This window comes from Sandaracinaceae bacterium (assembly GCA_020633055.1).
Classification (GTDB): Bacteria; Myxococcota_A; Polyangia; order Polyangiales; family Houyiibacteriaceae; genus JADJJE01.
Map to the genome: position 1 here is coordinate 230687 of JACKEJ010000005.1, position 57671 is coordinate 288357.

Genomic DNA, 57671 nt, shown 5'->3' on the forward strand with positions numbered 1-57671 from the left:
GTCACCCACGTCCACGTAGAGGTGCATCACCAGCACCCCGTCCGTCGGGCAGAGGACGCGCACGTCGAGGTCGCGGCAGCCGCCCCCACGGCGCACCATGCCGGGGATGCTGGCGTTGCCCGCCGCGAGGATGCGCTCGCGCGAGGCCTCGATGCGCGCCGCGGCGTCGGCCGCGTTGGGCACGCCGTCGAACTGCACCTGCGTGGTCATGATGGATGCGCTGGCCTCGCCGAAGAAGCCGCCCGTCATGCGCACCAGGCGCGCCGCGTTCGAGGCCGCGGCCACCACGGAGGGCTCCTCCACGCTCATCGGGACCAGCACGTCGCGGTGGTTCACGCGGAAGTTCAGCGCGATGCCCATGGGCAGGCCGTAGCAGCCCACGACGTTCTCGCTCATGCGGTCGGCCACGTCCGGCGGGAGACCGCCGCCGGCCTCCAAGAACGCGACGGACTCGGGCGAGAGGCGCCCGGTCTCGACGAGGCGTGCGAGGCGTTCGCGCAGGGACTTCTTGTAGAAGCCCGGGATTCGACTGGTGACGGAGTCGGTCATGGTGTTCTCTCGAGCTCAGGCTTCGCGATGGACGGTGGCCTGCGCGACGGTCAGGAGCGCCTCGATGGCGCGGGAATCGGGCAGCGGGGAGAGCACGGCCGCGGCGCGGTCGGCGTGCTCGAGGGCGAGGGCGCGGCAAGCGTCGAGAGCCCCCGTGCGCACCAGCGCCGCGCGCAGCGTCTCGTGGAGGGTCGCCGTGCGGGCCGGGTCGGCCTCGTCGTCCGCGCCCAGGATCTCGCCCAGCAGGGCACCCAGGCTCGGGTCCTGCTCGTAGGCATGCAGCAGCGGGTAGGTCATCTTGCCCTCGCGCAGATCCGTGAAGAGGGCCTTGCCGGTGGCCTGCTCGTCGCCCGCGTAGTCGAGCCAGTCGTCGATCAGCTGGAAGGCCATGCCGAGGTGGGTTCCGTAGTCTTCGAGGGTCTTGCAGGCCGCCTCTTCCAAGCCGCCCGCGCGCCCGCCGGCGTACATCGCCCAGCGGAACAGCGCGGCCGTCTTGCCTTCGACGACCTTGAAGTAACTCTCGCGGCGGGTGTCGATCTTCCCGCGGTTCTCCAGCTGCAGCGCCTCGGCGAAGATCATCTCCTCGATGATCGCCAACAGGCGGTCGAGCGTGCCCTCGACGCGCGCCACGCGCACCCGGCGCAGCGCCTCCACCAGCAGCCAGTCACCCGCGAAGATGCTGGCCGCGTTGCCATACAGCATGCGCGCGGCGGGGGCCCCGCGGCGCTGCTCGCTCTGGTCGATGACGTCGTCGTGCAGCAGCGTCGCGCAGTGCACCAATTCCACGGCGACGCCCATCTCGCGCGCTTGATCGCTGAAGCCCGAGCCCACGCGCGACGCGAGCGCCACGCACATCGGGCGCAGACGCTTGCCGCCGCGCGCGATCAGGTGCAGCGCGCTCTTGCTCACCACGTTCGGATCGGCCGCGCGCTCCGGCAGCGCGTTGAGCGCGTTCTCGAAGTCCTTCATGTCCCAGCGGACGAGATCGCCGAGGTCCGCCAGGCGCGTGGCGAGCTCCGCGAGCCCCTGCTCGTCGCAGATGGACCGCAGGCTGCGGAGGACATCGCGCGAAGGGTCGGCGCGAACGGCGGAGAGCAACGACATCAGACTTGTTCCTCGGCGGAAGAGAGCTCGCTCGGGTCGACGGTCTTGCCCGCCACGAAGGCGCGCACCATCCGGTCGCCGACGCTAGCGAGCGCACGCAGATACGCAAGGCGCCGCCGCTTGAACGCGATGGCGGCCCGGTCGGCCCCGGCCACGCGCAGCTCCTTGAGGGCTCCGTCGGCCGCGCTGAAAGCCTCGCTGGCGTCGCGGATGAGCACCAGCTCGCGGCGCTCGACCACCCGGCGCACCAAGCGCCAGACCCGCGGCTCGACGCTGTAGAAGTCGCGCCGCTCGCCGGTGACGTACGTCTTGCGCACGGCGCCCCACTTGTGGAGCTCGGCCAGGGTCAGGGACACGGCGCTGGGGCTCAGCTGCAGGCGCTCCCCGAGCGCGGCGATGTCGAGCGGATCCGGCGACATGAAGAGCACCGTCCACAGGCGTCCCATCTGCCGCTTGAAGCCCCAGAACTCCATCAAGGCGCCGACGGCCTCGGCCACCTCGAGCTCGACGTGCCACCACTCCGGCGTGTCGTCGGTGGGCTCCGAGGGGGCGATCAGGCTGCGAGCGGGTCGAGACATGACTTCAGAACTTTCAAAAGTTCTTGAAACTTCAATAGACTCAGGAACCCGTGCGGTCAAGGCCGCGCCGTCGATCACGACCGGCGCCCGGCTTCCCCTGCACAATCCAGGGACACGGCAAATGGATGGCTCGCAGTGGCCGGAATGGCGGTACGCTCGCGGGCATTGTGGGCCTGCCTCCTGCCGACCCCCGGAAGATCAAGCGCGCCCGCACCTTGGCTCTCTTGCTCTTCACGGTCGTCTCCAGCGTGCTGGGCGTCGTCTGGATCCAGCAGCGCGCGCAGTGGACGGCCACGACCAACGCCCAGGTCCAGCTGGCCACGGACCAGGCGTCGCTGCGGCTGAGCGACTTCGTCGTGGCGCGCGTCTTGGCGACGGCGGGGCTGCTCGAGTCGACGCGCACGGGGGATGACGACGAGTTCGTCGCTCGGGCCCTCACGGTGCAGTCCGAGTTCGGCGGCTTCCAGGCCATCAACCGTGTCTCGCCCGCGGGCATCATCGAGCTGGTCACCCCCGCCGCCGCAAACAGCGTGGCGCTCGGCCGCAACGTCAGCCTGCGGCCCCACGCGCGGGAGGCGTTCCTCCGGGCCCAGCGCACGGGCGACGTCCACATGACCGACGCGCTCGAGCTCTTCCAGCGAGGTCGCGGCTTCGCCGTGTACTTCCCGATCACGGAGGGACCGCTGGCGGGGCACTTCGTCAACGGCGTCTTCCGTGTCGACCCGATCATCACGACCGCGCTACGCGGCGATCTGCTCGAGGGCTACTGGATCGAGTTGGTCGACGACACGGGCGAGGTCCTGACACGCCCCGAAGAGCCCGACGCGGTCGCGCGTCGAGAGGCAGAACGCCGCCCCACGTCCAGCGTGACGTTCGCGCTGGTGGACCGGCGCTGGACCATGCGCGCGTGGCCGCGCGACGCCCTCTGGCGGCAGCTACGCGCCGGGCGCCCCGACGAGGTGTTCGCGTTCGCGCTCCTGCTGGTGGGGCTGGTCTCGTGGCTGATCTACGTCCAGCTCATGCGGGAGGTGCAGCGCGATCGCGTGGCGGAGGAGCGCCGCGAGATGACGCGCCGGCTCGAGACCACCACCAAGATGGAGTCGCTGGGGCGCCTGGCCGGCGGGGTGGCCCACGACTTCAACAACATCCTGACCGTCGTGATGGGCAGCGCCCGCCTCGTGCAGCGCGAGGCAGGCAGCAACCCGCGCGTGGCGAGCCACGTGAGCGCGATCATGGACGCCGCCGAGCGGGCGAGCGCGCTGACGCGTCAGCTGCTGTCGTTCGCCCGGCAGATCCCGACGCCCGTCGAGACGCTCGACCTGAACCAGGAGCTCCGCGGACTCGAGCCGATGCTGCGGCGCCTGACACCCGCACGGGTGACACTTACGGTATCGACGGGTCAAGAGCCGCTGCTCGTGCGTGGGGAGCGCTCGCAGCTGAGCCAGCTGTTCGTGAACTTGGTGGTGAACGCCATCGACGCGATGCCCGAGGGAGGCCCCCTGCGCGTCCGCACGCGCCGCGACGGGCACCACGTGCTGATCGAGGTCGAGGACGCCGGTGTGGGGATGGACGCGGCGACCCGCAACCACATCTTCGAGCCTTTCTTCACGACCAAGGCCGAGGGCGAAGGGACGGGACTCGGACTCGCCACGGTGTACGGCATCGTCACGAGCTACCACGGGAAGATCGACGTCGACAGCGCGCCGGGCGAGGGCACGACCTTCCGGTTGCGGCTCCCTGCCGCGCGGCCAACGCGACGGCGAAACGAGCAGGCGGCCGGGCGCTGAGGGGCTCGAAAGGGACTTGCACATCCTCATCCGTGGCGGTACGAGTCGCCAATGAGGCTGTGGAGCAGGTGGGGAAGCGCGCGCGCGCAGGTGGTCGGGGTGCTGGTGCTCGCTTGGGGCGGCAGCGCCGCCGGATGTTCGGTGCTGTTCGACACCGACCCCTACCGGCAGGAAGAGGCCGTCGTGCAGCCGTCGGCGCCGGCCGTCTCGATCGTGCCGACCTCGCCGACGACCACGGACGAACTCTCGGTGTCGATCGACACCCCCAGCGTCGACCCGCTCTCGGAGGCGGTGACGTACCGCTACGAGTGGGACAGAGACGCCGCGGGTTCCGTCGCAACGACCGCCACCGTGCCCCCATCCATGACGCACAAGGGAGAGGTCTGGACGGTGCGGGTGTACGGGGTGGCAGGTGGACGCGAGAGCGAGCCCGGCACCGCGCAGGTGGAGATCGGGAACACGGCGCCGACGCTCCGCTACGCCCGCCTCTCCCGCTACGACGTGTGGAACGACGAGACCATCACCGCGTCCGCGGGCGGGGCGTTCGACCTGGACGGTGACCCCCTCACCGCCAGCTACCAGTGGAGCGTGAACGGCTCCGTGGTCGGCGACTCGTCGAGCACGATCGACGCGTCCGCGCTCGAGCCGGGGGACACGGTCTCCGTGACGATCACCGTGTCGGACGACGACGCGGCGGAGAGCGCGGCGGTTTCGGCGGGTCCCGCGACCATCTCGGCCATCGGCGGCTGGCGGCAGCTCGAGCCGGACCGCGGCTTCAACGTGGTGGTCCCGCTGTTCTTCGCCGACCTCGATCGCGAGCGCTACCTGTACCTGGTGGGCGGTGACCTCTGGGAGTACCGCAGCCAGGGGACGCGCAGCATCCCGTGGGCGAAGCTGAACCTGACCGGCCTGCCACGGCTGTTCGGCAGCTCCGTAATCTACGACGCGGCGCGCCAGCGCTTCCTCATCTGGGGCGGCGTGGACTTCAGCAGCGCACCGTCCACGCCCAACGCGAAGCTGTACGAGCTCGTGGTCGCCCAGCCGGGCGAAGAGACCTTCCGCGAGATCACGACCGCCGGCCAGCCGCCGCCCTCGCGCCTCGGGCACGTGACCATCCAGGATCCGCTGCGTCCCCGCGCGATCATCTTGGGGGGCGGCACTCCGGACCCGTCGCCCATCATGTACAGCGTCTACCACGACGATGTGTGGGAGCTGGACTTCAGCGGCTCGGACGCAGCATGGACACGCCTCACGGACAACGCGACCACTGCGCCGTCGATCCTCACCGCGGCCACCGTCGACCCCGAGACCGCCACAGCGTACCTCTTCGGAGGCTTTGGTGCGGACGGAAGCCCCCTCAGCGGGGTCTACGCCTTCTCGTTCGAGAGCGACACCTTCGGGAGCGACACCCTCACCCAGCTGGGCACGCTGCAGGTGGCGCGCGGGGGCATCGGGGCCGTGGACCTCGGCGACGGGGGCGCGTTGCTGCTGGATGGGAGCCCCACGCTGATCGCCATGGGCACCATCGATCGGGTCGAGCGCTTCGACTACACGGGGGGCACCTCGACCACCGTGACGCTGGTGGGCGACCGCCCCTCGCCACAGCCCGGCGTCGCGCTGCAACGCCGCGGCCAGACCATCCACTGGGGGCCGAACGTGTTCGCCGCAGAGCTGTTCCACAGCACGATCGACACGGGGACGTTGGCCATCACGTCGACCCTGAGACCCCACGTGGACACCCCCGGCGCCACCGCGCTCGCGACGCCGATCGGCACGGGTGGCGCAGGCAGCGCGGCTGGCTTCGCGTTCGGCCTGGCGCGGGTGGAGTTTGGCAGCACCCCAACGGGCACCGCCTGGACGTACGACGGAAGCCGCTGGAACCGGGACGAGGCGCGCTCCGACGACGACCACCCTCGGTTCGGCGCGTCGGGGATCGCGGAACCGACCCGCGCGCCCCGGAGCATCTTCGGAGGCTACTCCGCGCGCAGCCCCGGTGTGCCGGCGCCCGACGTCATCACCTTCGACGGAATCGACAGCTGGACCACCGCCGAGGCGGCCGACTCGTCCATCGAGAGCGAGATGCGCGACCGCCCGGTTCCCGCTTGGCAGTGCTCTGGCTTCCGCGCCGTCCTCGATGGCACGACCTACGCCCTCTCGGGCTCCGGTGCGACGCCGCTCACCGCCGGCAGCAACCCGCCGCCCATATTCGACGGCGCGTCGTACGACGTGCTGCAGCCCCTCGGCGGTGTCCCGACCGTAGTGGCGTTCGGTGGCAGCATGTCCTCGAGCTTCTGGACCATCGCCCCCTGCGCGCAGACGGATGACTGGTCGGAGCAGGCGATCATCGGCGGCCCTGGCGCTCGCTTCCTCGCGCAAGCGACGAAGGTGATCGCGTTCAACGCAACGGACACGGATACGATCCTGCTGTTCGGGGGCGCATCGGACGTCAGCGAGGCGGCGGACCGATACGGAGACACGTGGGTCGTGACGATGGACGCCGCAGGGGTGATCACCGCGACGCCCGCGGCGCTGGGCGGTCGGGCCACGCCCACCCCACGAGGCAGCGGGATGCTCGCCTGGGACGCGCTCCGCCAGCGCGCGGTGCTCTACGGCGGCGACCGCGTGGCCGACTCGTCGTTCAACAGCGGGAGTCCACGGATCCCGCTCGCCGATACGTGGGAGTATCGCTTCCCGGAGGTGCTGTGATGTCGAAGCTCGGGTCGCTCGTCGTGGCCACATGGGTCGCCCTCTCACTGAGCAGCGCCGCGCTCGCCTACGCGCAGCCAGACGTCGATGAGCGCGCTCGGGTCCACTTCAACTCCGGTCGGGCGTACTTCGACTCGGGCGAGTACCCGAGGGCGCTGCAAGAGTTCCAAGCGGCGTACGACCTCAGCCAACGCGAGGAGCTGCACTACAACCTGTTCCTGTGCCACGAGCGCATTGGAAACACGGCCGATGCCATCCGCGAGCTCGAGGCCTTCCTGGCGACCAACCCGCCGACGCGTCCCCAGCTGGAGCCGAGGCTCCACGCCCTACGCGAGCGGCAGGAACGGGAGGCCGCGGCCGCAGACGCGGAGCGCCGAGAGCGTGAGGCCATCGAGCGTCGCGCCGCGGAGGCCGAGGCCCAAGCTCGCGAGGCCGAGGCTCGCGCGCGCGACGCCCACGTGGGCACCGCGGAGCGCGAAGACGAGGGAGCGCGCGTGCACCCTGGTGCGCTCGTCGGCTACGGAGTCGGCGCCGCGGGGCTCGCGACGTTCGCCGTCGCGGGCATCCTCGTCGTCACGCACGACGGCGACTTCAGCCGCGGCTGCCTCCCCGCCGGGACGTGCTCGCGGTCCGACCTCGACCGACAAGACCGGCGCGCGTTGATCGCCGACATCGGGCTCGGGGTCGGGATCGCCGGTGCGGTGACGGGCCTCGTGATTCACCTCGTGACCAGGCCCTCGAACGAAGCGGACGAAGACGGGCCGACCGCGCGCGTCACGCCGGTGCTCGCTCCTGGGTTGGCAGGCGCCGCGGTCGTCGGCTCCTTCTGACGAGCCCTGCCCAAGCAGCCTGCGCACGCGTCCGGCCGCAGTTGTGAGACCCTCGTCGGATGGACACCATGCGACGCTGGCGCGGACTGAAGGCGCTCATCCACGACGCGGTCGACGCCACGGTCGATCTGGTGCGCGAAGGGCACGAGTCGACCTCCCGTGGCGTGATGCGCGTCACCGACGAGCTGGGGTCGCTCGAGAAGCCGGCGCGCGCGGTCGACGGTCTGCGGCGCGTCGCGACGGACGGCGTGCTCGGCACCATCAAGGTCGTCAACCGCGCCGTCGAGGCGCTGAGCGACGTGGGGATCGACGCGGCGAGCCAGCTCGTGCTGACCGCGCGCGCTCGCGATGCGGCGTCTGCGCCAGACGGTGTGGTCACAGGAGCCTCGCGCGCGGTCCCCATGCGGTCGGACGTGCTGGACTCGGCCACCTGGGCTGCCGACGCCGCCTTGGGGTTGGTGAACGCCGCCGTGGGCGATCACCTGCACGCCACCCAGAGTGGACTCGACCTGGGGATGGAGCTGCGCGCAGGGGACCGCTACGTCTCCGCGACGGCGCCGGCGCTGGCCGATGCGCTCCCCGATGCCACCACGCGCGTCGCGCTCTTCGTCCACGGACTGGCGACGACGGAGTGGTCGTGGTGTCTGCAGTCCGAGTCGTACTGGGGCGACCCCAGCGTGTGTTTCGGGACCCTGCTCGCGCGGGACCTCGGCATGACCCCGCTCTACATCCGCTACAACACGGGCCGCCACATCTCGGAGAACGGCCGGCAGCTGGCGAGTCTGTTGGACGAGCTCGTCTCGGCCTACCCTGCGCAGCCCGTGGAGCTGACGCTGATCGGCCACAGCATGGGCGGGCTCGTGTTGCGTAGCGCGGCCCACTACGCAGAACGGCAGGGGCTCGCGTGGCCCGCCCACGTGAAGCGCGTCTTCTACCTCGGGTCGCCGCATCAGGGCGCGCCGCTCGCGAAGTTCGGTCAGATGCTCACGGACGCGTTCGACGTGGTGGACCTCCCGGCGACGCAGATCCTTGCGCGCATCCTCGAGAAGCGCAGCGCAGGCGTGCAAGACCTCCGGCACTCGCCCATCGTCGACGAAGAGTGGCTGGCTCCGAACGCGCTACCCCAGGACGCCCTCCCGCTGCCGCACGCGACGCACCACTTCGTGTCCGCGACGCTGACCACGGACAAGGAGCACCCCGTGAGCCAGCTCATGGGCGACCTGTTGGTGCAGGTGCCGAGCGCGTCGGGCCCGAAGATGAAGGACAGCACCTTCGCCATCGACACCAGTCACTACGGCGGGGTCATGCATCACGAGCTTCAGAACCACCCGGCCGTGTACGAGCAGGTGCGCCGCGCGTGTGCCGGAGGGCCGGTCCCGAAGCCCTGACGAGGACCAGCCCGTAGGCGTCGGGAGATACTACTCTGCGGTCGCCGCGTCACGGGCGCGCGACGGGACGATGGTGGCAAGCACCAGCGCGCCCATCCCGGACAGCACAGCCGCACCCCAGAACGCGCCGCCGCGGAAGGCGTCGAAGAGCAGCCCGGCGAGGGGCGTGGCGAGGCCCATCCCGACACCCGGACCCGCCGCCGTGTAGAGCCCCGTCGCGGTGTGCTGCTCGGGGATGCGGCGGCGGATCAGCTCGAGCGCCCCCAGATGCAGGCACGCGAAGCTGAGCGCGTGCAGCGACTGGGCTGCGAAGAGCAGCGTGAGGTCCGTGGTGCACGCAAGCACCGACCAACGCAACACTCCGCCGATGCCGGCGATCATCATGAGGCGCGCTGGGCCCACGCGGTCGGCGAGCGGACCGCCCAACAGGAACACGACGACCTCGACGACGACGCCGACCGCCCACAGCTGCCCGATGACGTCCTGCCCCAGCCCCGCGCGCTCCCAGTGCAGCGTGCCGAAGCCGTAGACGACCGCGTGGCTGGCTTGCACGAGGGCCGAGCCCACCAGGAAGCGGCGCACCAGCGGTCGGGCGAGGAGCGCGCGGGCATCGGCCGGAGGCGGCCCGCCGTCCGCACGGCGTGGCGCTGGCTTGGGGAGCACGGTCGCCGTGAGCGCGATGCCCAGCATCATCCATACGGTCAGCGCGGGCACGAACTCGTACCCGTCGCGCTTCACCCCGGCCCCGACGAGCGCCACGGCGACGATGAACGCCATGGACCCCGCCGCACGAACACGCGCGTAGTCCATGCGTCCCTCGCGCGCCTCGCGCACCGCGATACCGTCCGTGAGCGAGGCCAGCGGCGCGAACCCCGCAGCCACCAGCGAGCTGGCCAGCAGGTAGGCCGGGAAGGCATCCGCGCGCGCGTAGAGCACCAGCCCCAGGGCGCAGGTGAGCGCGAGCCCGAGCACCATCCGCCAGGCGCGACCGTGGCGGTCGGCGACCTGGCCCAGCGCGGGGTTGAGCGCCACGCGGAACCAGGGGACCACGCCGAGCAGCACGCCGATCTGCGTGCCCGTGAGCCCACGCGCGCCGAGCCACCCCGGGAAGTAGGGCAGGTACACGCCCACCCACCCGAACAACAGGGTGTAGGCGAGTGCGAGCCTTGCGCCAGAGGACATGGCCCGCAGCATGGAGCGCCAAGGCTGCGGGTCAACGACGCGGTGTGGTGCCCCATCATCCACCAGGGGCGCTCGAGAGAGCGTGGTGCGAGGAAGAGGACTCGAACCTCCACGGGTTACCCCACCGGAACCTAAACCCGGCGCGTCTGCCATTCCGCCATCCTCGCGGCAGGGCCCAACGTTGGGGCCTGGGAGCCTTCGGCGCAAGCCGTCGTGGCGTGCTGTCGCGGGCGCCGCCCGCGCCCCCGGCAGGAGGAGCTTCGACCCCACGCCGGCCTGGAAGCCCTCCAAGGAGGAGGCCGTCGTGGTACATGAGCGCGATGGTCGACACGTTGACGCTGACGGTCGTGGCCACGGGCCTCGTGCTCGCGTTCGAGTTCACCAACGGCTTCCACGACGCCTCGAACATGGTGGCGACGATGATCGCGTCACGCGCGATGCGCCCGGGCAGCGCGCTCGCGCTCGTGGCCGCCGCCACCGTGTTCGGGCCGTTGCTGGGGGGTGTCGCGGTCGCCAACACGGTCGCGGGCGTGGTGGACCTGTCAGGCATGGACGCCCACGGCGCGCTGCTCGTCATTGTCTGCGGGCTGGTCGGTGCGATCGGCTGGAACGTCTGCACGTGGACGCTCGGCGTCCCGTCGTCGAGCTCGTTCGCGCTCTTCGGCGCGCTCTCCGGCGCCGCGCTGCACGCGGGCGGGTTGGGCCGCGTCAACTGGGGCTTCGCCGCCATCCAGGAGGGCCACCTCGAGGGCTTGGCCGAGATCCTGTGTGCGCTCCTGCTGTCCCCCGTGCTCGGCTTCGCGCTCGGTGCCCTGGCCATGACCGTCAGCCGCCGGATGCTGGCCTCGGCCCACCCGCGCGTCATGCGGCGCCTGCGCCACGCGCAGTGGGTCACCTCCAGCGGGCTCGCGTTCGCGCACGGCACGAACGACGCGCAGAAGGGCATGGGCATCATCGCGCTCACGCTGCTGCTCGGTGGAGAGCAGGCGTCGCTGACCGTGCCCACGTGGGTCATCCTGCTGTGCGCCGTGACCATTTCGATCGGTACGCTCACGGGCGGCTGGCGCATCATCCGCACGCTGGGCTTCGGCATCTACCGGATCCGACCGGAGCACGCCCTCGACAGCCAGCTTGCGTCGTCGCTGGTGATCTTCGCGGCCGGGCAGCTGGGCGCACCGGTCTCGACCACGCACGTGGTCACGACGAGCATCATGGGAGTCGGCGCGGCAGAGCACCCGCGGCGTGTGCGCTGGTCCCGCGCGCGCGAGATCGTCGTCACGTGGTTCTCCACGCTGCCCGCCTCGGCCCTCGTCGGCGGGGCCGTGCACGCGCTGTTGTCGCGGGTCATCTGAAAGGAGAAGCGTATGCAGGGTTTCATCCAGTGGCGTCGGTGGCTCGAACGGGCGTTTCCGAAGGGACACGACTTCGCGCTCCTGCTGAAGGAGCAGGCTGCCTCCGTGGCCGCTTCGGTCGAGCTCGTGCGAGACCACTTGGACCACCGTCCCCAGGCGCAAGGCGTCCCTACCGCCGAGGACGTGGCCCGGTCGTTCGAGCAGGCCCGCCTCGAGAAGCACCGCTGCCTCGAGGCGCTGAACGACAGCTTCGCGACGGAGTTCGACCGCGAAGACATCTTCCGTGCCATCGAAGACCTGAACTGGATCGCGGAGTACGCCGCGCGCGGCGTGGAGGAGCTGCACGCGCTCGCGCTCGTCTCGGACGACGCCACGGGGCGGCTGGCCGTCACGGTTGCGCGTGGGGCGCGCGCGCTGAGCGACGCATACGCGGCGCTGGGGACCGACAAGCGCGCCGCCCTCGCGTTGGCGCACGAGGGCGAGATCTGCGACGGACAGGCGCGCGCGGAGTACGTCACCGCGCTCGGGGCCCTCCTGGTGCCCGGCGTGGATCCGCTCGAGGCCATGAAGCGCAGGGAGGTGTACCACCACCTGGCCGACGCGGCGACGCGCGTCCGCCGCGCGTCGATGGTGCTGGCCAACATGATCGTGAAGGACCCGGCCTGACTCCGGGCGCTACCCCCAGGCCCCCGAATCCGTACACTAGGGGCATGCTTATGGCTTCTTTGGAGAACGCGCGCGCACGCGGCGTCGGGCTCGGCACACTGGCGCTCGCGTGGGTGGCGGCCGCGAGCGCCAGCGCGGACACCCTTCGGCAAACCGACTGGACCGCGGGACCTGGAACCAACAGCAGCGCCACGCTCGACGGGGAGACGGGCTTCGCGAGCGTTTCGGGGCAGTGGGCCTTTGGCAGCCCCGGAGAGCTGCGCGCGACGGACATGGTGTTCGAGGGCGGCGCGGGACAGCCGGTGATCCTCCGAGCGGTCGAAACGGCGGGAACCGCCGCCGACTACGTGGGCTTCACCGGCTGCACGGTAACGTTGATGTCGCCCGCGCGCGCGTGCCGCACCATGGACATGTTCCTGCACCGCGACACCACCACGGGGCAGCTCAGCCTCGTGTCCGTCACGGACGGCTCGGCGCAGATGGGCTGCGCCGGGAGCTACGAGGCGACCTTCACCGCGAGCGCCGGAACGACCCTCGAGGCGTCGGACGAGCCCGGAGAGGTGACGTTGGTGGCCGGGGTGGGCATGGTCGCCCATACGTGGAGCGCAGGCTGCGCGGACGGCTTCATTCTTGGGCTCCCCGCGCAGGGCGCGAGCATCGACGGTGCCATCACGTCGCGCACCAACCTGCAGGACTTCCGCGTGTTCACGGACGTGCCGAACGACGCGTCGGAGGCCATCTCGCTCGCCTCGCTTCCGAACAACGGCGCGGCCGGCACGCCCGTCCCCTTCGCCTTCCGCGCGGGGCTGCTGGGCTCCCTCACCTCGGCCACCTTCTCCCTGGGAGCCGCGCGCCAGCCGCTGCTACTCGAGCTCGACGCGAGCATCGACGGCGCGACCATCACCGTGTTCGTGCGCACCGGCGACAGCGCAGCGACGCTGGCTGCGGCGCCGTGGGCAGGGCCCTTTTCGGCAGGCGCCGACCTGACCAGCGTCCCCCCCGGGGCGTTCCTACAGTACCGCCTGGACGTCACCCTCGACGACTCGATGGCGATGGGACCCTCCCCCGCCGCCACGCTCACCGAGCTGCGGATCGAGCACGAGGCGCCCTGCCCCTGCACGATCGACACGACCTGCTACGCGGACGGAGAACTCAACCCCGCGAACGCGTGCGAGCGGTGCGACGCCGCCAGCGACAGCGGCGCGTGGAGCGCGAACGACGGCGCGGCATGCGACGACGGACGCTTCTGCACGAGCGGTGACAGCTGCCTGTCCGGTGCCTGCGTGGGGGGCGCGAGCCCGTGCTCCGACGGCCTCGGCTGCACCAACGACACGTGCGACGAGGCCCTCGACGCCTGCGACTATGTCGTCGCGAGCGGCTGCGCCATCGCTTTCGCGTGCGTTCCGTCGGGTGCCACGAACCCCCTCGACGCGTGCGAGCTCTGCGATCCCGTCCGTCCGACACAGTGGACCCTCGCGCCCGGTTGCGCGGGCTGCAACGACGACTCGGAGTGTATGGACCCTCAGCTCGCCGTGTGCGACTTGGACGACCACGCATGCGTCGCGTGTAGCGCCAGCGACCCGAGCGCCTGCGCGGACGGCGCTCCCGTCTGCGACGCGGCCACACGCAGCTGTCGTGGCTGCGCGGACGACGACGAGTGCGCGGCGGATGGGAGCGCGCGCTGCGCCGACGACGGAGCGTGTGTGCGGTGCCTCTCGCACGTGGACTGCGCGCCCGACGCCCCCGTGTGCACCGCCGACGAGTGCGTGGTGTGCCTCGCACACGTCGAGTGCTTCGACCGCGACCCGGGTATGGGGTTCTGCGACGACGAGACGGGCCGCTGCGGCGCCTGCCTCGACGACAGCATGTGTCGGAGCGCGCCGGCGGGCGGCGTGTGCCTCACGAGCAGCGCGGGGCGCGTGTGCGGCTGCCAGGCCGAGGCCGACTGCAATTCGGGCTCGACCTGCGACCTGACGCGCCGACGCTGCGTCCCGCTGGCCACCGCCGACAGCGACCGCGACGGCGTGCCCGACGACAAGGACGCGGACGACGACGACGACGGAATCCCGGATCTCGTGGAGGGCGGCGGCGAAGACTTCTCCCTCGACTTCGACCAAGACGGAGTGCCCAATTGGCGTGACCCGGACGCGCCGCGCTTCGTGGACGCGAACGGGGACGGCACCAACGACCTCAGCGACGCGGACGGCGACGGCGTGCCGAACCACCTCGACCTGGACGCAGACGGCGACGGCGTCCCCGACCTGTTGGAGAACGCGGCGCGTGACGTGCTGGACGTCGACCGTGACGGTCGCCTGGATGATGCGCGGGACGCGGATCGGGACGGCCTACGTGCCACGGTGGACGCGGACGACGGGGACGCGACCCAGCGTGCCTCGATCGTGCCCGTGCGAGACACGGACGGTGACGGGACGCCCGACTACTTGGACCACGACGCAGACGCCGAAGGGTGGGGAGACGCGGTGGAGGCCGGGGGGGAAGACGCCGACGAGGATGGGCGCCTGGACCACTTCACGGACGCCAACATGAACGGGCTGGCCGACCGTGTGGACCCCGCGCTGGGCGCGGCCGCGTTGCCGCTGCCAGACACGGATCGCGACGGCATGTGGGACTTCCAGGACGCGAGCGACGCCCCTCGAGTGAGCGTCGAGGGCGGCGGACTCTGCGCGGCGAGTGGCCCTGGTGCCACGCGGGGGCGCACGTGGCTCGTCCTGGGGTTGGCGTTCTTGGGAGCGCTCCTGACACGGCGTCGCCGCGCGCGTCGCTGACGACGGGTTCGGGAAGGCCCGACTGGCCCGCGCGTACGAAGGACCAGCATGTTTCGGCTTGCTGAAATCGAATACGAATATCAACATCTCTAGTGCGAGACATGGCGACCCTCGAGGACACGACGGAAGGCCTTTCCCCCCAACCACGCAGCAGCGCCGCTTCCTCTGCCGGCAGCGCTCGCGACGCGCACTCGGCGCCTGGGCTGCGCGTGGCCCCCGAGTGGCATGTCCCCCTGTGCGTTGCTGCATCCCTCGTCGCGCACGCAGCCCTGGTGACGTTCGCGCCGCACGGGGTGTCTCACGCCCAAGCGCCCGAGCGGGAGCTGGTGTTCATGGACATCGAGGAGCTGCTCTCCCCGGAGCTGCCCGAGCCGGAGCCGGAGCCCGAGATCCCGGAACCCGAGGTGCCCGAGCCCCCCCCCGCTGTGGTGCCCCTCGCACGCCGTGACACCCCGCCGCCAGCGGCCCCCGTGGACCCGACCCCCGAGCCGGTCGCCCCCGAGCCCGAGACGGCACCTCCGCCGGCCGCGGCCCCCGTGATGGCCGCCACGAACCCCGGCGCAGGGGCCCCTGTCTTCACGGCCGGGGCTGCCGGCGGGAGCGCCCACGGGCTCGGCAGCACGGTGCGCGAGGGCGAGACCAACCCCAACGCTGCCCGCGCCACGCCAGCGCCGCCCCCGACGGCGGACTTCCGGCGCTTGATGAGCCGCTACGTCCAGCAGCTGCGCGGTCGCGTCTCCCCGGGCGTCATGTACCCGCCGTCAGCGCGCGTGGCCAACCTGGCCGGCACGGTGCGCCTGGGACTGCTCATCGACGAGAACGGCAACGTCACGGGGCGCCGCATCACACGCAGCTCGGGACACAGCAGCCTGGACCAAGCGGTGCTCGCTGCGGCGTCGCGCATCAACAGCGTGCCGGCCCCCCCTGCGGAGCTACGCGCCGTCTGGCGTGGCCCGCAGGAGCTCACGCTGACCTTCGACATGGCCCCCTGAGGACCCTCCCTGCCCCACCGCGCCATCACGCGGCGGGGATGCCTGGCGAACCCGGAGCGGACCCGACGCGCCCGTCAGCGCGCGTCAGGGTAGATGTGGTACGTGCCGGCCAGCCCGGCCTTGCCCACCACGTGCGGCGCGATCGCCTCGAGCACCTGCTCCACGCGGAACGTCCCCTCCACCGGCGCGCGCGCCACGTCCAGCGCGTAGACCACGAAGTGGTAGCGGTGCAGGCGCTCGTCGTTCCAGGGCGGGCACGGGCCGTCGTAGCCGTAGTAGTCGCCGCTCATGTTCTCGTCGCCCGCGAACCACTCCGTGTAGCCGTTGAGGCCGCTGCGCGTTCCGCCCGCGCTGTCGGGCCCAGCCTTGCCGCGGGGGGTGATGCCCTCCGAGAACTCGCCCTCGGCCAGCTCGGTCTTGCTGGCCGGGATGTCCACCAGGGCCCAGTGGTGGAAGCCCACGCGCGGCAGATCGTAGGGCACGGTGCGCCCCTCCTGGTTGACGTCGTCGGCCGCGCTCGGCACGTCGAAGTCCGTGCAGATGACCACGTAGCTCTGTGTCCCCTCGGGCGCCCCCGACCAGGCCAGGTGCGGGCTCTTGTTGTCGCTCAGGCGCACGTGGCTGCTGGCGTCGTAGGTGCCGAAGGCACAGCGGGCGGGGATGGGAGCGTCGTGCTCGAAGGAGTCGCTGCGGAGGTCCATGACAGCGACAGTCGCCGGACCCCCGCCGCCGTGTCAACGCCCCTGTTCGGCGGCCGGGGCGGAGGAGTCGTCGGTCGGGCTCGCTTCGGTCGGGGCGCTGGTCTGGGGCGACGCGGGGGCCTCGGGTGCGCCGGTCTCGGGCGACGCTGGCGCCTCCGCGGGTGCGCTGGCCTCGGTCGGCGCCGGCGTCTCGGCAGGGGCGCTGGCCGCAGCGTCCTGCTCGCTCGCCTTCGGCCCGAAGATGTCGCGGTAGGTCACCAGCACCATCACGCTCAGCAGGAACAGGATGCCCATCACGTGCACGGCGGTCTCGAAGCGCTCGTTGGGCTTGCGGCGCGTGACCACCTCGTAGCCCAGGAACACCAGGCGCCCGCCATCGAGCGCTGGGAAGGGGAGCAGGTTGAACACGCCGAGCGCGATGGAGATGAGCCCGATCAGGCGCACGAAGTGCTGCCAGCCCTTGTCGGCCGCCTCCGCCAGCATGGTGGCGATGGCGACGGGACCGCCCACCCCCGACGTGTCGCGCTTGCGGAACATGTTGGCCATCCCGAGGATGGTCTCCTTGGTCTGCAGCCAGGGGATGAGGAGGGCCGTCTGGAAGGCCTCGCCCACGGGCATGCCCACGAGCCCCTCGTTCATGGCGCTGGCCACGCCGATGCGGCCGACGCCACCATCGTTCGACGGCGTGAGCGTCAGCGTGACCCTCTCCCCGGCGCGCTCGACCACGTACTCCGTGGCCTGCCCACCGCGCGCCTGCGTCGCCTCCACCACCTCCACGAAGGTGCTCACAGCGTGCCCATCGACCGAGAGGAACACGTCTCCGGCCAGCAGCCCCCCCGCCGCCGCCGCGGAGTCGGCCATGACCGTGCCGGCCTGCGGAGGCACGCTGAGCTCGCGCTCGGGCAGGTTGTGGCTGGCCAGCAGCGCGAAGAAGATGAGCACGGCGAGGATGTAGTTGGCGACGGGCCCCGCGGCGATGGTGACGATGCGCCCGAGCACGCTCTTCTTGTTGAAGAGGCCGTCGTCGTTCGGGTCGACCTCTTCGTACGGGTTCATGCCCGCGATCTGCACGTAGGCCAGGAACGGGATGGCCGCGACCTGGAACACCGTGTCGCTGCCCTTCGGCTGCCACTTGAAGAGCGTGGGCCCAAAGCCGATGCTGTAGCGCAGCACCCGCATTCCGAAGGCTCGCGCCGCGAGGTAGTGGCCCGTCTCGTGTACGATGACCATCACCGAGAGACCCACAATGGAGACCAGAATCGTAAGCGCGTCCACGTTGCCCGACAGGATAGCCGCCTGGGGGCGTGCGTCGACCCAGCGCGCACACGCCCGGCCGCGTCGGCGTCTCGCGCGGCGCCTCGGCTTCACGGCGGTGCTGCTGAGCGCGGGGCTCGCCCCGTGGCACGCGACCGCCGACGAACGCCCCGTCCTGCACGAGTACGTGCCCGCCGTGAGCGACGACGAGGTCCTCGAGTGGCAGGCGAGCAGCGGCGCGCCTGCAGCGATCGTGTACGACGGCGAGGTGCTGGCGGCGCCCAACCTGACGGCCGCGGAGCCTCCGGGCCCGCGCATGGTGGGCCTCCCCGGCGATGGGCTCGGGCGCGACGAGCCGGGGCGACGCTCCCCCGAGTTCCGCCCCGACCGCCTCACCACGCTGGAGCAGGACGTGGACTACAGCGTGGCCTTCGCGCCGTCAGTCATGCCGCACAAGCGGGTCAGCGCGCTCGACCGCGTCGTGCTGGCGAGCGACGGAGTGCCGGTGCTGACCGCGCCCACACGTCCACCGGAAGAGCTCCCGGTGGCGGGCGCCTCGGGCGCCGGACGCGACCGCTTCTGGGGCAGCGTCACGCTCGACTTCCGCGCCGGCCTGCGCGTGCCCATTCCGTCCGTCAGCCCCGAGAGCAACATCCTCAGCGTGCAGACCGAGCCCCGCGTGCCCCTTCTGTTCGAGCGGGACGAGGCGGGCAACTACTTCGTGCGCGCGACACCGGGAGCGCCGTCGGTCGTACGCCTGGCGTTCCTCATGGACGCGCCGGTGGGCTACTTCAACCGTCCACTCCCCGACGCTGGGTTTCCCGTGGGGGCGCGCGCGGCCGAGGTGGTCCCGCTCCCGCCCGTGGTGCGGGACAACGCGCTGATGTTCGCGGGCGAGCTGGGGCTCTCCGCGCTGAGCTCGTACAGGCTCGCGCTCGAGACCTTGGTGCACCACTTCCGGTCGTTTCGCGAGACGCGCGAGGACTTCGGCGACGGTCGTGACATCTACCTCGATCTGGCGCGCGGCATGTTCGGAGTGTGTCGCCACCGCGCGTATGCGTTCACGATCACCGCGCTGGCACTCGGGATCCCGACGCACTTCGTGATGAACGAGGCGCATGCCTGGGTGGAGGTGCGTCTCCCCGACGGCGACTGGATGCGCATCGACCTCGGAGGCGCCGCCGTGGGCGTTCGGACGCAGGGAGACCCCGAGGCCCCCCACTACGAACCACGCGCACCCGACCCGCTCCCGCGGCCCCCCGCGTACCGGGCGGCCCTCGCGCGCGCGGGCAACCCATACGGTCAGAGCGGCGCCGAAGGGGCCAACGACCCGTCGACGTCGGACAGCAACGCGATCAGCGAGCCTGGGGCCACCTCTCCCGAAGGGAGCGACGCTCCGAACACCTCGGGTACCCAAGGGTCAAGCGCAGGGAGCTCCCCCGACGGGACCAACACGGCAGGGACCACCACGGGCGGCATGAGCACCACCGGGCGCACGAATGGCTCCGCGCGGCCGCCTGGCGCGCCACGCGCCGGGGTCCAGGTGCGCCTCTCGGCCGCGAGCGCCGAGGTCGTCCGGGGCCGCGCCATCGAGCTCGAAGGGAGCATCGAGGACGAGCACGGCGCCGCCGCCGCCAGCATGCGCGTCGAGGTGCTGCTGCGTGGACGTGGCGAGCGTCTGTTGGGCGTCGCCGTGACGGACGCCGAGGGGCGCTTCTTCGGTGCGTTCGGGGTCCCGCACGACCTCGCGGTGGGAGACTATCGGCTGGTGGTGCGTACGCCTGGGGACGCACGCCACCTCCCGGCCGAGCTCGAGTAGTCCGCCCTCGTCGTGCGAACCACCGCTGGAGCTCCGCTGCGTTCTCGCCCGGCGCGCTCCGGGTGTGCTCGCAGGCCGCCCCGCAGACGCGCGGACGCGGCTCCGACCGCGCTCAGATGCCGCCCATGATCCAGGCCTGGATAGCCGACAAGCCGAGCGCGTCCGGGTCCTCCGTGCCGACCGGAGGCATCTGGTCGGCGTTGCCGCGCGCCGCCATCCGCAAGTAGACGGCGCTCATCAGGTGGAACCCGGGCTCCACACGCTTGGCGGCCCCAACCCAACCGGCGGGGGCGCCCGGCGTCACGCACGACCCGCTCGTGTCGTCTGCCATGAGCGCCGTCAGGTACGTGTTGGTGTCGCAGACCGCAGACAGCCCCGTGACCAGCTCCATGTTCAGCCCCACCTGGGGCGCGCTCCCGCCGTGGCAGTGCGCGCAGTTGGCATGCAGGTAGCCCAGGGCGTTGCGCTGCACGGTCGTCCCCGGCACCGCGGCGCTGCTGAGGGACACGGGCTGACTCATCTCACTGGCCGCCGCGAGGTCGTCCAACGTGAGCGGTAGGTTGGCCTCCCCCAGCTGGATGGCGGAGAAACCCAAGACCACGTCACGCGACGCCGACGCGTGGCACTTGAGGCAGTCCTCGCGCGAGGGGATGTCGTGCGTGGTGCCCAGCACGTTCGGGAGGAGGGCACGTGTCTTCATAGGTTTCCGGTCCCGGCAAGGGGTGGGTGCCACACACGAGCCACCCACCACAGACGCGCAGCATACCTGTTTTTGTCCACAAGTGGCCACATGTCCGTATTGGTGGCCCGCCAGGGGCTGCTAGCGCCGAGCCACCCGAAGGGGCGACGTCTCAGGCGGCGCGTCCCCGCCGTGCCCGCCGACGGCGAGCGAGCAGGAGTGCGAGCATGACCGCGAGGCCGTGGGAGAGCGCCCAGCGCGGACATCGGGCGACCGCGCAGCCACCGGTCGCGGGCGGCTGCGGCGGCTCGATGATGAGCAGCTGGGCGTCCCGCTCGATGTCTCCGAGGTCGGCCGCGCACGTGCCGACGTGCTCGGGGTCGCTGTCGGCGCAGCCGTCGGTCATGACGATGTCCTCGAAGGCCAGCACCGAGGTGAAGGTCTGCCCCCCGTCCTCGGAGCGCTCGAGCACGCTGCTCTGGCCCGTGCGTGGCAGCGGGCACACGAAGAGCGCGGTGTCCGCCTCGAGCACGCACGTCGCGTGCAGAGCGGGGCTCACCACGTCGATCTCCCCCTCCAGGCCCACGCGCAGCAGCCCTCCCACCTCGTCCACCGGCGCGGTCACGACCCACGCGTCCCCGCTCGCGTCCAGGGTGTCGGCGGCGCCGTTGATCGCTGGACGCGCCAGCACGTCCGTCACCTCTTGGGTCGCCACGTCCACGACCAGGAGGCGCTCGGGAGGACTGTCGCTCTGGCGTGTGGTCACCGTCCGGAGCCACACGAGGTCGGGGTCGCTCCGGCTGACGTGCGTGACCACCAGCGTCAGCTCTCCATCCGTGAGCGGCACGTCGATGGGGTCGAAGGACTCGCCCGCGTCGCTGCTGACCAGGAGCACGCCGTCGGGCGTGCTGAGCGGTGTCTCGCCGGTCACGAAGCCCGCCGCGACCACTCGGCTGGGGGCCTCCGGCGCCACGCGTACGCTCTGCAGCCGCACGTCACCCACGGACACCGTCTCGAAGCTGGCGCCGTCGTCGTCGCTGTATGCAACGACGTTGTCGGGCACGGGGTCCGCCGTCACGGCAAACACCCGTGCTCCGGCCACGGGCAGCGCGTAGACGTCTCCAACGAACACGAACTGCAGGGCGCCACTGGCACGTTCCCAAGCGCAGGCACCAGGCGCGCGCCGATACAGGCCCGCGATCGTCCCCACGAGAAGGGCCCCCGCGTGCGTGCGGCTCAGGTTGGGAATGAGCGCTTGTCCCGTGTCGCCGTAGGGGCGCGAGCAGGTCCACCGGTACCCTCCGTCCGCGGCCTCGACGACCGGACCGCGCGTGGTGAACAACACGTTGCGGCCGTCCACCCGAAAGAACTGGTTCACGCCCAGGGGGCGACCGTGTGCGCGCGCGCGGGGGGTCGCCGACCCCAGGAGGACGAACAGAACCAGCAGAGGCGTGATCAGGACCGAGGGGAGCGCGAGCTGCGTGTTGCGAAGGTCGCGCGCGGCGTGAGCGAACGGGGCACCGGGGAGCATGGCGGCAAGGTAGCGCCTCTGGCGCGGGGGGGAGTACCCTTTGGCGCCGATGGACACTACGACCGAAAAGCCCTCCGTCAAGCAGTACGAAGAGCCTGTCAGCGATGGCGACGCCGACCTCGCGGCCTTCGCACGCGTGGTGGAGACCCGGCGCAGCGTGCGGCGCTTCCACCCCGAGCCCGTCCCGGATGCCGTCGTCGAGCGCTGCCTCGATCTCGCGCTGCTGGCGCCCACCTCGAGCAACCTCCAGTGCTGGGAGTTCTATCGCGTGGTCGATCCCGACAAGAAGCGCGCCCTCGCCGCCGCATGCCTGGGGCAGCCTGCGGCCACCACAGCGCCCGAGTTGATCGTCGCCGTCGCGCGCATCGACACGTGGCGCGAGAACAGCGCGCTGGTGCTGCGTTCTCTGCACGAGTCGCCCTACCGGTGGCCGAAGACCATGCACATGTACTACGAGTACATCACCAAGGTCGCGTACAGCGTCGGCCCGCTGAACGCCGTCGGCGCGCTCAAGCGGGCCACCGCGGCCGTGACCGGCCTCGTGCGCCCCATCCCACGCGGCCCGGCCTCGCGCGCCGAACTCGTCACCTGGGCGGTCAAGACGAGCGCGCTGGCGTGCGAGAACCTGATGCTGGCCTTCCGGGCGGCCGGGTACGACACCTGCCCGATGGAGGGCATGGACGAAGTGCGCGTGAAGAAGATCGTGGGCCTCTCGGGCAACCCCGACGCGATCGTGACGATGGTGATCAGCGCTGGCAAGCGCGCGCCAGGCGGTGTGTACGGCCCCCGCCTGCGGCTCCCACGCGCGCGCTTCGTTCACACCGTGTGAGGGCACCGCGGTCTGCGACGCACGTTCGCGTACGCAACGGACCGACGCGAAGCGCCACTCCGGCGACGCTCGCGCCCTTGCGTCAGGCGGCGCGCGCGGCGCCCACCGAGGTCAGGCTGGCCAGCACGCGCGGGTCCATTCCGTGCACGTCGAGCAACACCATCAGATCGCTCACGCCGAAGTCGCGATCGAACGCGGGCTCGCTGATCACCCGCGCGCCGAGTCGCAGATAGGTCGTCATCAACGCGGGCGGCTCCATCTGCTCGAGCCGCGACGCAACGCTCGCCAAGGGCGGCATGGGCGCGTGGACGTGTGGCCGCGCCGCGAGCAAGATCTCGGTGTCCACGCGCCCCTCGCCCTGCAGGCGCGCGAGCAGCGCGTACATGTCCGCGGGCGCGAGCGTGGGCACCGAGCAGCACCCGAAGAGATAACGCTTCTGGTTCCACGCGAGGTAGCGGGCCAACCCGGCGAAGAGCATTCGGATGACGCGGCCGTTGCGGTGGTCCGCGGCCACGCACGCTCGACCGGCCTCCACCGCGTCACTCGCGATCGCGCTGGGGAGCGCCGCGAGGTAGTACTCCGAGTCCGAGTAGAACGCCTGTCCGTACGCGGTCTCGCGCGTCATCAGGCGATAGGTCCCGACCGCCTCGCCGGTGTCCGTCTCCACGACGATCAGGTGGTGACAGCGCGCGTCGTAGGGGTCGCGATCGAGCCCCGTCTCGCGCGACGCCGCGAGCCCCTCGTTCAGCTCCTCGTTGAACACTCGGTAGCGCAGGCGCTGGATGGCCTCGAGGTCGCGCTCGTCGCGGGCGAAGCGCAACGTGTAGCGCCGGGTGCGGATCTCGTCCGGGGGCAGGCCCTGCGGGTGCCGCGGGTAGACCGCACCATCGTCACGCTGTGGCGACTCCTGCGTCGCGTTCGTCCGTGTGCCGTTCGTCTGCATGATGTTCTCCTCTGTTCGCGCCATCCTCGTGTGCGCGTGCAACGACGACGCGACAGACGGATCACAAGCTCGCAACGAGCGCGACGCCGGCCGCGCGCGCTCCCGCCACCTGTGCGCTGCAGGCGCACGCCGCGCGCATGGGCGCTACGCGTACCAACGGTGGTAACCGGCGCTGAAGGCGCGCTCGTGAGCCAGCGCGTCCCCCGGAACCCAAGCGTCCGCGCTCGACACGGCGCGGCGCAGGAACTCGATCAACGGCAGATGCCGACGCAGCGTGCGCTCGATGCGATGCGGCGCCACAGGATGGAAGCCTCCATCACGGTGCGTCACGAGCTGCCTCGGGTTCTTGCGGACCCACGTCCAGGACCCCATCTCCAGCGTCAAGGGGATGAACGGCCCCTGACCCGCGCGCCGCTGCGCGCGATGCAGATCGTAGAGGTGGTCCCAGAGGTCGCCGCGGATCGTGTAGGCCTGCGCCTGCGGCTCGATGCGGTACACGTGGTGCGGCAAGCTGCGGTCCAGCAGGGCCGCGAGCGCGGCGGTCTCCGCCAGCCCGGGAAACGGGGCGCGCGTGTAGGCGTAGGGGAACCACAGCCGGTCGCGCAGGCCGAAGCCCGAGTGGGCGTCGACGGCCACGGCGCAGGCCGCCGGAAACACATGCTCCCGCACGAACGCGGACAGGGCGCGCGCTTCGAGCTCCATCCCCGCGTCGCCTCTCGGGCCGGCGTACCACGGCAAGTGACGCGACAGGGACTGCCCTCCCAGCAGGGGCGTCGCGCGCTGCCCTGGAGCGACGGGCGGTGCGTTGCGCATCAGGTCGACGCCGCCCGCGTTGCTGCGCGTCCCGTGCGCCATCCCCCACGGGTTCACGATCGGGAACGCCGCGACACGCACGAGCTCGAGCTCCCGGCGGAGTGTGCTGTCCCACGCGAGGCGGGCGGCGAGGCTCTCCAGCTCCGCCAGCACCACCTGCGCGCCGATGCGCTCGAGGCCATGGACGCCGCCCACCAGCGCGAGCGTCGGCGCGCTGGGGTCCGTCGCGCCCACGCACACGTCGAGCAATGGCACGCGTTGTCCGTCCACGTCCACGTGCCCACGCACCGTCGTCCGCGCCCAGGGCGAGAGCGCATCGACGACGTCCAGCAGCTGTCGCAGCTCGGGGAAGCTCACGCTTGGACGGTCGGCGCGATCCACTCGCGCACCATGTCGCGCGCGTGCTTGGCGCAGCGCGCCTCGTCTCCCTCGCGCACCTCGAGGGGCGCGAAGAAGTGGATGTGGACGTGCGTGACGGGCTTGCTCGCCGTGCGCAGGTAGTGCGGCAAGAAGAGCTGCGAGCCCACCCAGGGGAGGTCGGGGTCTTCGTAGCGCAGCGCGACGGGTACGACCGGCACGCGCGCGATGCGGGCGGCGCCGAACAAGCCCCGGCGAAAGGGGAGCACTCCGCGGCCCGAGGTCGTGGTGCCCTCGGGGAAGGCCAACACGGAGACGTCTGACGCGAGGCGAGTGGCGGCCTGGCGCACGACCCGCGCGCCGCTCTGGGGGTCGTCGCGGTCGACGAACAGGACGCCGAGCGCGTCGAGGGTGGCGCCCACGCCGGGCCACTCACGCACCTCCCGCTTGGCGATGGCGGAGGCGGGGAGACACGAGAGCACGGCCAGCGGGTCGAGATAGCTGAGGTGGTTCGCCGCCAGCGCGACGGCCTGCTTCGGGACCTCGCCGCTGACATGGACACGGACGCCGTGCACCGCGCAGAGCTGCTGCGCGACGAAGCTGAGACGGGACGCGCGAGCGAGGGAGTCGCCGCGCAGTGCGTCGGCGGATCGCAGCGACTCGTTCGCGAGCGCCTCGGCGATGAGCAGCGTGGTGCGCCCCAGGCGGCTGCTGCTGCGGCGCGCCTCGCGGAGCGGGGACTCGGGGATCACGAGCGTGTTCTGCATGCGCGCCACTATCGAGCCGATGCGTCACGCGATCGTGCCCGGCGCGCAACACGTTGGTGACAAGCGGCGCCGCGAGCCTCCGCCTGGGTCCCGCGGGCGCGGCTCACTCGCCGGAGGCTTCAGCCTCTTCGCTGGCTGGCGCCTCTGGTGAGGCCGCGTGCGCAGGCTCCCACGGCACGTAGCGCCTGGCGACGTCCAGCGCGAACACGGCCCCCGGCGCGTGACGTGGGTCGGCGCCCTCGGCGTACAGGCGCCCCTTGATCGGACGACGGCTCGAGGTGGTGGCGATGCTCGCGGTCAGCCGCAGGTAGCGCGGCCACGCGGCCTCGGGCAGCTGGGCCTGCGTGTGCTCCGCGAAGGCGACGAGGGAGAAGCTGGGCTCGACGACCAGCGCCACCATGACCGCACGCGGCGTGCCGTCAGCCCCCCCCGAGAGGTCGTCGACCGGGTAGGCGCACGCGTCGCGCACCCCCACGACCTCGGCGCAACGCTCTTCGATGTCGGCGGCGCTCAACGTCGACCCAGGAACCTGCACCAGGTCCGACACGCGCGGCGCGAAGGACACCCACTGACCCTCGTGCAGGGTCATGAGATCTCGCGTGTTGACGTAGCGCTCCTCGCGTCCGAACGGGTTCACCAGGATGCTGGCCGCGTTGTCGGCCGGGTCCTCGAAGCCCTCGAACGCCATCAGGGGGCCGATCTTCGCCAACAGCACCCCCGACTCGCCGGGCCCCGCCGGGACCAGCTTGCCGGCGTCGCGCACGAATTCCTCCGTGACGGGGTCGACCCGCGCCAACACCTGCCCACGGCCCGCGCCGAGACGGCCCACCATGCCCTCGACGCCCGAGAGGTTGATCAGCCCCACGTGCCCACCCGTGGCGATGTAGTTCTCGAACAGCGCGGGGATGGCAAAGCGCTCCTTGAACGTGCCCCAGACCTCGGCCTCGAGGCCGCTGCCGATCCAGGCGCGCGTCCGATGTGCGCGCTCCTTGGGGTGCGGCCGCCCGCGCAACAGGCCTCGGCACGTGGAGCCCAGGTACGACACCAGGCTCACGTCGTAGCGGTCACAGTCCTCCCAGAACTGGGCCGCATCGAAGCGACGGCGCAGCGCCAGGGCGCCGCCACCCGTGAGCGCGACGCCCCACGCTTGATAGAAAGCCGCGCGATGCGCGAGCGAGACCCCTGCGTTGTAGGCGACGTCCGTGGGGTTGCTCTTGAGGACGGCCTGCCCGAAGTAATAGCAGCCCTGCAAGAAGCGCTGGTTGGTCACCAACGTCACGCGCGGGAGCTCGGACGGACCGCCGCTGCACAGCAACACGAAGGGCAGCCGCATGTCGTGCCCATCGGAGACCGGCAGGGGGCGGCCAGAGGCGTCACGCACCCGCCGACCAAAGTCCTCCCAGTCGACCAACCGCGCGTCGTCTACATCGCCCGCGCGCTCGCCGCCCAAGGCCGGATCACGGGAGGCTCGTGCGCGCGTCGGCACGTCGTCCGGCCACAGCAGACACCGCCCCGGAGGGAGTGCGGCGCCACTGCGCAACGCGAGGAACGGGGCCACACACTCGCCGCCGACCAACGCGTAGTCGGGGCGAATGACCCGCAGGGCGTGTGTCAGCGCGTCGCCCGCCAGCGTGGGAGGCAACAGCGCACACGCGACGCCCAGCTTCGCGGCGCCCAAGGTCGCGACCAAGAACTCGGGGCGGCTCTCCATCATGAGCGCCAGGCGCTGCCCCTTCTCCACCCCCAGGGCTTGGAGGGCGCGCGCGGCAGCGTTCGCTCCAGAGTCGAGCCCGCGGTACGTGTAGCTCCCGTCAGGCCCCGTCAGCGCCAAGCCGTTGGGCTGCTGCTCCGCCCAGTGCTCGACCATTCGCACCGGCGTGAGGTCCGAGTCCTCCCGCAGCTTCACCATCGAGTAATAGGCGGCGCGCGACATCAATGCCGTGGCCAGTGCGTTGTCGCGCAGCGTATCGAGGCGCTTCATGGGCTCGTTCGTCGTATCATGCCCGAGTCACAGGACCAACGCGGGCGTCACCGCACCACCAGGATCTCCGCCGGCTGGACGCTGACCACCTCGACGCCGGAGGGCAGGCCTCGGACCTGGACGCGCACCGAGGCCGACCCGATCGCCGGGGTCACCCCCTCGAGATCCACCACGGGCACGAGCTGGTCCGGCGTGATGTCGCCGATGATCTCGCGCAGACCGCGCACCTCGATGCGCACCGCCGACGGGCGCGCGCGGCGGTACGTGCCGTTGAGGGGCTCCACCTCGAGGCCGCGGAACGTGCGCGTCTCCAGGTTGCGCCCCACGCGGTACGTCACGCTGACCTGGGACTCACCGGTGAAGCGTGTGAGCTCTGGCAACCCCAGCACGTGCAGGCGGCGCTCGACCGTACCCTCGCGCAACGTGGCGAGGTTCACGGGCTCGGTCAGCAACACACCGAGGCCGTCGACCGCGGACTCTGGACCCACCACCCCGAGCGTGTTGGGCACCAGCACGGGGGGCCCCGTCAGGACCAAGCCACTGCGCAGCTCGCCCACGGTCTCTACCTCGACGGGCACGCCGCGCTCGACGCGCTGCTCCCAGCTGAGCGGGATGCTGGCAGGCGCCATCTGCGTGAGGCTCACACCGGCCGGCAGGTCGAACTGCTCTTCGCTGAAGTAGTAGACGTCGAGGTCGCCGCGGCGCAGGTCCAGCTCCACCGGGGGGAGGCTGGCGCTGACCATCGAATTGATGGCGGAGCGGCTCCCGTGCAGTGTGAGGCGCACGCGCGGGGGGACCTCGCTCGTGAGGATGCGACCCGATGCGTCACTGGGGGGGATGACCAGGATGTCGACATCGACGGAGCGACGCACGTCCTCGGAGCCATGCACCCACGAGTAGAAGAGCACGCTCAGGGTCAGCGACGCGACCTTCAGCCCGAGGTTGCGCGTCAGCCAGTGCCCCTTGCGCGCCGAGCGTGCGCGCGGGTCCATCGGCATCATGGCTGCTCCTCCGGACCCGTGCGCACCGTCTTGGCCTGGACGGTGGGCGTGGCGTCGCGTGGCTCTGGCCGCGTGGGGATGGTCGTTTCACCGCTCACGAGGGAGATGCGCCCAGACGACGGCGGGGGCGGACGGCTGTTGCGCGTGGGGCGGTAGAACAGCCCGAAGAGCGCGTCGCGCAGCGAGCGCGCGTCGAGGTTGCGCACGATGTTTCCGTCGAAGCACAGCGACACCGCGCCGCGCTCCTCGCTCACCACGACCACCACGGCGTCCGTCTCCTGGGTGATGCCGAGGGCCGCGCGATGGCGTGCTCCGAGCGTGCGATCCACGGCACCCGCGAGCGGCAGGAAAGCCCCCGCCTGCCACACACGTCCGTCGCGGATGACCAGCGCGCCATCGTGCATGGGGTTCTCGAAGCTCGGGATGAAGATGGTGTACAGCAGCTCCTTGCTCACCGTCGCGTCGAGCGCGGTGCCCTCCTCCATGAATTCCGCCAGCGACGTGCCGCGCTCGAAGACGATCAGCGCGCCGATGCGTTTCGCCGCGAGCTGGCTGGCCGCCTTGATGACCTCCTCGATGACCTGCGTCTCCTTCGCAGTGCGCTGCCCGCGGAACAGCTGACTGCTCCCCACACGCGTGAGGGCGCGCCGGATGTCCGCTTGGAAGATCACGACCACGATCAGCACCACGTACGTCGTAAGCTTGTCGAGCAGCTGCCAGGTGGTGAGCAAACCGAACTGCCGGGCCGCCCCGTAGCCCACCAGCAAGAGGCCGAGCCCGATGGCCATCTGCATCGCCCGTGTGCCCTTCAGCATGGCGAGCAGCGCGTAGATCAGCGTGGCGACGATGGCGATGTCGAACACGTCGCGCAGCACGTCGGCGACCGATCGCTCGAAGAAGCTGGTCACACCGCTGGCGAGCAGGCCGTAGAGCTCGACGAGGAAGTCAAGCATGGGGCCCCTCGCTGGCGCGCCAACCCGCTGCGCGCAGGCCGACCGCCACATCCACCACCTGCCGCATCTCGTCCACGTCGTGGACGCGCACCGCGGCCGCTCCGCCGAGCACCGCCGCCGTCACCGCGGCGGCCGTACCGAACACACGCTGATCCGGGCCAGGACGCTCACCGCTCGGACGTGGCGCCAGCTCGGCGATGAACGACTTGCGCGAGGGGCCCACCAGCACTGGGTAGCCGAGCGCCACGAGCTCGTGCGTACGCGCGAGCAGCGCCGCGCTCTGCGTCGCTGTCTTGGCGAACCCGATGCCAGGGTCGACCCAGATTCGGTCGGCCGGCACGCCCACGCGGACGGCCCGCGAGGCGGCCTCCGAGAGCTCGCGCATGACATCTCTCACCACGTCATCGTACGCGATCTGCGCGCCCGCGACTTCTCCTCGTCCGCGATTGTGCATGAGCACCAGCGTCAGCCCCGTGTCCGCCACGACCTCCAGGAGCGCGTCGCTGGCCCCCATGCTGACGTCGTTCACGAAGCGCGCGCCTTGCTGCGCGGCGCGGCGAGCCACCTCTGCCTTGGTGGTGTCGATGCTGACCGTCACCCCTTGGGCGACCAAACCTGCGACGACGGGCTCCGTACGACGGACCTCTTCGTCCACGCCGACCCGCTCGTACCCCGCCCCATAGGTCCTGCCCGCCGGGCGCGTGGACTCGCCACCGACGTCGACCACGTCGGCCCCCGCGGCCCCGAGCGACAGCCCTCGCGCGAGCGCGTCCTGGGCCGCCAAGAACTGCCCCCCGTCACTGAACGAGTCGGGCGTGACGTTGAGCACCCCCCAGACCGCACAACGGAGAACGCCCGCCCCTCTGCTGGTGAGTGGAGCGGGCTGTGCGGAACGGTCTCGATGCGACGTGCCCCCCGGCATGGTCCTCCTGCGAGCGCTGCGCCCGCGCACGGCGGTTCAGCCGGCGCTGGGCACCTCGCGCGGCCTCGGCTGGAAGATGGAGCCCTTCTTCTTGTCCTTCTGGTCGCGGCGCTTCTCGGCGTAGCTGGGGATGACGATGTGCCGGTTGGGGGGCAGCGGGCCGCCACCCATGATGGCCTCGATCTCCTCGCGGTCCAGGGTCTCGCGCTCCAGCAGGGCCTCCGCGATGGCGTCGAGCTTGTCGCGGTTCTCCTCGAGCACCGAGCGCGCACGCGCGTACTGCTCGCGGATGATCATGCGGACCTCGTCGTCGATCTCCTTGGCGGTCTGCTCGGAGTAGTCCTTGTGGTGGTTGCTGCCGAGGAAGCCCGAGTCCTCCTTCTCGACGTAGGCCAGCGGCCCGAGCTTCTCGCTCATGCCCCACTCGGTGACCATGGAGCGCGCCAGCTGGGTGGCCTTCTTGAAGTCGTCCGAGGCGCCCGTGGTGAGCTGGCCGAAGACGATCTCCTCCGCGATGCGCCCGCCGAGCGCCATGGCGATGCGGTCGCGCACCCAGGCCGCCGAGTAGCTCAAGCGCTCTTCGGACGGGAGCGACATGGTCACGCCCAGCGCGGGACCGCGGGGGATGATGGTGACCTTGTGGATCGGGTCGTGGTTGGGGAGCAGGTTCGCCACCAGCGTGTGACCTGCCTCGTGCCAGGCGGTGGTCTTCTTCTCCTTCTCGCTGATGACCATCGAGCGACGCTCGGAGCCCATGAGGACCTTGTCCTTGGCCATCTCGAAGTCCTGCATGGACACGAAGTCCTTGTCCTGACGCGCGGCGAGCAGCGCGGCTTCGTTGACCAGGTTCTCGAGGTCGGCGCCCGAGAAGCCCGGGCAGCCGCGCGCGATGATCTCGAGCTCGACGTCGTCGTGGAGCGGGACCTTGCGGGTGTGCACCTGCAGGATGCCGAGGCGCCCGCCGAGGTCGGGGCGCGCCACGATGATGCGGCGGTCGAAGCGACCGGGGCGCAAGATGGCGGGGTCGAGCACGTCGGGGCGGTTCGTCGCGGCGACGATGATCACGCCGTCGGTGGACTCGAAGCCGTCCATCTCGACGAGCAGCTGGTTGAGCGTCTGCTCGCGCTCGTCGTGCCCACCGCCGAGGCCGCTGCCGCGGTGCCGCCCCACGGCGTCGATCTCGTCGATGAAGATGATGCAGGGCGCGTGCTTCTTGCCCTGCTCGAACAGGTCGCGCACGCGGGAGGCGCCCACGCCGACGAACATCTCGACGAAGTCGGACCCGGAGATGCTGAAGAAGGGCACGCCCGCTTCGCCAGCGATGGCGCGCGCGAGCAACGTCTTGCCCGTGCCCGGCGCGCCCATGAGCAGCACGCCCTTCGGGATGCGCCCGCCGAGCCGCTGGAACTTCTTCGGGTCCTTGAGGAACGCGATGATCTCTTCGCAGTCGTCCTTGGCCTCGTCGATGCCCGCGACGTCCGCGAAGGTGACCTTGTTCTGGCTCTCGTTCAGGAGGCGCGCCTTCGACTTGCCGAAGCTCATCGCCTTACCGCCCGAGGCCTGAAGCTGGCGCATGAAGAAGAAGAAGATGCCGAGCAGGAACAGCATCGGCAGCCACGTCAGCAGCACACCCGAGAGGATGTTCTCCTCTTTGGGCTGGAACTCGACGCGCGCGTCGCTCTGCATGAGCATCTCGTTGACCTGGTCGCTCAGGATGCCGAACGTCTCGCGCGGCTGCGCCTCCGGCCGGTCTCCGTCAGGGCCGCGCACGGTGTAGCGATAGTGGCCGGTCCCATCCTGCGTGCGAACGGTCACCTCCGCGACCTTGCCCGCCTGGATGTCATGCACGAAGTCCGTGAACGCCACGGCGCGCGGCGGCTCGCTGTGCGAGGACACCATCGTCCAGATGGCGACGAACATCAAAATGAGGAGGACCCAGAGGAGCAGGGTCTTGTGGCTCTGTTTCACAGCGAACCTCTTGGGCCAGATCCCTTGTTCGATAGGCGCCCGAACGCAGGATACCCCGAATTACACATACAACTTTGTGGTCTCTTCCGAGCCAGGGCGCAACCCCCCTGAATCGTTGTCTCTTCCCGATGCCCCGCGAAGCTCGTCGAGGCGGTCGCCGACGCGCCGGTAGGCCAGCCCGCCCCCGAGCAGGACGTGCGCCCCGGGTGGCCCGAGGACCGCGCGCTCGAGCTCGAGCAGGGGCGCCCGCCGCGGGCTCGTCCGAGACGGGTCTGCGCTCTCGACGAGCTGACGCAGCGCCTCGCGGCGGGCCGCTGGCAAGGCCGCGCGGAGGGGTGCGACGGCGACCACGCGGCTCCCAGCAGGGGTGTTGGCCAGAGCGACCGCGAGCAACGCCGCGCCCACGTGCTCGCCCAACGCGACGAGGTCGCGCGCGTCGTCCGCGAGCTCGGCGAGGTGGCGCACGACGTCTGCGTCCTCGGCGAGGAGGGCAGGCAGGGTGTCGCGGCGCAGGCGCACACGCTCGTAGGCACGGTCATCGTTGCTTGGGTCGGAGACAGCCACCAAGCCGTTACTTCGGGCGTCCGACGGGTCGGCGCGCCGGGCCGCGAGGTAGGCATGGACGTCCTCGCGCGTGCAGTCGATGAGCGGTCGCACGACCGCATCGTGTCGCGCTGGCCAGATCCCCCTCAACCCACGCACGGAGCTGCCGCGCAGGACCCGCGCGAGCACCGTCTCGGCCTGGTCGTCCCGGGTGTGCCCGACCGCGACCACGTCCGCCTGGCGGTCACGGCGCAACGCCTGGAGCGCAGCGTACCGTGCTTCGCGCGCACGCGCTTGGACCCCTGGACCCGGCTGGAGGGTGAGCCGCAGCGGATGAAAGGGGACTCCCCACGCCGCAGACAAGGCGGCGACGCTCCGCACCTCGTCGGACGACTCCGGGCGCAGCCCATGATCCACGGAGGCGACCTCCACGGTCAGCGCCAGCGTCTTCGCGAGGTCGACGAGCACATCGGCGAGCACCACGGAGTCAGGCCCGCCTGAACACGCGACGAGGACGCGGGCGCCGCGACGCACGAGGCCGCGGCTCCGAAGGGTTCGGTGGACGGTGGCGCGCAGCGCCTCGGGGACGCCGACGCGCGCGTCAGAAGACACCGCTGAACAGGGAGATGCGCACTTCGGTGGTGGGGCGCACGCCCATGAGGTAGTCGTCACGCGTGGCGGCGGTGCGGTTGGACACGGCGATGCCGGGCATGCCGACGTGGAGTCCGTACTCGCTTCGGCGGATCAGCCCGGACCCCGCCCTCGCGAGGCTCTGGGTCCGACGGCGCGCGGACGCCTCGGCGTCATCGGTGACAGTGACCTCCTGGCCCTCCCCAGCCGATCCGTCCTCGTCGTCGTCGTACGCACGCAGTGCGACGGTGAGCACGACCGACGGCACGACCAGCGCGATCCCGATGGCCAAGAGCGCCGTGGACGCCTCCACTTGCCCGTTGCGATCGAGCCCATAGTACCCGCCGAGCGCCCCGCCAGCGGCCCCGATGGCTGGAAACACCACCAGCGCCCACCACTGGTCCAGGCCCGCCGCCGCGGGGATGACCAACCCGAGCTCGGCGCCGAGGATGCCCAACCCGAACATCCCCTTGAAGCCCGACTCCTGCTGGCGGACCACCGGGGTCTGCGCACACGCCTGCGTGGGCGTCGCGGCGGTGACGGCTAGCGAGAGGGCCAGGGTGATGGCGGCGACACGGAGAATACGATGCAACATGGAGCCCCCTCCGATAGCGGAGAAGAAGTACGGAGACCGGGAGTGTAGAGGAGTGCTGGACTTCTGACCAGAACGCGTGCCCCTCGCTTCGTCGAGCCAGGCCCCCGGCAAGAGTGCGTTTGGGCGTAGGTTGTAGCGCACCCTGGAATCGTTCACCAGAGACATGTGAGCATCGGGCGTTGACGCCACGCCCCACTCGATTTATTTAGCGTACGAAATATGAGCGCGGGCAACGACGACGAACCCGTCCACGATCCTCTCCGAGCGGCCAAGCAAGACCTGGACCCCATTCTCGAGACGTTCGTGTACCTGTACACGGAGAGCCGCCGCGCCACCAAGGACCTCGCCCGCGAGCATGGCCTGACCGGCCCGCAGGTGACCGTGCTGAAGCTCCTCGACGCGGTCGGCGACCTGTCACTCTCGGAGCTCTCCGAGCGGATCAAGGCACGCAACAGCACGATCACGGGCATCGTCGACCGGATGCAGCGGGACGAGCTGGTGTTGCGTCGACGGTCGCAGCGTGATCGACGCGTGATCGAGATCGTGCTGACCCCCAAGGGTCGACAGATGGCGCGGGCCATCCCCGTACAGCCCATGCAGATGTTCGCGTCGGCCCTGCGCGCGCTGCCGCCCGAAGACGTCGAGGCGCTGCGACGCATCCTGCGCACCATGAGCGACCACGTGCGCGCCCAGACCGAAGACCCGTCCACCTGAGGAGACCCATGCAAGACCGAGCCTACGGAGCCATCACCGTCCACCAGGACGGACACGTCGCGACCATCACGCTGAACAACCCCGACCGCAAGAACGCGCTCTCGCCACGGATGGTCAACGAGCTGCTGTACGCGCTCGACGACGCGCGCGACGAGGCGAGCGTGCGGGTCGTCGTGCTCACGGGTGCGGGAGAGTCCTTCTGCGCTGGAGGCGACCTCAAGCAGATGGCCGGGGACGGTCCGGAGCTCGAGCGGCGTGGCGACTTCGACGACCTCCTCCTGCGCTTCACCCAGCTCGGCAAGCCCGTGGTGGCGGCCGTGCGCGGCTACGCGATGGGCGGCGGCGTAGGCCTGGTGGCTGCGGCCGACTTCGCCATCGCCGCGGACGACGCGACGCTGGGCACCCCCGAGATCAAGCGGGGGCTGTTCCCGATGATGATCATGGCGCCACTGCAGCGTGTCGTGCCACGGCGCGCCCTCATGAACATGATGCTCCTCGGCGACAAGCTGAGCGCGCGCGAGGCGCTCGACCTCGGAATCCTCTCGCACGTCGTGCCCGCCGCGGAGCTGGAGGACAAGGTCGCCGAAGTGAGCGCCAAGCTCGCAGCGCAGAGCCCGACGGCCATGCGCATGGGGCTCGCGGCGTTCCATCACCAAGCCGACCTGCCCATCCGCGAGGCCGTCCCCTACCTACGTGATCAACTGCACGCGCTGCTCGGCACCGAGGACGCGAAAGAAGGCCTGATGGCCTTCTTCCAGAAGCGCGCCCCGGTCTGGAAGGGGCGCTGATCTGGCGCGTCGCTCAGGGGTCAGCGGCCGCGACCCCGCCCACGTCCTCGACCGCGCCCCCGCCCACCCATCGGCGACAACGAGATGTCGTCGAGGTAGCCGCCCAGGCCGTTGGAGCGGCCGACGTGGCGGAACTCGATGCGCGTGACGGCCCCGGTCGCCTGGAATTGGATGGACTGATAGGTCCACTGCGTGTCGCCCTGATTCGTTCCGTCGGCCTCGAGGGTGTGCACCACGCGACCATCGAGCGCCACGACCACGCTGTTGTCGATGCGCGGCGTACCGGGACGGGCACTGAACGCCACGCGCAGCTCGTAGTATTGGCCGGGGACAGTCTGGACGTCCTGATAGATGGCCGAGGAGGCGTGGCTGTCCAGCTCGATCAGCTGGGTCCCCTCGGCCGGACGACCGGCGGCGTTGTTCTGGACCTCGATGCCTGGCCCCCCCGAGAGCTGCCAGCCCGGGAGCCCCCCATACACCTGCCAGCCGCCGTGGCGCAGCTGTGGCTGCTCGAACCCGCCGTTCTGGATGAGGTTCCCCTGCTGGGCGGGCGGCACGACGACGGGCGGCGGCTGCACGACGGGCGGCGGCTGCTGAGCCGCCACGGTCACGACGGCGATGGTCGAGCGCGCGTCCGGGCCCGCGGGGCGATCGACACGCCACCAGCCGAGCGCACCCTGCTGGCAGCCATAGGCCTGTGCGTAGCGCACCCGGACCTCGTACGTGCCTGGCTGGTTGGGGATGGTCAGCTGGAAGCCGACGGTCTCGAAGCCGCGTGTGTACGCGCCACCGTTCCACACACAGGCCTGGGCTTGAGCTTCTCCAGCGAGCCCGACGATGACCTGGTTGATGGCGCCGCCGCAGCCGGGGCAGTTGTGCTGCACCTCCATGGTGCCGCGGATGACGCCCCCGCTGGCGACGGTGATCGCGGGCCCCTGGCCCTCGAGGCGCACGTTCCGCACCGTGAAGCGTCCCTGCTCCTGAAAGACCGTCGCGTACTGCGGCGTGGGGGTGGGCACGGGCTGAGGGGGATACGCTGGCGTGGTGGGCACGGGCTGCGTGGTCCCCTGCGACAGGGTCACGTTCACCGTGACGAAGCCCGTGTTGTAGGGCAGCCCCCGTCCGCTCTGCTGCGCGGTGCGCAGGACGACGTTGGCCATGGTCTGCTCGAGGCAGCCCGTGAAGCGCGCGCCGCCGCGGTTCTGCGCAGCGCTCACCTGGAGCTGACCGCCCACCATGCGGAGCTGGAGGACCACTTGCCCCGGCGCACCGGCCCGCGACGCGAACTGCTCGCAGCCTCGCAGTTCGTATCCACCTTGCTGCGCGGCGAGCAGGGCCTGGTTCTCGAGCACACCCTCCGGTGTCTGGACGGGTGTGACGGAGGGTCCGCTTCGACGCGCCGCTGCGGGGGGAGCCCCACCGAGCGCCAGAGACAACAGGAAGGCCAGCACGGGGGAGAGGAGGCGCAGCGCGCGAGACGTACTCATGGTGTTCCTTGGGATGGGGCCAAGCCGGCAGACGCGGGGAGACCCGGGGACGTTGCCGGAGCGACGACATCGCGAGCAAGGGTATTCAGCACGACGCGCAAGGACGTTCGAGCGCGCGGTGCCGGGCGGTCAGGGGGGAACGAGCGCCTGGACGCTGCACTCGAGCGCCCCGCCGCCACGATAGTGGTCGGCCGAGAGCGTACCGATGACCACCAGCTCGGGGGGCACCTCGTCCGCGCTCGGGCCCGCGTCGCGCTGGAACGCCGTCAGCCGCTCGCCCGCGGCACGCAGCGTGAGCTTGAGGTGTTGACCATCCCCCACGGCGCGACTGTCGATGACACGCGCGGGCAACGCGAACACCGGCGCGGGGTTACCCTCGCCGAGCGGCTCGAGCCCTTCGAGCTCGGCCGCCTTGGGTAGCGGGAAGCCGCTGCCGATCTCCACGTCCACGATGGGCATGGGACGTTCGAGCTCCTGTCGGGGCGTCGCGCTGGAGAAACCGGCGCGCAGCGCGTCGAGGCGACCCTCCGCGACCGACAACCCCGCCGCCATGGCGTGCCCACCGAACTTGAGGAGATCGGAGCGACAGGCGCTGAAGGCGCCGTGCAAGTGGTATCCGTCCGGGGTTCGACCGCTTCCATGCCCCACCCCCGCCTCGTCGATCGCCACGACGACGGCCGGGACGCCGAAGCGGTCCACCAGGCGTGCGGCGGAGATGCCCACCACCCCGCGATGCCAGCCCCGGGCGGCGACCACGATGCCGCTGGTCGGGTTCTCGCCATAGACGGACAGCGCTTGGGCAACGGCCTCCTCCGTGACCGTGCGCTCGACGGCCTTGCGCTCGTCGTTCAGCTGCTCGATGCGCGCCGCGAGCATCCGTGCCCTGGCGGGCTCGCGCGCGCGCAGCAGCTCGAGCGTGAGGACAGGGTCCGCGAGGCGACCTGCGGCGTTGAGGCGCGGTCCGAACTTGAAGCCGATGTCCTGACCGCCGATGGGCGTGCCCGGACGCACGCGCGCATTCTCACGCAGGGCTGCGATCCCGGGGCGCGCCTGCGGGGCGCCCAGCAGCTTGAGCCCGGCGCGGACCAGCCGCCGGTTGTCACCCTCGAGCGGCATGACGTCCGCGACGGTGCCGAGGGCAACCAGGTCGAGCCACGGGCGCACGTCGAGTGACGCGCCGAGCGTCGCTCGCACCCCGGCCCCGAGCGAGAAGGCGAGCCCGGCGCTGCACATCCACTTGAACGCGAAGCCGCAGCCAGGCTGATGGGGGTTCAGGAAGGCCAGCGCGGGGAGCGGCTCCTCGGGGACGAGGTGGTGATCCACGACGATCACGTCCACACCGCGCCGTCGCGCCGCGTCGATGCGCGCGTGATCGCTGCTGCCGCAGTCGCACGTGACGATGACGGCGGGGTCGACCGCCAGGCAGGCTTCGAGCGCAGGCTCGCTGAAGCCGTAGCCACCCACGAAACGGTTGGCGACGAAGGGCACCACCTCGGCCCCGAGTGCCTCGAGCATGTCGCTCAGGATCGCGGTGCTGGTGGTGCCGTCCACGTCGTAGTCTCCGAACACCGCGACACGCTGCCCGTGCTTCGCCGCGTGGGCGAGGCGCTCGCATGCCGCCTCGCGACCGAGCATGGTGCTCGGATCGCTCAGCCCCGCGAGGGTGGGCTGCAGGAAGGCACGGGCATCGGCCGCGTCGCCCAGCGCCCGATGCAGCAGGACCTGCGCGACGGCGGCACCCAACCCGAGCTCGCGCCCCAGCCCCTGCGCGCGGGACACATCGGGGGTGCGCACCCGGTAGCCGCGCCGGGCCACGGTGGTGTCCTTGCGCCCCGTGTCGGACGTCACGCGCGCCACCCTGCGGCCGCCCCACGACCCCCAAACGCAAATCGCCCACCGAGGAGCGGTGGGCGAGCGCGCAGTGTCACAGGCAGGCTCACGCCGCCTTGGCGAAGAAGCGCCGGTCGATCCACTCCGTCATGGGAGACGCGATGTAGATGGACGAGTAGGTGCCCACGAGGATACCCACGAAGAGGGCGAACGAGATGTCCTGGATGACGCTGGTGCCGTAGATGAAGAACGCCACGACGGACACGAGCGTGGTGCCCGATGTCATGATGGTGCGCGACAGCACCTGCGACGTGGAGATGTTGATCAGCTCGCGCAGGCTCTTGTCCTTGTGGCGCCCCAGGTTCTCACGGATGCGGTCGAACACGACGATGGTGTCGTTGATGGAGTAGCCGAGGATGGTGAGCAGGGCGGCGATGGTGGTGAGGTTCATCTCCTTCTGCACCAGCACGTAGATGCCCACCGTGATCATCACGTCGTGCAGCATCGCGAGCACCGCGCCCGGCGCGAAGCGCAGGTCGAAGCGGAAGGCGATGTAGACCATGATGAAGGCGATGGCGTAGAGCAACGACTGGATGGCCGCATCGCGCAGCTGCTCGCCGGCCTTGGGCCCCACCCACTCGATGCGCAGCGCGGACTCCGGCGCGCGGTCCGCGAAGGCCGTCTGGAGGTCCTGGAAGACCGCGTCGCCCACGCCGACGAGCGACGCCTCGAAGCGGTGCTCGGCGGTGCCCCCGAAGCGCGTGACCTCACGCACCTGGACGCCGTTGTCGCCCTCACCTTCGATGGCGCCGCGGATGACCTGCGTGTCGGCCGGGCCCGAGAGGCGCAGGCTGATCTTGTCGCCGCCGGGGCTGACCTTGTACTGCAGCACCTCGACGTCGCCGAGCGCGCTGCGCAGGCGCGAGCCGATGGTCTCCTGCAGCTCGGGCGTGATGGCGGACGTCTCGCGCACGCGCAGGATGTACCTGTTCGCCTGCCCCTCGACCGTGACCACGTCCGCGCCCGGGTGGCCGGAGTTGGTGAGCGCCTCGCGCACCTCCGTGGTGCTGACGTCGCCGGTGAAGGCCACCTCGAGCTCGGTGCCGCCCGCGAAGTCCAGGCCCAGGTTGGCGCCTGGCCAGAAGAGCGAACCCACGCTGAGCAGGGCGATGCTGACGGACACGCCGATCACCGGGAGGCGATAGCGCATGAAGTCGATGTACGTGTCGGGCTTGATTAGTTCCATGGTGTCACCCGACCCGCAGCCGCTCGACCTTGAGGCCACGCACGATCCAATCGAGCATGACCCTGGAGCAGAAGATACCGGTGAAGAGGGAGGTCGCGATGCCGATCATGAGCATGACGGCGAAGCCCTTGATGGGCCCGGTACCGAACTGGAAGAGCACGATGCCGGCGATGAACGTGGTGATCTGGCTGTCGAACACGGAGGAGAACGCCCGCGCGAAGCCTTGATCCACGGCAGAGCGCGGAGACTTGCCGAGACGCAGCTCCTCGCGGATGCGTTCGGTGATGAGCACGTTGGCGTCCACGGCCATACCCACCGTCAGTGCGATGGCGGCGATGCCCGGCAGCGTGAGCGTCGCACCGAGCGCAGCCATGAGGGCCAACAGCAGCAGCACGTTCAGGACCACCATGACGTCGGCGACGAGCCCAGCCACCTGGTAGTAGAGCGCCATCAAGATGAGCACGAGGCCGATGCCGATGAGCGCGCCCATGGCGCCCTTCTCGACCGAGTCGTGACCGAGCGTGGGACCGATGAGCTGCTCGTTGGACGGCCGCAAGGGGGCAGGTAGCGCACCAGCCTTGAGCACGACCACGAGGTCGTTGGCCTCGGCGATGGCTTCCTGGCCGCCCATCCCGCCACCCAACGTGATCTGGGCGTTGCCGCCGCCGATGCGCTGGTTGATGACCGGCGCGCTGAAGACCTTGTCGTCCAACACGATGGCCATGCGGCGCTTCACGTTGCGACCCGTCAGCTCCTCGAAGCGGTCGGCGCCGCGCGTGTTGAAGCGCAGGCTGACGTAGGGCGCGTTGCCCTGAGTCGGGTCGAACGCCACGCCCGCGTCGGAGACGTCCTCGCCCGTGACGTTGGCGCTACTGAACACGTAGTAGCTGCGCCAGCCACGGTTCTGGATGCGGTCCTGTGGCCCACCCACCTCGCTGAGCAGCAGCTCGTGCCCGGTCGGGATGTCCAGCGTGCGAACGTAGTCGTGGAGGCGTTGGTAGGCCGGGGTCGACGACTCCTCCCCATCACGCATGGGCGCGTAGAGATACGACACGCTGACGTTCGGACGCTCCTCACCTGCCGACGAGGTCTCCATCATCATGGAGATGCCCCCGCCCTCGGGCAGGTTGGCCCCCAGGCCGGCGACGAAGCCCGCCTCGTCGTCGTCGTCGAGGACCTTGAACTCGAGGCGCGCCGTCCGCGAGATGATGCTGCGGATGCGCTCGAACTGCTCTTCGGTGGCGCCGGGCACCTCGACGATGATGTCCATGTCGCGCGCCATGACCGTGGTCTCGGCGATGCCGAGCGTGTTGATGCGCTCCTCGACCGTGTGCTGGGCCTGCTGCACCGCCGTGGTGCGGAGCGCGTCGAGGTTGTCCTCACGCATCTCCAGCATGACGACGTTCCCCGAGGTGGAGACGATGCGCAGCTCGCCGAAGCCCTCGTCGCGCAACCAGTCGCGGTCGAACGCTTCGGGAACGCTGCCCGTGAACGTGACCGTGGCGCGCAGACCATCGCCCAAGGTAGCGACCTGCACGCGCTCCGCGACGGCGTCCAGCTGCGCACGCGTCGCGGTGTCGGCATCGTTTTCGCCGTAGATCTCGAGCAGCACGCCGAGCTTGCGCACCAGCTGCTCGCTCAGCGTGTCACGGCGGTCGCGGATGTACTCCTCGACCTCGACCTCGTACTGCAGTCGAAGACCACCGCGGATGTCGAGGCCCGGGCTGATGCGCCCCGTGAACCACTCCGACACGATGGCAGGCGTGATGGGCTCCGGCTCTGGCTCGCCTTCCACCCGCTGGCTCAGGCGCCATGCATCGACGGTCGGCAGGAGCTGGAGCACCGCCAAGAGCGCGATCCCGACCACGGTCGCGAAACGTAGGTACAAACCTCTATCCATGAGTCCCTTGTGAGCGGATGGGCCCGCCTGGCGAGAACGTGGGCGTGCGCACGCTCAGTCCTTCTTCTTGTCGGCCTTGTCGGACGAGCCGGCCGTCGTGGCGTCGGCGCTGGGTGCTTCCTTGCCCAGGATCTGGGAGCGGAAGACGTTGATGCGGGTCTTCGGGGCGATCTCGAGGATCACGTCCCGGTTGTCGTTCGCGAAGCTGACGATCTCACCACGGATGCCGCCGTTGGTGCGCACGATGTCGCCCTTCATCAGCGCCTTCAGCGCGACCTCGCGCTCCTTCGCCTTCTTCTGCTCCGGACGCAGCACGAAGAAGTACATGAAGGCCAGCGTCGCCAGGAGCATGGGCAACATGCTCCCGCTGCCCGCGCAGCCGTCCAACGGGCTGCTCGGCGCGGCCGCAGCGCCGCCCCCTGCGGCGGGCGCGGCGCCGCCCGTGGACTCCGGCTGGAGGCGGAGCATGAGTTCGTAGAGGGTGGCGATGAGGGCCATGAGTCGGCGGATCCAGTCGAGCGGCGAGAGTCGGAGCGCAGCGGAGCCAGCAGGTGGCACCTTGCACCCGAGTCGCACCAAGAAACCAAGGGCGGAGCGAGGCCTCGCGAGGCCAGCGCCGGGTGCAGCCCGGTAGGGCGCGCGATTACTACTCCATGGGGTCGCGGCGGTCAACACGCGCGAAAGCCCCCTCTCGGGACTGCTCCGCCGAGCGACAGAGGCGTTTCTGCTCCGCTTCTGGCCGGATGGGGGTACCTTGCGACCTGCGATGGTCTCGAGTTCCGTCCTGGTGGTGATTCCCGACGACGACGCCCGGAGCCGTGTGGTCTCCGCGGTGGAGCGGGCGGGCTACGCCTGCGTCGGGGCGGCCACTGGGGAGGCGGCGCTGGACGCGTTCGTGCAGCAGCCGACGGACATCGTGTTCACGTCCTTGCGTCTGCCGGGCCGCGACGGGGCGGCGACGGTCGAGTCTCTGCGCTGGGCCCCCGGGGGCGACACCGCGCACATGGTGTTGCTGGGTGCCGTGGCCGACGCAAGCGCCCTGCAGCGAGAAGCCGCGCGCCTGGGGGCGCTCACCTGTCTGGTCGGGGAGGTGAACCCGGCGGACATGCTCCGCGTGGTCGAAGGCGTGGTGCGCCGAGAGCTGCGCCCCGACTCCATCCCACCGCCCCCGATGGACATCGGCACAGGAGACGAGACGCGCCGCTACACGCTCACCGAGAGCTCGGAGGGGGCCGCCGTGGAGCGCCACCTCGGCAGCGGACTGAGCGCGCCGGACGCGCTCCAAGGGCGGCTCTCGGACGTGCCCTTCGCGTCCGTGCTGGTGCAGATCTTCGAGAGCCGAGCGACCGGAGCCCTGGCGCTCAACAGCGCGGGCGACCCGCGCTCGACGACGACGGGGGAATCTCCCAAGAAGGTCATCTTCTTCCGCCGGGGGGTGCCGCAGTCCGTACGCTCCAACCTGGTGGACGAGTGCCTGGGGCAGGTGCTCCGACGGCGCGGCATCATCGACCAATCCGTCGTGGACGACTCGCTGCTGCGGGTGCGCGCGGGGCAGGGGCGGCAGGGGGCCATCCTGCTCGCGATGGGCGCCATCACCCCGCACCAGCTGCGCGACGCCCTCGAGTACCAACAGGAGATGAAGGTGCTCGACGTGTTCGGGTGGTCCGCCGGGAGCTTCGAGTTCGCGGACATGGACCCCCCACAGGAGACGGTCACGCTCGAGATGTCGCTCTTCGAGCTGGTGCTCCGCGGGGTTCGCGAGCGCATCCCGCCGCCGCGCGTCGTCGAGCTCATCGGGCCGGCGTTGGACCGCTTCGCCATCCCCGTGCCCGACCGCCTCGCCCCCTTCCGACGCATGGAGCTGGCCCCCGAGTGCCACACCTTCCTCAGTGGGCTGGACGGGCGGCAGACGCTCCGGAGCCTGATCGGGGGCCCCCCCACCTCACGCATGACCATCACCGAGCTGGCGTACGCGCTGGTATGCGTAGAGGCAGTGGAGCTGCATGACGCCCCCCTCGAGCACAGCGTCTCCCAGCTGCCCAGCACGCCGAGCGCACGCCCCACCGCCCCTCCCGGCGAGCTGTCCGCAGTGTCGAAGCAGCTGCTCGACCAAGCCGTGGACGCCTTCCGCGTCGGCGAGCAAGCGCTCTCCCGCGGCGCCTTCGGCGAGGCCATGCAGGCCTTCGCCCAGGCCACCACCCTCGACCCGGACGAGGGCCTCTACTGGGTCTACCTGGGCTACTGCCGCCACGCCGCGCACAGCCACATCCCCGACGAAGCCGACCGCGCCCTGGCCGAGGTCGTCGCCGGCTGCCGCCTCGTCCCACGGATCGCCGTCGCGCACCTCCTCCGCGCACGCGTGCTCCGCGATCGCCAAAAGTGGGCGGCCGCCCGCAACGCCTACGAGCGCGTCCTGCACCTCGACCCCGACGACCCCGAAGCCCTCGACGGCCTCCGAGCCCTAGGCGCCCTCTCCGAGCCGTCCTGACCCCACGCCGGAGGCCGACCTCGGGTGCGATGTTGGCTGGAACTGGGGGGCACCAGGCTGAAGCCAGGTGCCCCGAGGCTGCAGCGTGGTCTGCAAGTCCGCCCCACTGCGGGGGCGGACTACGTGGTCGCGCGCGATGGAGGACAGGACACGTCGGGACCGCGCGCCCCGACGGACACTTCGCGCCCCCAGTCGGACCTCCCGCGCCCCAGCCGAGCCCAGTCGGACCTCCCGCGCCCCGAGTCGCGTCCAGTCGGACCCTTCGCGCCCCCAGCGGATCCCACGAGTCCATCCCCACCCAGTCCAGCCCCCTGAGCCCAGGCGTTCCCGAGGGAGAGGGGAGCTCCGGGCACGGGTGTCGGGGGGGCCCCATTTCACGCGCCTCCGGCGCGTAGAAATGGGGGAGGCACCGCAGGGAGCGCCTGCGCGACCGAGCCCGTGCCCGGAGCTCCCCTCTCCCGCGCGCGATCGACTCCCCAGCCCACACCACCGACCGAGCCCAGACGGACTCGTCGGATCCGCCCTCCCACAGGGGCGCCTTGTGCTACAAGGGCGCGATGGTCGACAAGGTCGAGAAGATCTGGATGGACGGCGCGCTCATCCCCTGGGACGCCGCTCAAATTCACGTGCTCACCCACACCCTGCACTATGGGCTCGGCGTGTTCGAGGGCATCCGCTGCTACAAGCTGGACGATGGCCGCTCGGCCATCTTCCGCCTGGACGAGCACATCCGGCGCCTGTTCGACTCGGCCCGCATCTGCACGCTCCCCATGCCCTACGACCACGCGACCTTGGTCGAGGCGTGCAAGGCCACCGTGCGCGAGAACGGCCTCGACGAATGCTACCTGCGCCCGCTCGCGTTCATCGGGGACGGCGCCATGGGCCTGGGCGCCCGCGACAACCCCACCCGCGTGTGCGTCGTGGCCTGGCGCTGGGGCGCCTACCTGGGCGACGACGGAATCCAGAACGGCATCCGCGCGAAGATCAGCTCGTTCAGCCGCGCGGGCGTCAACTCGCTCATGGCCAAGGGCAAGGTCTGCGGCCACTACGTCAACTCCATCCTGGCCAAGCGCGAAGCGCTCGCCGCCGGCTACAACGAGGCGATCATGTTGGACCCGCAGGGCTACGTGTCCGAGGCCAGCGGCGAGAACATCTTCGTCATCCGCGACGGCGTGGTGTACACGCCCGCGCTCGGCGCCTCGATCTTGGGCGGCATCACGCGCGACTCGGTCATGCGCATCATGCGCGACATGGGCGTGCGCATCGTGGAGCGGCCGATGGGGCGCGACGAGCTCTACATCGCCGACGAGGTGTTCATGGTCGGCACGGCCGCCGAGGTCACCCCGGTCCGTGAGATCGACGACCGTCCGGTGGGCAAGGGCACACGCGGCCCCATCACCGCCGAGGTGCAGGACCGCTACTTCAAAGCCGTCCGCGGGGTCAACACCCCCGAGCCCAGCTGGCTCGACATCGTCTGACCCCCGTCGCGGCGGAGGCCTACGCGCCCGTCGCGGCCCCACGACGACGACCGCGACGCAGCACATCACCGGCGGACACGCGCCTGCGCCCACCGCCACTGGGCGCGCACTCCCTGCTCGCATGCGAGAGGACGTCCGTGTCAGGGCCCCTAGGAGCCCGCTTCGCGCGGCTGCCCCGACAGGCAGCGCTCACACGATGAGAAGCGCGCGGCTCAGCTCTCCGAGGCGACCAACGCGCGGTAGACCACGATGCGGCGGCACTGCGGGCAGTCGGTGAGCTCTTCGCCGCGCTGCATGTTGATGAACAGCTGGGCCGGGAGCGCCATGCGACAGCCCGGGCAGGTGCCATCGTCCACCACGACCACCGCGTCCATGTACTTGGTGCGCAGGCGCTCGTAGCGCTTCACGGTGGCGGCCCCGATGATCTTCAGCAGGTCGTCTCGCCCGCCCGTGACGGCCTCGCGCTGGGCGCGGAGCTCGTCCAAGCGCGTCCCGCTCTCCGTCTCCTCGGTGCGGAGCATCTCGCGCGCCTCGGCGAACTGGGCCTCACGCTGCTCCATCGCCGCGCGCTTGGCGGCCAGGGCTTCGTCCGTGGCGGCCAGCTCGCCCTCCTTGTCGCGGATGCTGCGGCGGAAAGAGTCCACCTCGCGCTGACCCGCGTCGCCCTCTTTCGCGTTCTGCGCCTGGGCCAGCTTGGTCCGGGCGCGGGCCAGTCCCTCGACCCGCTCGTGCAACGCGTCGGCCAGGCGGGTGCGGAGCCCCTCGGCTTCGTCCAGCTGGGCACGCTCGCGAGCGAGGAGCGTCTCGAGCACGGCCACATCGGCGGCCATCGACTCCAGCCGCGCGGGCGTGTCCTTCAGCTCTTGGTCGAACTTGACGGCCGCGGCATCCATGGCCGCCAGCTTCGAGAGTGCCACCAGCTGTTCACGCACGCGTTCTGTCTCCTGTCAAAGCGATGCAAGGCCCTTAGCGTGACTCGCGCGCGGAAGCAAGATCGATTCCGTGGAAGCGCGCACACAGCGGGCGGAGGTCGCGAAAATGGTGGGCCCACCTGGACTTGAACCAGGAACTACCCGTTTATGAGACGGGGACTCTAACCAATTGAGCTATAGGCCCGGAGCGCTTCAGTTCTCCATGAAGCTGCGCAGCTGCTTGCTGCGGCTCGGGTGCCGCAGCTTGCGGAGCGCCTTGGCCTCGATCTGGCGGATGCGCTCGCGCGTCACCTCGAAGTCCTGGCCCACCTCCTCGAGGGTGTGGTCGCTCTTCTCGCCGATGCCGAAGCGCATGCGCAGCACCTTCTCCTCGCGCGGCGTGAGCGTCTTCAGCACGCGCCGCGTCTGGTCCTCGAGGTTGCCGTTGATGACCGCGTCCACGGGCGACACCACCGACTTGTCCTCGATGAAGTCCCCAAGGTGCGAGTCTTCCTCCTCACCGATGGGCGTCTCGAGGCTGATGGGCTCCTTGGCGATCTTGAGCACCTTGCGGACCTTCTCGAGCGGCATCTCCATGCGCGCCGCGATCTCCTCGGGCGTGGGCTCGCGGCCAAGCTCCTGCACCAAGTAGCGCGAGGTGCGGATGAGCTTGTTGATGGTCTCGATCATGTGCACCGGGATGCGGATGGTGCGCGCCTGGTCCGCGATGGCGCGGGTGATGGCCTGGCGAATCCACCACGTGGCGTAGGTCGAGAACTTGTAGCCGCGGCGGTACTCGAACTTGTCCACGGCCTTCATGAGGCCGATGTTCCCCTCCTGGATGAGGTCCAGGAACTGCAGGCCACGGTTCGTGTACTTCTTCGCGATGGACACGACGAGCCGCAGGTTGGCCTCCACCAGCTCGGCCTTGGCGCGGTCCGCGGCGCGCTCGCCCTCGGCCAGCTCGCGGTAGGTCTTGCGCAGCGCCTCGATGGGCAGCCCCGCCTCTTCCTCCACGGCGTGCAGCGCCTTGAGCGCCTCGCGGCAGGCCTCGTCGGCCATGTGGATCTTCTCGACGGACCCGTACTTGCGGGAGAGGCGCCGCTCGACCGCCTTGCTGGCCTCCATCTCGCGCATGACACGCTTCATGTCGGCGTGCTTCAGGCCGCCGACGCGACGCTCGCACTCCTGCACGTTGCGCTCGGCGCGCTCCACGCGGCGGATGAGCGTCTTGATGCTGAGCACCATGCGGTCGATCTGCTTCTTGTTGAACTGGATCTCGGCCAGCGCGTGGATCTGCTCGCGGCGGTTCTTGAGCAGCTGCTGCTCGTGCGCCTTGCGCGTCTTCTCGGGCAGCTTCTTGTCGGCCAGCTCCTCGCGTAGCTTGGCAGAGCTCGCCTCCAGGCGGCGCACCTTGTCGACGATGCGGACCACGGCGTCGCGCACCTCGTCGTCGCCCGCCGTGGTGTTCGGGTCGCCGAACTTGGAGACGTCCTTGACCACGTCCTTGATGCGCAGGCGCTGCTTTTTGAGCGCGTCGCCCATCTCCACGATCTCGGCGATACCGGCGCGCGAGTTGAGGAGAACGTCGAACACACGCATGTCGCCCGACTCGATGCGCTTCGCGATCTCGACCTCACCCTCGCGGGTGAGCAGCGAGACCGAGCCCATCTTGCGCAGGTACATGCGCACGGGGTCGTTGGACTTGGCTGCGTACGCGTCCTCGGTGGCCGCGGGCGGCAACGTGGGGGGCTTCGACTTCGGGGCCTCGGGGCGACGCTTGACCTGGCTGGCCTGGTCCACCACCTCGATGTCCTCGTTGCCGAGCCACACCATCAGGTCGTCGATCTGCTCCGAGGTCACCATCTCGGGGGGCAGCGCGTCGTTGACCTCGTCGTACGTGAGGAAGCCCTTCACACGGCCTCGCTCGAGCAGCGCTTGCACCTCGCGGCGCTCCCGACCCTTCCCCTTGGACTGCCGACCAGCCTTGGCAGATTTCCCGTTGGGGGCGCTCACGGCCTCCGGGGCGTCCATGTCTTCTTCGGGAGTCGGGTTGTGCGTCGCCATTATCACCCCTTGATGCTCTGCTGCTGCTTCAACTTGTGCGCCCCGCGTGAGAGGGCGACGAGTTCTTCCGTGAGTTCCGCGGCGAGTGCTTCATCGCCCGTCCGCCGCGCTTCTAGGATTCGTCTCTGGACTTTCGGGAGCTCTGCCTCAATGTTCCGCAGGGCCAGCCGTCGTACGCCATCCCCCAGCATGCGACGAGCCGCCGATTCGTTCATCGTCTGGCGAGCCAGATGATCTTCGAGCCAAGTAAGTGCGGGATTTCCGAACAATTCTGCAAGTAAGGCCGGACCATCGAGGCTTGCCTGTGCCTCGAACATGGCCGACGAGGCATGAAAGATGGCGCGAAGATCGGGTGACGTCAAAAGCTCGCCGAAATTAGTGGCGTCTTCGCTGACAAAAAGTTGGGGATGGTCCAGCAAGGCCACCATCAGGTCGGCCTCGATCTGGGGCAGCTCGGGAGCCCGCGGCCGTGGCGGGGGGGCCCCTCCCGTGGTGTCCTCGGACCTCGGCCGGCGCTCTTGACGGCTTGCGCGCACGCCCTGGTGCAGCTGGCGACGCACCACCTCGAGGTCCGCGACACCGAAGCGCCGCGCCACCTGCTCCACCCACATTTGCGCCTCCACTGGATTGGAGAGCTTGGTGAGGACGGGCCCGAGTCCCCCGATGGCCGCCGCGCTGCGGGACGGATCGCCGCCCCCTTCGGCGGCCGCGTCGTCGATGAGGTACTGGATGAGCGCTGGAGCAGCCTTGATACGCTCATCGAGCTGCTCCGCGCCCTTGGGCTTGCGCAGGAACGTGTCTGGATCCTCGCCCTTGGGCAGCGTCACCACCTGGGCCGCGACCCCTTGGTCGAGCAACAGCTCGCCCACCGCGCGCGTCGCCTTCTTGCCAGCGGCGTCTCCGTCGAACAGCAGCACCGCGCGCTCGGCATAGCGTCGGATGAGCTTGGCGTGCGTGTCCGTGAACGCTGTGCCCATGGGCGCCACCGCGTTCTCGAAGCCCGCTTGGTGCAGCGCCACGAGGTCGAAGTTGCCCTCGCAGATGATGATCCAGCCCTTGCGGCGGGTCTCCACGCGCCCCTCGAACAGGCCGTAGAGCACCTCTCCCTTGGTGTAGAGCGGACCCTCGGGGCTGTTGATGTACTTCGCGCCCGGCCGGTCGTCGGGCTCCGCCCCAGGCGGTGGCGGCAGCTCGCGCCCGCTGAACGCGATCACCCGCCCATGGACGTTCGTGATGGGGAACATCAGGCGGTGGCGGAAACGGTCGTAGTAGCCATCGCCACTGCGCCGGCGCCCGACCAGGCCCAGCGCCTCCACCGCGCGCATGTCGTGTCCGCGCTTGTGCAGATGGTCCGCGAGGCCGCTCCAGCCGTGTGGCGCGTACCCCAGGCGGAAGTGGGTCGCCGTGGCCGTCGTGACCCCGCGCGCCTCGATCGCCTCCCGCGCCATGGAACCGAGCGGGTGCGCGCCCACCTGATCCATGAAGAACCCCGTGGCGTCGTCCATGATGGCGCTCAGCCGTTCCCCCTCGGCCCGACGCTGCTGATAGGCGCGTTCTTCGGCTTGGTCGAGCACGGGTAGCTCCACCCCCGTCCGCTCGGCCAGCTCACGCGCCACCTCGGGGAAGGGGCGCCCCTCCAGCTGCATCACGAAGCGGAAGACATCACCCGCCGCCCCACAGCCGAAGCACTTGTACATGCGACGCGCGGGGTTGACGTTGAACGAGGGCGAGCGCTCGTTGTGGAACGGGCACAGCCCGGTGAAGTTGCTGCCCGACTTCTTCAGGCGGACGTAGCCGCCGATGATGGTGACCAGGTCGGCGCGCTCGCGGATCTCGGCGATGGTCTCTTCCGGAATCCTCACGTCTCGTCCTCGGGCCGCCGCATCGGACCCGGCAAGATACGGAGCGGAACCCTCCCTGGCAATGGAGTTGGCCCAGACCAAGCAGTTGGTCCACCCTGCCGCGATGACCCCCCCTTCCGAGGCCGCCCCGTCGTCTGCGCTGCGCGAGGTGCTGGGCGTCTACGCGTTGGTGTGGGTGGCCACGTTCGCGCTGTCGCAGACCGCGCCTGTCCCGGTCTTGGGCGATCACCGCGGCGAGCTGGTGGGCCTGCTGTTCTTGGCGGTCGCGATGACCTTGGGCACACGCTTTGGGCTCGAACGCGCCGGGCTCACCTTGGGTGGGTTGATGCTGCCGGCGACCGCGCCCACCCCCTTCGAAGAAGCCACACGGCCACTCTCTCGACACGACGTCCCCGACCACGCGCAGCCTGACGGCGAGCCGCCCCACGAGGCCGACTCACCACGCCCGCCCCGCCATGACGTGCTGGGCTTGCTCGACCTGGCCCACGGAGTGCGTACCGCCCTGCCCTCCGCGCTGCGCGAGACGGGCGCGGCGTTGCTGGTCGCGCTGGTGGTGTTCCCCCCGTTCGTCGTGGGCTTCTATTTCTACACGGAGCCCCTCCGCCCGTTCGCGTGGGAGGGCGTGGTGGGCACGCCCGCGCAGCTGCTCACCTGGGCCGAGCTGCTCCTCGGTCAGCTGCTCGTGGTCGCCCTCCCCGAGGAGGCCTTCTTCCGAGGCTACGTGCAGTCGCGCCTCGCAGGCGCGGCCCATGCCACGGACCCCAGGTTGCGCGCTCCAGCGGTCATCGTGGGGCAGGCCGTGCTGTTCGCGCTGGTGCACCTGGCCTCGGTGTTCCACGTCGTGCGGCTCGCGGTGTTCTTTCCAGGACTACTCTTTGGCCTCATCCGCGCCTGGCGCGGCGGCATCGGCGCGGCGCTGGTGTTCCACGCGCTGTGCAACCTGCTGAGCGAGGTGCTAACCCGAGGCTGGCTGTCATGACGCTGCGCACCGCCGCCCTCTTCGACATGGACAAGACGCTGGTGCCCGTCAACACCGGCTCCCTGTACGTGAAGTGGCGGTTCAAGCGGCGCGAGGCGCGCAAGCGGGATCTCCTACGCTGGGCGGGCTGGATGGCGCAGTACGCGGCCGGCGTGCTGGACCCCGTCAGCATCAGCGAGAAGGGGCTGCGAGCCCTGGCCGGCACGGACGAGGCGCAGTTCCGTCGCGAGTGCCTCACCTGGTACTACGAGGAGGTGGCCCCGCTCGTCACGCAGGCCGCCCGCCGCGAGGTCGAGCTGCGCCGCGACGAAGGGCACGTGCTGGCCGTGCTCAGCGCCTCGACCGAGTACGTGACAGGACCGCTGGCACGGTCGCTGGGCATCGAGCACGTGCTGTGCACCGAGCTCGAGGTGGGCGCGGACGGCTGCTTCACCGGCGAGGCCCAGCTCTGCTACGGCGGCGCGAAGCTCGCGCGCGCACGGCAGTGGGCCGAGGCGCACGGGGTGGACCTCGGGCGCAGCAGCTTCTACACGGACAGCGTGAGCGACCTCCCCGTCCTCGAGGCCGTGGGGGAGCCACGCGTCATCAACCCGGATCCGCGCTTGCGCTGGGCCGCCTCACAACGAGGCTGGCCGGTCGCCACCTGGCGCTGAACCACGCGAGAGAGACCATGAGCGACGCACCGCGACCCCACCTGCCCCCTCGTCACGTCCTCGAGCGCATCGTGCAGCTGGCGCTGGAGGAAGACCTCGGGCGCGGCGACCTGACCACCGAGGCCACGGTGCCTCCGGAGACGATGGGCGCAGCGGCGTTCAACGCGCGTGAGCCGCTGGTGTTCAGCGGGCTCGCGGTCATCGCCGAGGTCTTCCGGCAGGTGGATCCCAGTCTGGTCGTCACGGCCCAGCGCACGGATGGTGAGCCTCTGGCGAAGGGCGACACGGCGTGCGTGGTGCGTGGATCGGCGGCGAGCATCCTGCGCGGTGAGCGCGTCGCGCTGAACTTCGTGCAGCGTATGTCGGGTGTTGCGACGCAGGCGCGGCGCTACGTCGACGCACTGCCGGAAGGCAGCCGCACGCGCATCGCCGATACACGCAAGACCACGCCCGGGCTGCGTGCGCTCGAGCGCTACGCGGTCCGCTGCGGTGGGGCCCACAACCACCGCGAGGACCTGAGCAGCGCGGTGCTCATCAAGGACAACCACATCGCCGCCGCGGGAGGCGTGGCCGCGGCCATCGAGCGCGCCCGCGCGTACGCACCACACACCACGCGCATCGAGTGCGAGGTGGACACCATGGTGCAGCTGCAGGTCGCCCTCGACGCTGGCGCGGACGTGATCATGCTCGACAACTTCGGGGACGACGCGGTGCGCGATGCCATCACGCTGGTCGCAGGTCGCTGCCTGCTCGAGGCCTCCGGGGGCATCACGCTGGCGCGGGTCCACGCGCTGGGCACGCTGGGCGTGGACGTCATCAGCGTGGGCGCGCTCACGCACTCCGCGCCCGCCGTGGATCTCGGGCTCGACTGGAGCGACGCGTGACCACGTTCGACGCGGAGCGCTGCCGCGAGGCGCTCGACACGGAGCGCTATGGGCGCTCCCTGACGGCGCTCTCGGCGACCGAATCGACGATGGACGACGCCCGGGCAGCCGCCGAGCAAGGCGCACCCGATGGGCACGTCGTGGTGGCGGACCACCAGCGCAACGGGCGCGGGAGCCATGGCCGCGCGTGGAGTTCACCCGCCGGGACCGATCTCTACTTCTCGCTCGTGTTGCGCCCCACGCTCACCCTGTCCGACCTACCGCCGCTGACGCTGGCCGTGGGGTTGGCCGTCGCACAGACGCTCGAGGCACTGTTGAACGGCTCGTCCGGTCAGCACCGTGTTCACATCAAGTGGCCCAACGACGTCTTCGTGGACGAGAAGAAGTGCGCGGGCATCCTGGTTGAGACCCGCAGCATCGGGACCGCCCCTGCGGCGGTGATCGTTGGCGTCGGGGTCAACGTGAACCGTCTGGGCTTCGAACCCGAGCTGGCCTCGGCGTCCACGTCCCTTGCCCTCGCGCTGGGCGCGGCCTACCCCCGCGAGCCGCTCTTGGCACAGCTGCTGGGCGCGCTCGAGCGCCAAGTGACCCGGTTCTCGGTGTCCGGGCCAGCGGCGATCGCCGCCGACGTCGACGCGCGCCTCCTGCACCGCGGTGAGACGGTCCGCGTGGACGACGTGCGGGGGACTCTCACCGGCGTCTCGCCCGAAGGAGCCCTGTGCGTTACGGACGAGCGTGGCGTGCCGCGCAAGCTGCTGTCCGGACGTGTGGTGCGGACGTCCGGGTGAGCCCGTTCTCCGGGTGTGACGCACACCCGAGCCCGAGCGTGACACCTACCGGTCAGCCGGCGTTCACTGCGGTGTGAGGCGCCAGTAGCCACGAGGAGCGGTCGTGACTGGGGGCTGGACGCGCGCGGGAACCTGCGTCTGGGCCTGTGCGGGCTGTGCGCCTTGGTAGCCAGGCGGCGCGCCCTGGACGCGCGTGTCGGGATAGATCAGCTGACCAGGGCGCGTGCCGGGCGGGATCGGGAAGTACCACCAGCGCCCTTGGTGGAAGAGCCAATAGCCGGCCACGCCGCGGTGTGCGCGCGTGATCCGCAGCGTGGGCAGGGTGCTGGTGCCGCTCTGAGGCTGAGCGGGCACGGGCGCCTGCGCCTGGACGGGCTGCGCGCGCGGCTGTGGCACGGGCTCCGGCTCGTAGGGCTCGGGCTCCGGCTCGTAGGGCTCGGGCTCCGGCTCGGCGTAGGCTGGCGTCTGGACGGGCGGCTGAGGGACGTCCGCGATGCTGGGCGGGGGCAGCTCGGGCTCGGGAACCATGCGCGCCATCAGCTCCGTCAGGTAGACGCCGTCCGCCCCTGCCGCCAAGCCGATGCCGACGTGGGTGGCGCCGGCGTCGAGCAGCTGAGCACGGTGCGCGTCGCTCGCCAAGATGGCCTCGTGCGCCGCGGCAGCCGTGGGCCGGCGGGAGATGTTCTGCGTGACGCGCAGGGCGCGCACCCCCGCGGCAGCGGCCCGGTCGGCCGGCGTCCCCGTGGTGGGCGAGACGTGCGCGAGCGTGCCAGCCTGCGCCATCTCTGCGCTGTGTGCGCGCGCCGCGTTCATGAGCCCCTCGTGGGCCAGCAGCGGCCCGAGAGAGGCGGCGGCGCGGAGTGTGTTGATGGCGTCGAGGATGGCCGCTTCGTCGCCGCTCGGGCGAATCGTCGCGCCAGCGAGCTCCGCGCCGACGGCCGGGGCCGGGGGTGGCACCACTGGACTCGCCGGGACCGGGGTGGGTCTGGGGGCCGTCCCTTCCATGGGCGGCGGGGCCTGGCGCGGCTGAGCGCCAGCGACGGCAGGCCCCAGCGCGAACCCTACCAGGAGCCCGACGGCCAGGGCGGGGCCCGACGACCACCACGCGATGGCAACCCCAGGACGGGGGAGCCGAAGGAGACGGGAGGCGGAGGGGGTCGGGAGCACGGGCATCAGCCTAACCCCGGAAGCAATGCCCGCGCCAACCCGCACGCGACGCGCGACAGCGCAGAAGGTCGCGGCCCGAAGCGATGTGCCGGGGGGCAGGCGTGGGGGGGTGGGCACAGGCAGAGGGGTCGCGCACGGTCACACCGTGTCGGCTCGTTCACGGGTGTACCCACCTGGGCCTTGCGCTCCAGGCCATCCCGAGCAAATCAAGGACGCTATGACCGCGAACCCCTCGGCAACGACGCTGGCAGCCCAGCTCGCGCTCCTGGAACGCGCCTTTGGCGCCTATCGTCCGCGTGATGCCGTCGTGCGCGTGGCGGGCGACGACCGCCTCGCCTGGTTGCAGGGACAGCTGACTCAGGACGTCCTCGGGCTGCGACCGGGCGCTGCCGTCTACGGGCTGTTGCTCCAGCCCACGGGCAAGATCCTGGCGGACCTCGACGTGCTCTGCCGCGCCGACGACCTGCTGTTGGTGTGCTCCGTCGAGGTCGTGGACGAGGTCCTCGCCCAGCTCGACCGCTACATCATGATGGAGGACGTGGAGCTGACGCTCCTGCAGCTCCCCCTCGTCGCGGCGCAGGGACCCACGGCCAGCGACCTCCGCGCCTCGTTGACAGCGGGGCTGGGAGAGGGGCGCGTCTTCGAGGTGGACCGGCTCGGTGCGGGTGGGTTGCTGGTGCTCGGCGAGGACGACGCAGCGCTCGCGAGCGCGGTGGTTGCAGCGGGGGGCGATTGGGTCTCCGACGAGGCCGTCTTGCTCGCTCGGCTCCGGGCAGGGCGCCCCGCGCTGGGACCGGACTTCGGGCCGACCACACTGCCGCAGGTCGCTGGCCTCGCCCAGCGCGCCGTGTCGTTTCAGAAGGGATGCTATCGCGGTCAAGAGCCGGTGGTGATGTTGGAGCACCGCGGCACCCCGCCCAAGCGGCTCGTGCGCCTGCACATCGAGGCGGATGCCGCTCCTCCAGCCGGAGCCACCCTGCGCGACGAGTCGGACGCGCCGGTCGGAGCCGTGACCAGCGCGGCGCGCGCGCCTGACGGGGTGGTGTACGCCCTCGGGATGCTGAAGCGCGGGGTGGATCTCGCCGCGGTGACTCAGGTCGGGGACGACGGTGCCCGCGCTCGAGCGCAGGCCGAGGGTTATGTCACATGACCGCCGGCGCCAACGGTCCCCGCTACGAGGGGCGCATCTTCCGTCCGCCGAGTGAGCACGACGCGTTGATCGTGCAAGCCACCATCGGGTGCTCCTGGAACCACTGCACCTATTGCGACATGTACCGGGACAAGAGCTTCCGAGCGCGTCCGCTCGCGGAGGTGCTGCTGGACCTGGACACGTCCGGGCGCGCGTTCGGCTCGCGCGTGCGCAAGCTGTTCCTCGCGGACGGCGACGCGTTGGTGCTCCCGACCGAGACCTTGCTGCCCATCCTCGCGCGCGCCCGCGAGCGCTTCCCGCGGCTCGAGCGCGTCTCGTGCTACGCCATGGCCCGGAACGTCGCGAGCAAGTCGGACGACGAGCTGGCGGAGCTACGCGACGCCGGGCTGACCCGGCTGTACATCGGGCCCGAGTCGGGCGACGACGTGGTGCTCAAACGCATCGCAAAGGGGGACACCTTCGCAGGCCACGTGGAGGCCGCCGAGCGCGCGCACCGCGCTGGAATGGAGCTGAGCGTGATCGCGTTGCTGGGCATCGCGATGGAGCGCTCGCGGGAGCACAGCCGCGCGACGGCCGCCCTGGTCACCGCGATGGATCCGGCCTTCTTCTCGGCGCTCACGGTCACGGTCGTGCCGGGCACCCCGCTCGCGAAGCTGAGCGCACGTGGGGCGTTCGCGGTCCCATCCGTGCCGGACCTGCTGGGCGAGCTACGCGACATGGTGGCCTTGACGCGACCCACCGACGCGCTCTTCCGCACCAACCACGCCTCGAACTACCTGCCGCTGGGTGGACGCCTACCGCGCGACACCGGGCGCATCTGCGCCACGATCGACGCGGCGCTGGCGGGGCGCATCCCGCTACGTCACGAGCGCCAGCGGGGGCTGTAGGACGTCACGGGCCCTGGCCCGTCCGAGGTCACCACCAGCGTCGACTCGCAGCGCAAGGGCGCGCAGCAGGAGCGGCGAGCCGGCCCTGCGCCCGCCGTCAAGAGGTGGCCGTCAGGAGCTGGCCGTCAGGAGCTGGCCGTCAGCGCCTAGGCGCTGAAGCTGGAGCCACACCCACAGGTGGCCTTG

The 57671-nt window shown here is 70.7% G+C and carries 48 protein-coding genes and 2 tRNA genes (2 of these 50 running past the window's edge); 20 read left to right on the forward strand and 30 right to left on the reverse strand.

Going from position 1 to position 57671, the window contains the following annotated elements:
* The 3 genes from H6726_05820 to H6726_05830 form a co-directional block, all read right to left on the reverse strand.
* A protein-coding gene (locus tag H6726_05820; GenBank protein MCB9657154.1) for a hydroxymethylglutaryl-CoA reductase, degradative crosses the window boundary here: on the reverse strand, positions 1–549 show its beginning. Its footprint begins 666 nt before the window's first position; the window shows 549 of its 1215 coding nt (coding positions 1–549); the start codon lies at positions 547–549; its stop codon lies off the left edge, out of view.
* 15 nt (positions 550–564) lie between these two features.
* Positions 565–1590: a polyprenyl synthetase family protein gene (locus tag H6726_05825; GenBank protein ID MCB9657155.1), complete on the reverse strand. Its 1026-nt coding sequence runs from the start codon at positions 1588–1590 to the stop codon at positions 565–567.
* Positions 1591–1652: 62 nt separating this feature from the next.
* A complete protein-coding gene (locus H6726_05830) occupies positions 1653–2231 on the reverse strand; it encodes an ArsR family transcriptional regulator (protein MCB9657156.1) in 579 nt (192 codons plus the stop codon).
* Positions 2232–2398: 167 nt separating this feature from the next.
* Between H6726_05830 and H6726_05835 the strand changes: the two genes are divergently transcribed.
* From H6726_05835 to H6726_05850, 4 genes are read left to right on the forward strand one after another with little or no spacing between them, the layout of a single operon-like run.
* The gene (locus H6726_05835) at positions 2399–4018 is read left to right on the forward strand and encodes a CHASE domain-containing protein (protein ID MCB9657157.1); all 1620 of its coding nucleotides are present in this window, start codon (positions 2399–2401) and stop codon (positions 4016–4018) included.
* Between the two features lie 51 nt (positions 4019–4069).
* Positions 4070–6724: a hypothetical protein gene (locus H6726_05840; protein MCB9657158.1), complete on the forward strand. Its 2655-nt coding sequence runs from the start codon at positions 4070–4072 to the stop codon at positions 6722–6724.
* Complete coding sequence (locus tag H6726_05845; protein MCB9657159.1) at positions 6724–7554, forward strand: tetratricopeptide repeat protein; 831 nt, start codon at positions 6724–6726, stop codon at positions 7552–7554. Before H6726_05840 ends, H6726_05845 begins: the two co-directional genes overlap by 1 nt.
* A 59-nt stretch (positions 7555–7613) precedes the next feature.
* The gene (locus H6726_05850) at positions 7614–8942 is read left to right on the forward strand and encodes an alpha/beta fold hydrolase (GenBank protein MCB9657160.1); all 1329 of its coding nucleotides are present in this window, start codon (positions 7614–7616) and stop codon (positions 8940–8942) included.
* 30 nt (positions 8943–8972) lie between these two features.
* Here the strand turns inward: H6726_05850 and H6726_05855 are convergent, their stop codons facing one another.
* Entirely contained in the window at positions 8973–10124 is a 1152-nt protein-coding gene (locus H6726_05855; GenBank protein MCB9657161.1) for an MFS transporter, read from the reverse strand.
* A gap of 83 nt (positions 10125–10207) precedes the next feature.
* Positions 10208–10291 (reverse strand) — tRNA-Leu (locus H6726_05860).
* A 144-nt stretch (positions 10292–10435) separates the two neighbouring features.
* On the opposite strand from H6726_05860, the gene H6726_05865 reads away from it, so the two are divergent.
* From H6726_05865 to H6726_05880, 4 genes are all read left to right on the forward strand, one after another.
* Positions 10436–11476: an inorganic phosphate transporter gene (locus H6726_05865; GenBank protein ID MCB9657162.1), complete on the forward strand. Its 1041-nt coding sequence runs from the start codon at positions 10436–10438 to the stop codon at positions 11474–11476.
* 12 nt (positions 11477–11488) lie between these two features.
* Entirely contained in the window at positions 11489–12142 is a 654-nt protein-coding gene (locus H6726_05870) for a hypothetical protein (protein ID MCB9657163.1), read from the forward strand.
* A 44-nt stretch (positions 12143–12186) separates the two neighbouring features.
* The gene (locus H6726_05875) at positions 12187–14928 is read left to right on the forward strand and encodes a hypothetical protein (protein MCB9657164.1); all 2742 of its coding nucleotides are present in this window, start codon (positions 12187–12189) and stop codon (positions 14926–14928) included.
* Between the two features lie 101 nt (positions 14929–15029).
* Entirely contained in the window at positions 15030–15920 is an 891-nt protein-coding gene (locus H6726_05880; protein MCB9657165.1) for an energy transducer TonB, read from the forward strand.
* Between the two features lie 74 nt (positions 15921–15994).
* Here H6726_05880 and H6726_05885 read toward each other — a convergent pair whose 3' ends face one another.
* Both H6726_05885 and H6726_05890 read right to left on the reverse strand, forming a co-directional pair.
* On the reverse strand, positions 15995–16621 hold the full coding sequence (locus H6726_05885) for a YbhB/YbcL family Raf kinase inhibitor-like protein (GenBank protein MCB9657166.1): 627 nt from the start codon (positions 16619–16621) through the stop codon (positions 15995–15997).
* A gap of 33 nt (positions 16622–16654) precedes the next feature.
* Entirely contained in the window at positions 16655–17896 is a 1242-nt protein-coding gene (locus tag H6726_05890; protein ID MCB9657167.1) for a site-2 protease family protein, read from the reverse strand.
* Position 17897: 1 nt separating this feature from the next.
* On the opposite strand from H6726_05890, the gene H6726_05895 reads away from it, so the two are divergent.
* On the forward strand, positions 17898–19694 hold the full coding sequence (locus tag H6726_05895) for a hypothetical protein (protein ID MCB9657168.1): 1797 nt from the start codon (positions 17898–17900) through the stop codon (positions 19692–19694).
* A gap of 112 nt (positions 19695–19806) precedes the next feature.
* Here the strand turns inward: H6726_05895 and H6726_05900 are convergent, their stop codons facing one another.
* Together H6726_05900 and H6726_05905 are read right to left on the reverse strand one after the other, a co-directional pair.
* Entirely contained in the window at positions 19807–20394 is a 588-nt protein-coding gene (locus H6726_05900) for a hypothetical protein (GenBank protein MCB9657169.1), read from the reverse strand.
* Positions 20395–20545: 151 nt separating this feature from the next.
* Positions 20546–21904, reverse strand: coding sequence for a hypothetical protein (locus H6726_05905; protein ID MCB9657170.1), 1359 nt, complete (start codon positions 21902–21904; stop codon positions 20546–20548).
* Between the two features lie 49 nt (positions 21905–21953).
* On the opposite strand from H6726_05905, the gene H6726_05910 reads away from it, so the two are divergent.
* Positions 21954–22733 (forward strand): nitroreductase family protein, encoded by a 780-nt coding sequence (locus tag H6726_05910; GenBank protein MCB9657171.1) that lies wholly within the window; start codon positions 21954–21956, stop codon positions 22731–22733.
* 82 nt (positions 22734–22815) lie between these two features.
* Here H6726_05910 and H6726_05915 read toward each other — a convergent pair whose 3' ends face one another.
* The 10 genes from H6726_05915 to H6726_05960 all read right to left on the reverse strand — a co-directional run bounded on the left by H6726_05915 (position 22816) and on the right by H6726_05960 (position 34206).
* Complete coding sequence (locus H6726_05915; protein ID MCB9657172.1) at positions 22816–23676, reverse strand: GNAT family N-acetyltransferase; 861 nt, start codon at positions 23674–23676, stop codon at positions 22816–22818.
* A 144-nt stretch (positions 23677–23820) separates the two neighbouring features.
* On the reverse strand, positions 23821–24846 hold the full coding sequence (locus H6726_05920; GenBank protein ID MCB9657173.1) for a DUF2817 domain-containing protein: 1026 nt from the start codon (positions 24844–24846) through the stop codon (positions 23821–23823).
* Positions 24843–25613, reverse strand: a complete 771-nt coding sequence (locus tag H6726_05925; GenBank protein MCB9657174.1) for a 1-acyl-sn-glycerol-3-phosphate acyltransferase — start codon at positions 25611–25613, stop codon at positions 24843–24845. Before H6726_05925 ends, H6726_05920 begins: the two co-directional genes overlap by 4 nt.
* A 103-nt stretch (positions 25614–25716) precedes the next feature.
* A complete protein-coding gene (locus tag H6726_05930) occupies positions 25717–27594 on the reverse strand; it encodes an AMP-binding protein (GenBank protein ID MCB9657175.1) in 1878 nt (625 codons plus the stop codon).
* Between the two features lie 47 nt (positions 27595–27641).
* Positions 27642–28595, reverse strand: a complete 954-nt coding sequence (locus H6726_05935) for a YbbR-like domain-containing protein (GenBank protein ID MCB9657176.1) — start codon at positions 28593–28595, stop codon at positions 27642–27644.
* Positions 28592–29548: a TIGR00159 family protein gene (locus H6726_05940; GenBank protein ID MCB9657177.1), complete on the reverse strand. Its 957-nt coding sequence runs from the start codon at positions 29546–29548 to the stop codon at positions 28592–28594. The genes H6726_05935 and H6726_05940 overlap by 4 nt, the downstream gene beginning before the upstream one ends.
* Entirely contained in the window at positions 29541–30470 is a 930-nt protein-coding gene (gene folP / locus H6726_05945) for a dihydropteroate synthase (GenBank protein ID MCB9657178.1), read from the reverse strand. The genes H6726_05940 and folP overlap by 8 nt, the downstream gene beginning before the upstream one ends.
* Before the next feature lie 36 nt (positions 30471–30506).
* A complete protein-coding gene (locus H6726_05950; protein ID MCB9657179.1) occupies positions 30507–32438 on the reverse strand; it encodes an ATP-dependent metallopeptidase FtsH/Yme1/Tma family protein in 1932 nt (643 codons plus the stop codon).
* A gap of 60 nt (positions 32439–32498) precedes the next feature.
* Positions 32499–33593 (reverse strand): tRNA lysidine(34) synthetase TilS, encoded by a 1095-nt coding sequence (gene tilS / locus H6726_05955; protein MCB9657180.1) that lies wholly within the window; start codon positions 33591–33593, stop codon positions 32499–32501.
* Entirely contained in the window at positions 33583–34206 is a 624-nt protein-coding gene (locus tag H6726_05960; protein MCB9657181.1) for a hypothetical protein, read from the reverse strand. The genes tilS and H6726_05960 overlap by 11 nt, the downstream gene beginning before the upstream one ends.
* Positions 34207–34425: 219 nt before the next feature.
* On the opposite strand from H6726_05960, the gene H6726_05965 reads away from it, so the two are divergent.
* Positions 34426–34920, forward strand: a complete 495-nt coding sequence (locus H6726_05965) for a winged helix-turn-helix transcriptional regulator (protein ID MCB9657182.1) — start codon at positions 34426–34428, stop codon at positions 34918–34920.
* Between the two features lie 8 nt (positions 34921–34928).
* Positions 34929–35708: an enoyl-CoA hydratase/isomerase family protein gene (locus tag H6726_05970; GenBank protein MCB9657183.1), complete on the forward strand. Its 780-nt coding sequence runs from the start codon at positions 34929–34931 to the stop codon at positions 35706–35708.
* 20 nt (positions 35709–35728) lie between these two features.
* Here the strand turns inward: H6726_05970 and H6726_05975 are convergent, their stop codons facing one another.
* From H6726_05975 to yajC, 5 genes are all read right to left on the reverse strand, one after another.
* Positions 35729–37195, reverse strand: a complete 1467-nt coding sequence (locus H6726_05975; protein ID MCB9657184.1) for a DUF642 domain-containing protein — start codon at positions 37193–37195, stop codon at positions 35729–35731.
* 129 nt (positions 37196–37324) lie between these two features.
* Positions 37325–39043, reverse strand: a complete 1719-nt coding sequence (gene recJ, locus H6726_05980; protein ID MCB9657185.1) for a single-stranded-DNA-specific exonuclease RecJ — start codon at positions 39041–39043, stop codon at positions 37325–37327.
* A gap of 88 nt (positions 39044–39131) precedes the next feature.
* Positions 39132–40271 carry a protein translocase subunit SecF gene (secF, locus tag H6726_05985; GenBank protein ID MCB9657186.1) on the reverse strand — a complete coding sequence of 380 codons (1140 nt, stop codon included), beginning with the start codon at positions 40269–40271 and terminating at the stop codon, positions 39132–39134.
* Positions 40272–40275: 4 nt separating this feature from the next.
* On the reverse strand, positions 40276–42171 hold the full coding sequence (secD, locus tag H6726_05990; GenBank protein ID MCB9657187.1) for a protein translocase subunit SecD: 1896 nt from the start codon (positions 42169–42171) through the stop codon (positions 40276–40278).
* 54 nt (positions 42172–42225) lie between these two features.
* On the reverse strand, positions 42226–42669 hold the full coding sequence (yajC, locus tag H6726_05995) for a preprotein translocase subunit YajC (protein ID MCB9657188.1): 444 nt from the start codon (positions 42667–42669) through the stop codon (positions 42226–42228).
* Positions 42670–42937: 268 nt separating this feature from the next.
* Here yajC and H6726_06000 point away from each other — a divergent pair, with 268 nt between their 5' ends.
* Together H6726_06000 and H6726_06005 are read left to right on the forward strand one after the other, a co-directional pair.
* Entirely contained in the window at positions 42938–44659 is a 1722-nt protein-coding gene (locus tag H6726_06000) for a DUF4388 domain-containing protein (GenBank protein MCB9657189.1), read from the forward strand.
* 557 nt (positions 44660–45216) lie between these two features.
* The gene (locus H6726_06005; GenBank protein ID MCB9657190.1) at positions 45217–46137 is read left to right on the forward strand and encodes a branched-chain amino acid transaminase; all 921 of its coding nucleotides are present in this window, start codon (positions 45217–45219) and stop codon (positions 46135–46137) included.
* 212 nt (positions 46138–46349) lie between these two features.
* Here H6726_06005 and H6726_06010 read toward each other — a convergent pair whose 3' ends face one another.
* From H6726_06010 to H6726_06025, 4 genes are all read right to left on the reverse strand, one after another.
* Entirely contained in the window at positions 46350–47069 is a 720-nt protein-coding gene (locus H6726_06010) for a hypothetical protein (protein MCB9657191.1), read from the reverse strand.
* Between the two features lie 107 nt (positions 47070–47176).
* Positions 47177–47253, reverse strand: a tRNA-Ile gene (locus H6726_06015).
* 8 nt (positions 47254–47261) lie between these two features.
* Positions 47262–49115, reverse strand: coding sequence for an RNA polymerase sigma factor RpoD (gene rpoD, locus H6726_06020; protein MCB9657192.1), 1854 nt, complete (start codon positions 49113–49115; stop codon positions 47262–47264).
* Between the two features lie 2 nt (positions 49116–49117).
* Positions 49118–50977 (reverse strand): DNA primase, encoded by a 1860-nt coding sequence (locus H6726_06025; protein MCB9657193.1) that lies wholly within the window; start codon positions 50975–50977, stop codon positions 49118–49120.
* A gap of 103 nt (positions 50978–51080) precedes the next feature.
* Between H6726_06025 and H6726_06030 the strand changes: the two genes are divergently transcribed.
* The 4 genes from H6726_06030 to H6726_06045 are packed head-to-tail and all read left to right on the forward strand — an operon-like array spanning position 51081 to position 54281.
* Positions 51081–51956, forward strand: a complete 876-nt coding sequence (locus H6726_06030; GenBank protein MCB9657194.1) for a CPBP family intramembrane metalloprotease — start codon at positions 51081–51083, stop codon at positions 51954–51956.
* Entirely contained in the window at positions 51953–52609 is a 657-nt protein-coding gene (locus tag H6726_06035) for an HAD family hydrolase (GenBank protein MCB9657195.1), read from the forward strand. Before H6726_06030 ends, H6726_06035 begins: the two co-directional genes overlap by 4 nt.
* Before the next feature lie 17 nt (positions 52610–52626).
* Entirely contained in the window at positions 52627–53493 is an 867-nt protein-coding gene (nadC, locus tag H6726_06040; protein ID MCB9657196.1) for a carboxylating nicotinate-nucleotide diphosphorylase, read from the forward strand.
* A complete protein-coding gene (locus H6726_06045; GenBank protein MCB9657197.1) occupies positions 53490–54281 on the forward strand; it encodes a biotin--[acetyl-CoA-carboxylase] ligase in 792 nt (263 codons plus the stop codon). The genes nadC and H6726_06045 overlap by 4 nt, the downstream gene beginning before the upstream one ends.
* Positions 54282–54344: 63 nt before the next feature.
* Here the strand turns inward: H6726_06045 and H6726_06050 are convergent, their stop codons facing one another.
* Positions 54345–55238, reverse strand: coding sequence for a CAP domain-containing protein (locus tag H6726_06050; GenBank protein MCB9657198.1), 894 nt, complete (start codon positions 55236–55238; stop codon positions 54345–54347).
* Positions 55239–55665: 427 nt separating this feature from the next.
* Here H6726_06050 and H6726_06055 point away from each other — a divergent pair, with 427 nt between their 5' ends.
* Positions 55666–56598, forward strand: coding sequence for a folate-binding protein YgfZ (locus tag H6726_06055; protein ID MCB9657199.1), 933 nt, complete (start codon positions 55666–55668; stop codon positions 56596–56598).
* The gene (locus tag H6726_06060; protein MCB9657200.1) at positions 56595–57485 is read left to right on the forward strand and encodes a radical SAM protein; all 891 of its coding nucleotides are present in this window, start codon (positions 56595–56597) and stop codon (positions 57483–57485) included. Before H6726_06055 ends, H6726_06060 begins: the two co-directional genes overlap by 4 nt.
* A gap of 146 nt (positions 57486–57631) precedes the next feature.
* Here H6726_06060 and erpA read toward each other — a convergent pair whose 3' ends face one another.
* A protein-coding gene (gene erpA, locus H6726_06065) for an iron-sulfur cluster insertion protein ErpA (GenBank protein MCB9657201.1) crosses the window boundary here: on the reverse strand, positions 57632–57671 show its 3' end. 290 nt of this gene lie beyond the right edge of the window; 40 of the gene's 330 nt are visible here — the last part of the coding sequence; its start codon lies off the right edge, out of view; its stop codon occupies positions 57632–57634.

Coding starts and splice junctions, on each gene's coding strand:
- H6726_05900 (MCB9657169.1), bottom strand. CDS start 20,394: ATGAAGACACGTGCCCTCCTCCCGAACGTGCTGGGCACCACGCACGAC.
- H6726_05930 (MCB9657175.1), bottom strand. CDS start 27,594: ATGAAGCGCCTCGATACGCTGCGCGACAACGCACTGGCCACGGCATTG.
- H6726_06000 (MCB9657189.1), top strand. CDS start 42,938: ATGGTCTCGAGTTCCGTCCTGGTGGTGATTCCCGACGACGACGCCCGG.
- rpoD (MCB9657192.1), bottom strand. CDS start 49,115: ATGGCGACGCACAACCCGACTCCCGAAGAAGACATGGACGCCCCGGAG.
- H6726_06055 (MCB9657199.1), top strand. CDS start 55,666: ATGACCGCGAACCCCTCGGCAACGACGCTGGCAGCCCAGCTCGCGCTC.
- yajC (MCB9657188.1), bottom strand. CDS start 42,669: ATGGCCCTCATCGCCACCCTCTACGAACTCATGCTCCGCCTCCAGCCG.
- H6726_05885 (MCB9657166.1), bottom strand. CDS start 16,621: ATGGACCTCCGCAGCGACTCCTTCGAGCACGACGCTCCCATCCCCGCC.
- H6726_06035 (MCB9657195.1), top strand. CDS start 51,953: ATGACGCTGCGCACCGCCGCCCTCTTCGACATGGACAAGACGCTGGTG.
- H6726_05880 (MCB9657165.1), top strand. CDS start 15,030: ATGGCGACCCTCGAGGACACGACGGAAGGCCTTTCCCCCCAACCACGC.
- H6726_05910 (MCB9657171.1), top strand. CDS start 21,954: ATGGACACTACGACCGAAAAGCCCTCCGTCAAGCAGTACGAAGAGCCT.
- H6726_05940 (MCB9657177.1), bottom strand. CDS start 29,548: ATGCTTGACTTCCTCGTCGAGCTCTACGGCCTGCTCGCCAGCGGTGTG.
- H6726_05965 (MCB9657182.1), top strand. CDS start 34,426: ATGAGCGCGGGCAACGACGACGAACCCGTCCACGATCCTCTCCGAGCG.
- nadC (MCB9657196.1), top strand. CDS start 52,627: ATGAGCGACGCACCGCGACCCCACCTGCCCCCTCGTCACGTCCTCGAG.
- H6726_05935 (MCB9657176.1), bottom strand. CDS start 28,595: ATGATGCCGATGGACCCGCGCGCACGCTCGGCGCGCAAGGGGCACTGG.
- H6726_05970 (MCB9657183.1), top strand. CDS start 34,929: ATGCAAGACCGAGCCTACGGAGCCATCACCGTCCACCAGGACGGACAC.
- H6726_05850 (MCB9657160.1), top strand. CDS start 7,614: ATGGACACCATGCGACGCTGGCGCGGACTGAAGGCGCTCATCCACGAC.
- secF (MCB9657186.1), bottom strand. CDS start 40,271: ATGGAACTAATCAAGCCCGACACGTACATCGACTTCATGCGCTATCGC.
- H6726_05855 (MCB9657161.1), bottom strand. CDS start 10,124: ATGTCCTCTGGCGCAAGGCTCGCACTCGCCTACACCCTGTTGTTCGGG.
- secD (MCB9657187.1), bottom strand. CDS start 42,171: ATGGATAGAGGTTTGTACCTACGTTTCGCGACCGTGGTCGGGATCGCG.
- H6726_05845 (MCB9657159.1), top strand. CDS start 6,724: ATGTCGAAGCTCGGGTCGCTCGTCGTGGCCACATGGGTCGCCCTCTCA.
- H6726_06060 (MCB9657200.1), top strand. CDS start 56,595: ATGACCGCCGGCGCCAACGGTCCCCGCTACGAGGGGCGCATCTTCCGT.
- H6726_06005 (MCB9657190.1), top strand. CDS start 45,217: ATGGTCGACAAGGTCGAGAAGATCTGGATGGACGGCGCGCTCATCCCC.
- H6726_05840 (MCB9657158.1), top strand. CDS start 4,070: ATGAGGCTGTGGAGCAGGTGGGGAAGCGCGCGCGCGCAGGTGGTCGGG.
- H6726_06030 (MCB9657194.1), top strand. CDS start 51,081: ATGACCCCCCCTTCCGAGGCCGCCCCGTCGTCTGCGCTGCGCGAGGTG.
- H6726_05975 (MCB9657184.1), bottom strand. CDS start 37,195: ATGAGTACGTCTCGCGCGCTGCGCCTCCTCTCCCCCGTGCTGGCCTTC.
- H6726_05870 (MCB9657163.1), top strand. CDS start 11,489: ATGCAGGGTTTCATCCAGTGGCGTCGGTGGCTCGAACGGGCGTTTCCG.
- H6726_05915 (MCB9657172.1), bottom strand. CDS start 23,676: ATGCAGACGAACGGCACACGGACGAACGCGACGCAGGAGTCGCCACAG.
- H6726_05865 (MCB9657162.1), top strand. CDS start 10,436: ATGAGCGCGATGGTCGACACGTTGACGCTGACGGTCGTGGCCACGGGC.
- H6726_05960 (MCB9657181.1), bottom strand. CDS start 34,206: ATGTTGCATCGTATTCTCCGTGTCGCCGCCATCACCCTGGCCCTCTCG.
- H6726_05875 (MCB9657164.1), top strand. CDS start 12,187: ATGCTTATGGCTTCTTTGGAGAACGCGCGCGCACGCGGCGTCGGGCTC.
- H6726_05925 (MCB9657174.1), bottom strand. CDS start 25,613: ATGCAGAACACGCTCGTGATCCCCGAGTCCCCGCTCCGCGAGGCGCGC.
- folP (MCB9657178.1), bottom strand. CDS start 30,470: ATGCCGGGGGGCACGTCGCATCGAGACCGTTCCGCACAGCCCGCTCCA.
- H6726_05905 (MCB9657170.1), bottom strand. CDS start 21,904: ATGCTCCCCGGTGCCCCGTTCGCTCACGCCGCGCGCGACCTTCGCAAC.
- H6726_05830 (MCB9657156.1), bottom strand. CDS start 2,231: ATGTCTCGACCCGCTCGCAGCCTGATCGCCCCCTCGGAGCCCACCGAC.